Origin of the sequence: Streptomyces sp. NPDC053367, from assembly GCF_044545925.1 — a bacterium.
Taxonomy (GTDB): Bacteria; Actinomycetota; Actinomycetes; order Streptomycetales; family Streptomycetaceae; genus Streptomyces.
In genome coordinates this window covers 112,369-167,661 of record NZ_JBITYN010000005.1, presented here as the reverse complement: position 1 = coordinate 167,661, position 55,293 = coordinate 112,369, and the positions used below count along the sequence as shown (strand labels likewise).

Below are 55,293 nucleotides of genomic sequence, written 5' to 3'. Positions count from 1 at the left end.
GTCGACGGCGAAGTCCGGATGAGCGCCGCCCGGGCCGTCGGCGACGCCCTGCACCTTCACACACGGGTCGGCGCCCTCCGGCAGCAGCGTGGTGAACTCCCCGCTCCCGCCCCGCAGTCCGGACAGCCGGGTGCCCGTCACCGCGGTCCAGAACGCGCACGCCTCCTCGAAGCGCGCGGCGGGCCGGTCGGCGAAGGCGTACGTCCAGCGGATGCTCATGCCGGTGATCGTAGGCGCGAAGTCCCCCCGCACCCCGGCAATTTCAGTCCGCGGGCCGTTCCATGAAGCGCAGCATGTTGCCCGCCGGGTCACGGAACGCGCAGTCGCGCACGCCGTACGGCATGTCCATGGGCTCCTGGATCACGTCCGCGCCCGCCTCGCGCACCCGCTCGAACAGGGCGTCGCAGTCGGCGGTGGTGAAGTTGACCCCCCGCAACAGGCCCTTGGCCAGCAGGTTGGCCATCGCCTCCTTGTCGGCGGGGGAGGCGTCGGGGTCGGCGGCCGGGGGCTCCAGGACGATCTCCACGTCCGGCTGTGCCGGTGAGCTGAGCGTCAGCCAGCGCATGCCCTCGTACTCGACGTCGTTCCTGACCACGAGACCGAGGACGTCCCGGTAGAAGATCAGTGCCTTGTCGTGGTCGTCGACGGAGATGAAACACTGCCTGAGTCTGAGGTCCATGCCCCTCACGCTAGGGCGGCCCGCCCTGTGACGCACGGCGTGGGCGGGTGTACTTGCGGGCGAAGCACGGCGGGATCACCGCGCTGTCCTCGTGCGAGCGCGCCCGGTACGCGCTCGGGGTCTCGCCGACCAGCTGTGTGAAGCGGGCGCTGAAGGAGCCCAGCGAGGTGCAGCCCACCGCCATGCACACCTCGGTCACGCTCAGGTCGCCCCGCCGCAGCAGCACCTTGGCCCGCTCGACCCGGCGCGTCATCAGGTACCCGTACGGTGTCTCGCCGTACGCCTCGCGGAAGCTGCGCTGGAAGTGGCCGGGCGACATCAGCGCGGTCGCCGCGAGCGCCCCGACGTCCAGCGGCTCGGCGTACTCGCGGTCCATGCGGTCCCGCGCCTTCCGCAGCCGGACCAGGTCGTCCCTGTTCACGCCCTCAGCATGGCACGCTCGGGCGGCTCCCCGGCGTGCTCGGCGTCCCAGCGGGTGCGGGCCTCCGCGATGGGCCGGGGTGTGCGCGCGAAACGACGCAGGGGCCCGACCGATGCCTCGGCCGGGCCCCTGCGCCCGTGCGATCGACCCGCGGTGGTGCACCGACCGCCGGTCGGGAGGGGGTCGCCCTCGTCAGGCCTTCTTGGTCTCCCAGAAGATCTTGTCGATCTGGGCGATGTAGTCCAGGGCCTTCTGGCCGGTCGCCGGGTCGGTGGACGCCTTGGCGGCCGACAGGGCCTTCAGGGTGTCGTTGACCAGCTGGTGCAGCTCCGGGTACTTCTCGAAGTGCGGGGGCTTGAAGTAGTCGCTCCAGAGCACCGAGACGTGGTGCTTGGCGAGCTCGGCACGCTGCTCCTTGATGACCGTGGCACGCGCCTGGAAGTGCGGGTCGTCGTTGCCGGCCATCTTCTCCTGGACGGCCTTCACCGACTCCGCCTCGATGCGGGCCTGGGCCGGGTCGTACACACCGCAGGGCAGGTCGCAGTGCGCGCTGACCTTGACCGTGGGGGCAAACAGGCGGGAAAGCATGGAGCGTTCCTTCCTCGTGATCGTCTTCTCAGGTGGGACATTACTCCCTGCGGGTCGGGTTTTCGCGAGTGCCCCCATGGGCTTAGGACAAAAGTCCAGGGTCAGACTGGGACTGGTGGAGGAAGAACCGGGGAGGTGCCGGGTGATGCCGGAGCTGTCGCAGGACACCGAGCGCGGGGGCGCGCTGCTGCCGTTCGGGCTGGCCGAGGTGACCGGGCCGTCGATGGTGCCCACGCTGTACCACGGCGACCGGCTCGTCGTGCACTACGGCGCCCGGATCAGGCCCGGTGACGTGGTCGTCCTGCGCCACCCCTTCCAGCAGGACCTGCTGGTCGTCAAGCGGGCCGCCGAGCGCCGCGACGGGGGCTGGTGGGTGCTCGGCGACAACGCCCGGGCGGGCGGGGACAGCACCGACTACGGCGTCGTACCCGAGGAGCTCGTGCTGGCGCGGGCGCGGCTGCGCTTCCGGCCGCGTCCGCCCGGTCAGCGCGGGCCGCTCGCGGTGCTGGGCTGGGCGCTGTCGGCGGTGCGTCCCGTGCTCGCGGTGCGGTCGGCCTCCTGGCGCTTGCGGGCCCGGTAGGCGGCGACGTTCGCGCGGGTGGCGCAGCGGTCGGAGCAGTAGCGCCGGGAGCGGTTGGTGGAGGTGTCGAGGAAGGCGTTGCGGCACGGCGCGGCCTCGCACAGCCCGAGGCGGTCGACGCCGTACTCGGTGAGGTGGAAGGCCAGGCCCATCGCGGCGATGGCGGCGTAACCCGCGGTCGCGTTGGAGGGGTGGTCGGCCAGGTGCATGTGCCACAGGGGGCGGCCGTCGTCGTCGCGGTGGTCGTGGCCGGAGATCTGCGGGCTGACCGGGAACTCCAGCAGCAGTGAGTTCAGCAGGTCCACGGCGAGCGTCTCGTCGCCCTGGTCGGCGGCCTCGAAGACGGACCGCAGCCGGGAGCGGACCGAGCGGAAGCGTGTCACGTCGGCCTCCGTGGCGCGCCGGGCCGCCGACTGGTTGCCGCCGAACAGCTCGCGGACGGCCTCGACGGAGGTCAGGGTGTCCGTGCCCCGGGCCGGCTCCTCGCTGTTGACGAGACGTACGGCGTAGTCGGAGTAATAGGCCAGTTCCACTTGTAGTCCTTACGGAGGCGATCTATCGTCGTGGCGTGCGGTCGGTAACAGCTGATCGTGCATCCAGGGTATTACGGGACAAGCGTGGACGGAGGGCGTCGATGACGGACACCACCACCGGCTTCACCGCGGCCGGGGCCGACTGGCAGGCCTGGCAGCGCAGCTGGGACCGGCAGCAGGAGTGGTACATGCCCGACCGCGAGGAGCGCTTCCGCATCATGCTCGACATGGTGGAGGCCCTCGTCGGTTCCACCCCGCGCGTCCTCGACCTCGCCTGCGGCACCGGCACCATCACCGCGCGACTCCTCGCCCGCCTCCCCGGCGCCACCAGCACCGGCGTCGATCTCGACCCCGCCCTCCTCACCATCGCCGAGGGCACCTTCGCCGGCGACGACCGGGTCACCCTCGTCACCGCCGACCTCAAGGACCCCGACTGGACGGCGAAACTCCCCCACGACTCCTACGACGCCGTCCTGACCGCCACCGCCCTGCACTGGCTCCACCGCGAGCCGCTCGCGGCCCTGTACGGCCAGGTCGCTGGGCTCGTCCGGGACGGCGGTGTCTTCATGAACGCCGACCACATGATCGACGACACCACCCCGCGGATCAACGCCGCCGAGCGCGCCCTGCGCCACGCCCGCATGGACCGGGCCAAGGCCGGCGGCGCCCTCGACTGGACCGACTGGTGGCAGCTCGCCGCCCAGGACCCCGTCCTCGCCGGGCCCACCGCCCGCCGCTTCGAGATCTACGGCGAGCATGCCGACGGCGACACGCCCTCCGCCGCCTGGCACACCCGCGTCCTGCGCGAGCGGGGCTTCGGCGAGGTGCGGCCCGTGTGGTGCTCGCCTTCGGACACGCTGCTGCTCGCGCTGAAGTAGACCCGCCGTACGACGGGACGGAGGCGGTACGACGAACTCGTACCGCCTCTTCCGCGTCCTGGCGCGCCCCCCACCGCACTGAAGGAGTGGGACGGCCCGTATCCGGTGGGCCGGGAGAGGGGAAGCGATGACGCGGGGCGCGGACGCGGCGCTGCACGCCTTCGTCGACGGCAGACGCACGGCACTGTTCCGCAGCGCCTACCTGCTGTGCGGCAACCGCGACGAGGCCGAGGACCTCGTGCAGACCACGCTGGTCAAGGTTGTCCTCGGCGCGCGCAGGCACGGGCGGCTGGACCATCTGGAGGCCTATGCGCGCAGGACGCTCGTCAACACCTTCATCTCGGCGCGCCGCCGCTTCTGGCGGCGCGAGCAGGCGTACGGCGAACTGCCCGACATCCCCGGGCACAGCGCCGACCGCGACACCGGGCTGATGGTGCGGGCCGCTCTCGCGGGACTCGCGCCCAAGCAGCGGGCGGTGCTGGTGCTGCGCTACTGGGAGGACCTCAGTGTCGCCGCCACCGCCGAGCTGCTGGGGATGCGGGAGAGCACGGTCAAGAGCCACACGGCGAGGGGACTGGCGGCCCTCAGGGCCGCGGTGCGGGAGGAACACGTATGAACGAGACAGAGACAGAGGAAGTGCGCTCCCTGCTCGGACGGGCCGTCGACGGCGTGCCCGCACCGGCCGGGCGCGGCGCCGAGGCCGTCTTCACCCGCGCCGCGCGCTTGCGACGGCGTCGGCGGGCCGCGGTGACCGGAGCGGTCGCGGCCGTGCTGGCCGGGGGAGTCCTGCTCGGGTCGGGCGCGTTGGCCGGGGGCGGGCAGGGGGCGCCGGTCGCCGCCTCGCCCACCGGCGGCGGCCTCGGCACGGGCGCCGACGGTTTCGCGAAGCTGCTGCCCGAGGACGTGGGCGACCTCCACGAGGTGTCGCTGATGCGCCTGATCAAGCAGGCCCCGGACGCGCAGCTGCCCGAGGACGTGGGGCCGTACGACGGTGACTACGCGGTCGAGCGCGACGGCGGGGTCGGCTACCTCACCGTACGGGCGTACGGGCCGAAGGAGGCCGAGCTCAAAGGGACGCTCCAGGACCCCTGCGCGCTCGCCGACGAGGACACCGGGATGACGGACTGCACGACCGAGAAGCTGCCCGACGGGGCCCGGCTCTCGCTGTGGGAATGGACGTACGCCGACGACGGAGGGCAGCCGCGGTGGGGGCCCGAGCTCGCGGCCAGCCTGCGGCTGGCGGACGGCACCGTGCTGCGCCTGCGGGACAGCACCGGTTTCCTCGGCCAGGGCTCCGAGGGGCCGCTGCTGAAGGACGTGCCCCTGGACCGGGAGCAGCTGCGCGCACTCGCGCTGAAGCCGGAGCTGCTGCCGTAGGGGACATGCCGGAGGGGCGGTACGGGGGTGCCGTACCGCCCCTCCGGCGGGTGGGTCGCGGACTCAGAGGACCTTGGACAGGAACGCCTGGGTCCGCTCGTGCTGCGGGTTCGTCAGGACGTCGCGCGGGTCGCCGGCCTCGACGACCACGCCGCCGTCCATGAAGACCAGGCTGTCGCCGACCTCGCGGGCGAAGCCCATCTCGTGGGTGACGACGACCATCGTCATGCCCGACTCGGCCAGGTCGCGCATGACGTCGAGGACGTCACCGACCAGCTCCGGGTCCAGCGCCGAGGTCGGCTCGTCGAACAGCATCAGCTTCGGGTCCATGGCGAGGGCCCGGGCGATGGCGACACGCTGCTGCTGGCCGCCGGAGAGCATCGAGGGGTAGTTCCCGGCCTTGTCGGCCAGGCCCACGCGCTCCAGGAGCTGCGCGGCGCGCTCCCTGGCCTCGGCCTTGCTCTTCCCCTTGACCTGGATCGGCGCCTCCATGACGTTCTCCAGGGCCGTCATGTGCGGGAAGAGGTTGAACCGCTGGAACACCATGCCGATGTCCCGGCGCTTCAGCGCGACCTCGTTGTCCTTGAGCTCGTAGAGCTTGTCGCCCTTCTGCCGGTAGCCGACGAGCTCGCCGTCGACGTACAGGCGGCCGGCGTTGACCTTCTCGAGGTGGTTGATGCACCGCAGGAAGGTCGACTTGCCGGAACCGGAGGGGCCGATGAGGCAGAAGACCTCACCCTGCTTGACCTCCAGGTCGATGCCCTTGAGGACCTCGATGGGGCCGTAGTTCTTGTGGACGCCCTCGGCCTTGACCATGGGGACGGTGGAGTTCTTCACGGGCTCGTCCGTCTTGCTGAGCTTGTCGGTCATCGGGTCGCCCCCTGCCGGTGCGAGAACGCGGCCAGGTTCGCCTTGACCTTCTGCCACGGTGTGGGCGGCAGCTGGCGGCTGGATCCGCGGGCGTAGTAGCGCTCGACGTAGAACTGGCCGACGCTCAGCACGGACGTGAGGATCAGGTACCAGGCCGCCGCGAGGAACAGCGCCTCGACCGTGGCACCCGAGCTCGTGCCGATGTCCTGGGCGTAGCGCAGAAGCTCGTAGTACTGGACCGCCGCGACGAGCGAGGTGGTCTTCAGCATGTTGATGACTTCGTTGCCCGTCGGCGGCACGATCACACGCATGGCCTGCGGGATGACGATCCGGCGCAGGGTCTTGCCGTGGCTCATGCCCAGCGCGTGCGCCGCCTCGCTCTGCCCCTCGTCGACGGCGAGCAGACCGGCACGGCAGATCTCCGCCATGTACGCGGCCTCGTTGAGGCCGAGGCCCAGCAGCGCCGTCAGGAACGGGGTCATGAAGTCCGACCACTCGTCCTTGTAGAACGGCCCGAGGTTGACGTACTCGAACACGAAGCCCAGGTTGAACCAGACGAACAGCTGGACCAGGACCGGGGTGCCCCGGAAGAACCAGATGTAGAACCACGCGATGGACGAGGTCACCGGGTTCGTCGACAGCCGCATCACGGCCAGCATGAGGCCGCCGGCGATGCCGATGACCATCGAGAGGAACGTCAGCCAGAGCGTCTCGCGGACACCCTTGAGGATGCGTTCGTTGAAGAAGTAGTCGGGGATCGCGCCCCAGTTGATGTCGCCGTTCGCGAAGGCCCAGATGATCGAGCCGAAGATCGCGAGCGCGATCACCGCGGAGACGTAACGGCCGTAGTGCCGGACCGGGACGGCCTTGATGGCCTCCGGGCCGGCGGACGGGGTGTCCGCCGGGCCGTCCGTCTTGTCGATGTCAGTCACGGGTGTTGCCTTTCAGTGGCCGCGAGCCGAGCGGTCACTTGCCGCCGTTGACGGCGGCTTCCTTGACGGCGCCCTCGGCGGCGCCCCACTTCTCCAGGATCTTCTGGTACTCGCCGTTCTCGATGATCGCGTTCAGCGCGGCCACCAGGGCGTCCCGCAGCTCGGTGTCGTTCTTGGCGACGGCGATGCCGTACGGGGCGGCCTCGACCTGCTCGCCGACCAGCTGGAAGTCCTTGCCGCCGCCGGAGGTCTTGACCGCGTACGCGGCGACCGGGAAGTCGGAGGACCCGGCGTCCGCGCCGCCCGAGCGCAGGCGGGTCTGGGCCTGCTGGTCGTTGTCGAAGGCCTCGATCGAGAGCTTCTTGCCCGCCGGGCACTTCTGGGCCTCGGCCTTGGCCAGGTCCTCGGAGACCGTGCCCCGCTGGACGACCAGCTTCTTGCCGCACAGGTCGGACCAGGTCTTGATGCCCTGGTCGTCGCCCTTCTTGGTGTAGATCGACACACCGGCCGTGAAGTAGTCGACGAAGTCGACGCCCTCACCGACCTTCTTGCCGGTGTCGGCGTCGATGCCCTCCTGACGGTCCTTGGTGTCCGTCATGGCCGACATGGCGATGTCGTAGCGGTTGGAGCGCAGACCGCCCAGGAGGGTGTCGAACGTGCCGTTCTCGAACTCGAACTTCACGCCGAGCTGCTTGCCCATGGCGTCGGCGATGTCCGGGTCGATACCGACCGTCTTGCCGGAGCTGTCCTTGAACTCGACCGGGGCGTACGCGATGTCCGAACCGACCTTCACGACGCCCTTGTCGCGGATCTCCTTGGGAAGCTTGTCGGCGAGCGGGGCCGCCGAGGTGGCGGTGTCCGCGGTGTCGGAGCCGCCGTCCTTGGTCTGGTCACCGCAGCCGGTGAGAAGCAGAGCGCCTGCGACCGCGATCGAGCCGACCGCTGCCAGCCGGGAGTGCGCGGCGGTCGTACGACGGGTGGTGCTTGCGGTCATGGTGGGTTCCTCCGGCGGATGGGTGGAGTTGCCGATGGGTCGACGAGAACACACACCTTCGGGTGTCGCGACCTCGTGTGATTACGGCATCTTGCCATTCGGACTGAGCCATTCAGGGGGGCCGCAATGTCAAAATCGGATAACGGGATGACGGTGAACCCCCTCCGTCCCGTCCTTCCGGGCCGAATCATCTGTCGACAGTCCGCTTTTCGGCCGGAAGATCTTCGGTTTGTCTCGCGATGCGGATGGTCGCTTCTCGGCCGTCCCGGCCGCTTGGGTGATTGGCGCTGATTTGTACGCGCCTTGTCCCGAAATCGAGGCATGAGTCATGGCGTCGGCATGTGACCTTCGCGTTATCGACTCGTCCTGGACACGTTCCGTCCGGTAAGAAGGTTCTTTACACCCCTCATCCGGGGCCCAGGGCGCGTGTGCGGCGCGCCCGTCGCGTACGCGCCCGTATGCATCACTCAGCAAGGGGCGTACGCGGTGCCCGCCCACCCCTCACCGGGAGTGGACCAAACCCTCAACCTTGAATACTTAAGGGGTAAAGAGAAGTGGCAGCGGAGATCGTCAATCCTCGCAGCGACAGCGGCACCGGTACGGTCGAGGAGGCCGGGGGCGAGTCCCTGGATTCCTTCGACCTGGACCCGGCGTTCGCGCTGCACCGCGGCGGCAAGATGGCAGTGCAGGCCACCGTGCCGGTCCGCGACAAGGACGACCTGTCCCTGGCATACACGCCCGGCGTCGCGAAGGTGTGCACCGCGATCGCCGAGCAGCCGGAACTCGTCCACGACTACACGTGGAAGTCGTCCGTCGTCGCCGTCGTGACCGACGGCACGGCCGTGCTCGGCCTCGGTGACATCGGGCCCGAGGCCTCCCTCCCGGTGATGGAGGGCAAGGCCATCCTCTTCAAGCAGTTCGGCGGTGTGGACGCGGTTCCCATCGCTCTGGCCTGCACCGACGTCGACGAGATCGTCGAGACCGTGGTGCGCATGGCCCCGTCCTTCGGTGGCGTGAACCTGGAGGACATCTCGGCGCCGCGGTGCTTCGAGATCGAGCGCCGGCTCCAGGAGGAGCTGGACATCCCGATCTTCCACGACGACCAGCACGGCACGGCCGTCGTCACCCTGGCCGCCCTGCGCAACGCCGCCCGGCTGAGCCGGCGCGAGATCGGGCAGCTGCGGGCCGTCATCTCCGGCGCCGGCGCGGCCGGTGTCGCCATCGCGAAGATGCTGGTCGAGGCCGGGATCGGGGACGTGGCGGTGGCCGACCGCAAGGGTGTCGTCTCGGCGGACCGGGACGACCTGACGCCGGTCAAGCGTGAGCTCGCCTCCTTCACCAACAAGGCCGGGCTGAGCGGCGCCCTGGAGGAGGCCCTCGTCGGCGCGGACGTGTTCATCGGCGTCTCCGGCGGCACGGTGCCGGAGGAGGCCGTCGCCTCCATGGCCGAGGGCGCGTTCGTGTTCGCCATGGCGAACCCCAACCCCGAGGTTCACCCGGAGATCGCCCACAAGTACGCGGCCGTCGTCGCGACCGGGCGCTCGGACTTCCCGAACCAGATCAACAACGTGCTGGCCTTCCCCGGCATCTTCGCGGGTGCGCTGCAGGTGCGTGCCTCCCGCATCACCGAGGGCATGAAGATCGCGGCGGCCGAGGCGCTGGCCTCCGTCGTCGGGGACGACCTCGCGCCGGACTACGTCATCCCCTCGCCGTTCGACGAGCGGGTGGCCCCCGCCGTCACCGCGGCCGTCGCCGCGGCGGCCCGCGCGGAGGGTGTGGCCCGCCGCTGACGCGCCGGGTTCAGCCGAATGGCCCCGTCCTCCCGGACGGGGCCGTTTTTTTACCTTCCGAGGGGGCCGTTCGGGTGGGCTTCGCCCCGGACTCTTCCGCAAGAGGGTGTGTGTCACATCGGCTCGGCGTTCCCCCTGAAGCCTCGGGAACCTAGGGTCGGCTGCATGTTCGCTGTCTACGCCGCCCGAATCGATCGTGAGCAGCCGCTTCGCGGCCTGGAGTTGGGGGAGCGACCGGCTCCCGAGGCCCGGGCCGGGTGGGCGACCGTCGATGTGAGGGCCGCTTCTCTCAATCACCACGACCTCTGGTCCCTGCGCGGGGTGGGCCTCGCCGAGGACAAGCTGCCGATGATCCTCGGCTGTGACGCCGCCGGGATCGATGAGGACGGCAACGAGGTCGTCCTGCACTCCGTCATCGGGCAGACCGGCCACGGGGTCGGGCCCGACGAGCCCCGGTCCATCCTCACCGAGCGCTATCAGGGCACGTTCGCCGAGCGGGTGGCCGTGCCGGTCTGGAACATCCTGCCCAAGCCGAAGGAACTGTCCTTCGAGGAGGCCGCCTGTCTGCCGACGGCCTGGCTGACGGCCTACCGGATGCTGTTCACCAACGCCGGGGTGCGGCCCGGGGACTCCGTGCTCGTGCAGGGCGCGGGCGGTGGTGTCGCCACGGCCGCCATCGTGCTGGGCAAGGCCGCCGGGCTGCGGGTGTTCGCGACCAGCCGGGACGAGGCCAAGCGGAAGCGGGCGCTGGAGCTGGGCGCCGTGGAGGCGGTGGAGCCGGGGGCGCGGCTGCCGCAGCGGGTCGACGCCGTGATCGAGACGGTGGGTGCGGCGACCTGGTCGCACTCGGTGAAGTCGCTGCGGCCGGGCGGCACGATCGTCATCTCCGGCGCCACGAGCGGGGACCGGCCCTCGCACGCCGAGCTGACCCGGATCTTCTTCCTGGAGCTGAAGGTCGTCGGCTCGACGATGGGCACCAAGGACGAGCTGGAGGACCTGCTGGCCTTCTGCGCGGCCACCGGGGTGCGGCCCGTGATCGACGAGGTGCTTCCGCTGGACCGGGCCCGGGAGGGCTTCGAGAAGATGGAGTCCGGCGAGCTGTTCGGGAAGGTGGTGCTGACCAGCTCCTGACGGTGCCGGAGTGGAGTGAGTGGGCGGGCCCCGGATGGGGCCCGCCCCCCTTTTTTTGTTCGGCTGCTTGCAGCTTCGTTCGGCTTTTTCGGCCACTGCTGTCAACGGTGGTTGACGCGCCCCGTGCTGTCAACCTATGTTGACACCATGACCGAAGCAACAGATCTCGCCGAGCGCGCGGGGGACCGCGACCCACGGGTCGGGCTGCGGGCCGTCGCCGCGCTGCGCCGGCTGCTGGAGCAGCTGGAGGCGGTACAGGTGCGCAGTGCGCGCAATCAGGGCTGGTCGTGGCAGGAGATCGCCGCCGAGCTGGGTGTCAGCAGGCAGGCCGTGCACAAGAAGTACGGGAGGCGTTGATGTTCGAGCGGTTCACCAAGGATGCCCGGACCGTGGTCGAAGGGGCCGCGGCGCATGCCGACAGGGTCGGCGCCGAGCAGGTCGACGAGACGCATGTGCTGCTCGCGCTGCTCGACCGGGACGGCAGCCGGGGTTCCTTCGCGCTGGCCGCGCTGGGGCTGTCCGGCGAGCGCCGCGAGCGGGTCGTGGGCGATCTCGCCGAGGCCCGGCGCAAGGGCGGGCTCTCCCGCGCGGACGAGGAGGCGCTGTCGGGGCTGGGCATCGACGTCGCGGCGATCGTGTCGCGGGTGGAGGAGACCCACGGGGAGGGCGCGCTGGCCCGCGACGGAGGCCGACGCTCCCGAGGACGGCGGCCGTTCGGGCGGGGCGCCAAGGAGCTGCTCACCCAGACCCTGCGTATCGCCCTCGCCCACAAGGACCGCGCCATCGGCGACGAGCACCTCCTCCTCGCCCTCACCGCACGGCCCGGCGTCCCCGCCGAGGTGCTCGCCGATCACGGGGTGACCTACGACGGCATCGTCCGCGTGCTGTACGGCGACGGGGGTGCGGCGAAGGCCGGCTGACGCCGGCCTGTCCCTGCTCGGCCTTCCGGGCGCGCTCCTCAGTTTCTCGGTGTGCGCAGGAGGGCGCCGATGTGGGCGGCCGCCGTGGAGAGGTGGCGGCGGGTGTCGCGGAGTTGTTCGGCGGTGACTCCGTGGTCGCGGGCGGCGTCGCGGATGTCGTCGCGGAAGCGGTCGAGCAGGCGGTCGAGGTCGCGGGCGGGGTCGCCGGTGCCGGGCTCGTGGGCCCAGGAGGGTTCGTAGTCGGCCGGGAAGTCCTCGGGGGTGTGGCTGTAGTCCGGCTCGGGGGACCGGCGGTGCGTGCCGTTGCGTCCGAAGGGGAAGTCGCGGCCGAAGTCGCCGAACTCCTTGGCCAGTTCCGTCAGGCCCTCGCGCACGCCCGTCGGCCACTCGCCGCGCGCGAAGTGGTCCTGCACCCGCTCCTGCACCCGGCGGGCGATGCGCTGCACCTCCTCCTGCGCCTGGGCACGGGCCCGGTCCTGGGCCTCCTTGGCCTGGCGGCGGGCGCGCTCGGCCTCCTCGCGGGCGCGGCGGCTCTCGTCCTTGGCACGGCGGGCCTGCTCCTTCCACTCCTGCCGGACCCGGCGCATCTCCTCCTTGGCGGCGCGCCAGGCTTCCTCGGCGGGCTGCTCCGCGGCGGGGCCCTGGCGCGCCTCGCTCGCCGCGGCCCGCATCTCGCGCCGCAGGTCCCCTGCCGCGCCGCGCACGTCGGCCCGGATCTCGGCGGCCAGTTCGGCGACCGACTCGCGGATCTCCATCTCGAGGTCGGCCAGCTCCCCGCTGCGGTCGGCCAGTTCGGCCCGGCCCGCGTCGGTGATGGCGTAGACCTTGCGGCCGCCCTCGGTGGTGTGGGTGACCAGGCCCTCGCTCTCCAGCTTGGCCAGGCGCGGGTAGACGGTGCCGGCCGAGGGGGCGTACAGGCCCTGGAAGCGCTCCTCCAGCAGGCGGATGACCTCGTAGCCGTGGCGCGGGGCCTCGTCCAGCAGCTTCAGCAGGTAGAGGCGCAGGCGTCCGTGGGCGAAGACGGGGGGCATGTCAGAGCACCTTCTTGTCGGTCGGGCCGTCGGCCTGGTCGGGGGTGGCCTTCTCGGTCTGGCCGGATACGGCATTGTCTCCCGGGGTGCCCGGTGTTCCGTCCTGCGGTTCTGGGCCTCGGGCGTCCCCGCCGTGAGGCGCGTCGCCCCTGGGTTCGCCGCCCCACGGCTCCTCGTCCGTCTGCGGGCGGCGCAGCAGGGCGATCGAGCCGGAGACGGTGGTCGCCTTCAGCCGGCCGTTGCCCGCGCCGAGGCGGCCGGTGATGCGCTTGGCGCCCCACTGGCCGCTGACCCGCAGATCCTCGAAGGCGTTGGAGACGGAGCCACTCGCGGTGTTGGCCTCGACCCGGGCGTCCGCCGGGTGGGGAAGCCGGATGGCGATCTCGCCCGAGACGCTGGTGAGGCTGATGTCGGTGGGCCGGCCCGCCGGGTCGAGGTCGACGACCATCGAGCCGCTGATCGAGTCGGCCCGCACCGAGGAGCCCGCCTCGACGACGGTCAGATCGCCGGAGACGGAGTTGAAGCGCAGGTCGCCGGTGAGGGCCTGGGCCTCCACGGCCCCGGAGACGGTGTCGGCGCGGACCGGGCCCGCGAGGCCCACCAGGGTGGTGTCGCCACAGACGCCCCTGACCTCGGTGTGGCCGTCGATGCCCGAGACCACGGCGGCGGCGCCGACCGCGCCCACCTCGACCCGGGTGGCCGACGGCACGGCCAGGGAGACCACCGCGCTGCGGCGCCGGCCCTTGCGGTCGAGCCACGTCAGGAAGCCCTTCCAGGGCAGGTCCTCGTACGCCACCGTCAGGACGCCGTCCCGGTGGGTGACCAGCAGGGGAGGGCCCTCGACGTCCGTGACCTCCAGGCGGGCGGGGCCCTCCTCCGTGCCCACCACGTTCACCGTGCCGTTGACGACGCGGACCTGAAGCTCGCGCACGGGCTCGTCGAAGGTGAGCTTCCGGGGCTCGGCGACGGACCACTCGGACATGTGCAGACCTCCGACGACTGGACGGTGGAGCGGCGGGGGCTCCCACGGCTGACGCGACACGGCATATCGCGTCTCGTTCATTCACGATATATCGCGGTTCGGCAAAGTCAAGACACTCGTTCTGGTGATCAGCCACCCGTGAGGGGCGGTGAATTGTCCTAGCGTGTGAGCATGTCGACGGATGAGTCCCGCTTCGGTGCCCGAGGTGTCCGCGCCCCCGCCCCCGGCGCGCTGCTGCTCTGCCGGGCGGACCCCGACACCGTCGCCCCCGTCGCCCAGCTGCTGCGCGAGCCGGTCCTGCTCGCCCCGGCCGGCGACGGCTGGAGCGTGCTCGTACCCGAGGGCAGGCCCTGGCAGGACGGCGGCGAACCCGTCGACCGCGTCGTCACCGGCTGGGCCACCGCCCTCGCCGTCGCCGCGCCCTGGTCCGTGCTCGCCCTGTGGTGGGACGCCGACCGCGGCGGCTACACCCTCGCCTCCGGCTTCCGCCGCGGCGTCGGCTACGTCTGGCTCGCGGACGGCACGCCCGCCGGCGAGGACGAGGCCATGCGCACCTTCGCCGCGCGGCTCGGCCTCGACCCCGTCCTGGACGTGCAGGCCCTCGACCGGCTGACCGCGCCGGACCCCGACGCCGACGCCCCCACGCGGGTGCGCGGGCTCATCGCCGTCCTCACCCGCGCGGGCGTGTCCCTCCCCGACGGACTCGCCCCGGGCGAACCCGGGGACCGCCTGCGCGAGGCGGTCCGCCGGCATCCGGCCGTACGGCAGGTCGAGTGGGCCGGCCGGCGGGAAGCCGTCCGCCCCGGACCCGCCCCGGCCGAACGCCGCCCCCTCGGCGCCTGCCTCCCCCTGCCCGGCGGCCCCGCCGCCCGCCTCCTCGCCCTCGCCCAGGTCGCCCTCGCCGTTCCCTGCCTCGTCCGCGGCGCCCGCCGCCGGCACGGTCCTGCTGACCCACGGGGCCCTCGGCCTCGCCTGCGACGCGATGCGGCCACGGGACTGAACCGTGCCCCCCGGGGCCGAGCCCCGCACCGAAGGCCCCGGCCCCGGCCCCCCGCTCCCTCCGCCTACGCTTGACGTACGGAACGTCACCCTCGTCAGCAGGAGAGAACACCCCATGTACTTCACCGACCGCGGCATCGAGGAGCTGGAGAAGCGGCGCGGCGAGGAGGAGGTCACCTTCGAGTGGCTCGCCGAGCAGCTGCGGACGTTCGTGGACCTGAACCCGGACTTCGAGGTGCCGGTCGAGCGGCTCGCCACCTGGCTGGCGCGGCTGGACGACGAGGACGACGAGTGACCGTCAACGGCCCCCGGAACCGCTGAACACCCGCCCCACTTCAGCCAGTTGATCGTTCTCCCTCGCTCCCCGGCTTCATCGGGAGTTAGCCTTTCCCTCCCATTGCGGTAGAGCCACAGCAGTACCTGCGAACGGACGGGGGCGCCATGGGTGGAGGGATCCAGCGGATACGGCTCGACGACGGGACCGTCGTCTGGGCGAGGATCGGTACGGACGACGAGGGAGCGCCGGGCGGGGGCGGCTACCGGGACACCGGCGCGGGGGACCGGGTCATGGAACTCGCGGGCGGCCTCGCCGGCACGGTCGGCGGTGTCGTGCGCTCCCTGCGCGCCGGTCTCGACACCACGGCACCCGTCGAGGTGAACGTCAGCTTCGGCATCGAACTCTCGGCGCAGGCCGGACGGATCGTGAGCGCCATCGCCACCGGCGGCGGCCAGGCCACGCTCACGGTGTCGCTGACCTGGACCGAGCCCGCGGGCGACGGCGGCGCGGCCGGACCCGGCCCGGGCGACGACGCCGCCGCGGGGGCCGTGGACCCGGCCTCCGGCGTCGTATGAGCGCCCTGGAGGAGATGGTGCGCCCCTCGCTCGCACGCATCGTCGCGCCGCGTGACGGGTATGCACCGGACCGTGACGGATATTGGGGCAGTGGATTCTTCGTCGCGCCGGGTTGGTTGCTGACCTGCGCGCATGTCGTGGCGGAGGGGGGAGCGGCTGTGTGGCGAGGGGAGAGCGCCGTGGGCGTCACCTGGCAGGGCGGCTTCACCACCGGCGAGGTGGTCCTCGCCAAGCCCCGCCCCGAGGACGCCGACGCCGGCCGGCGCCACTGGGACTTCCCGGACGTCGCCCTGGTGCGCGTGCCCGACGCCGTCGACGCGCGGTGCGTGTGGCTCAGCGACCGGGCACCCGTGCTCGGCACCCCGGTGAGCCTGCACGGCTGGTCGCGCCAGACCGGCGAGCTCGGCGTACGGGACGTCACCGGCGAGATCCAGGGCGTCGACGACAGGGCGCTGGTCCTCGGCGGCGGCCGGCTCGTCGACGGCGTCTCCGGCGGACCGGTCGTCGACCTGCGGCACGGCGCGCTGGTCGGCATGAACAAGGGGCGCAACGAACACGAGGGCGCCGCCGTCGCCGTCACCGCCCTGCGGGAGCTGTTCGACGTGCGGGGCGGAGACGTCCTGCACACCGTCGTCCGCGAGCACGACCTTCACCACCTGGAGCGGTTCCTCGACGGCTCGGCCGACCCCGACTGGACCACCGTCCAGAGCGGCCTGCCCGGCTACGCCGCCGCCGGTGTCACCCCCGAACTGCGGGTCCACCTCTACGCCCACTTCGCGCAGCTGCCGCCGCCCGGCCGCAGCGGCGAGGTCATGACCCTGGTGCACAACGTCCGCCGCCGGGTCACCGGCGAGCGCCAGCCCTCGCCGATCCTGCACGAGCCCCGCACCTGGCGCGAGGGCGCCGGCCTGCTGCTCGGCCTGCGCGACCGCCAGGCCCCGCGCAGCAGGTCCGCCGCCGAACTCGACGCCGTCCTGCTCTACGCCGCCGAGGTCGCCCGGCACACCGTCGAGACGCACCCCGCGCGCGTGGACCGGGCGCGGCTGCGCGCGTTCGCCGGCTGGATCACCGAGCACGCCCGCCGGCACGCCCACTGGGGCGCCCGCGACACCATCGACGGCCTGCTGCGCGGCCTGTTCCTCACCACCCGCCCCGCCGGGCCCCGGCTGCGCGCCGACGTCCTCGTCCGCATCGGGGACCGCGTCTACGGCGACCTGTACCCGTGGAGCGTCCAGCTCCTGTACGACGGCCAGGACGTCACCCCGGTCGCGGCCGACGACCACGGCGTACCGCTCGACGGCCTCTACGAGGCGATCCGCGAGCCGCTGCTGCGGGCCCTGCGCCAGGGCGACCAGGGCGAGCACCTGGCCGCGGTCGAGGTGTTCCTGCCGCGCCGGCTGTTCGACCTGCCCGTCGACGAGTGGCGGCTCGTCCCGGAGGAGGCCCCGGCGACGGACCAGGAGGACGCCGGCCTCGACGCCGACGCCGACGCCGACGCCGAATCCGACGACGCCGACCTCGACGGTGACTTCGAGTTCGACTTCGACGAGGACTCCATGCCGCTCGGCCTGCGCCGCTCGGTCGTCATCCGGGACCTCCGGCGCAACTCCCGCGCCCCGAGCCCCGAATGGCGCACCCGCTTCAGCGGCGTACGGCGCAGCAGGCTGGAACACGCCCCGCTGCGCGCGGAGGCGCCCCCCGAGGGGCACACCCCGGGCGTCCGCAGGGAGTCGGCCGTCGCCGCCTACGGCCGGCTGTCCACGCTGAAGGACGGCCGGGTGCCCGTCCACTGCGGTCCCGTCACCGGCCGCGAGGGCCGGGAGGCGATGGCCGCCGCGCTCACCGCGGGCCACGCGGTGCTGCTGTGGCGCCGCGACGGGCACGACCACGCCGACTGCCCGGCCTTCCACCGCCAGGCAGCGCGGGTGCTGGAGCTGGCCGGCCGCGTGGAGGCGTTGCACGAACCGCTGCGCGAGCTGCGGATCAGCCTGGCCGATCCGGACACCGCCCGCGCACAAGGTCTCAAAGGCAAGATCGCCGTGCTCTTCGATCCCCCGGACCGGCCCCCGCACGGAGAGGACACCATGCGGCCGCCGCCCCTGGTCGGCCCCGACAACTGAATGCCCGTCAACCCCCGTGCCCTGCACGGACGTTCGGCGAAGCGGAATCGGGACCCGACGCGTCCGGGAACTCGGCAGGCCCGGCCGCCTGACGGTAACGTCGTACGTCGAACGGCCGGGCCCACTGCACGATCACCACAGCCGGGAGGAGCCCAAGGTGAACGACTGGCGGATCTACCGCGGCGTGGGTCAGCCGCACGACGGCGTGCGGCAGTTACCCGAGCCGCCTCCCTGGCGCGACTTCGCGGCCGGCCGGTCCACCGCGCAGGACGGCCCGCAGGACCCGAGCAGCGCCCGCCGCCTCGGCGTACGCCGCCGCATGGTGGAGAACTACGCGCCCCGCCCCGCCGAGGTCGACGCCGTCAACGCCGCCCTCTATCTGCGCCGGCCGCTGCTCGTCACCGGCAACCCCGGCACCGGCAAGTCCACCCTCGCCTACGCCGTCGCCCATGAACTCGGCCTCGGCCGCGTGCTGCGCTGGCCCATCGTCAGCCGTACGACCCTCCAGGACGGCCTCTACCGCTACGACGCGATCGGCAGGCTTCAGGACGTCCAGCTGGAGCGCGCCCAGGGCACGCAGGCAGGGGCCGCGACCGCCTCGGGCATCGGCTCGTACATCCGGCTCGGCCCGCTCGGCACCGCGCTGCTGCCCGCCGGACTGCCGCGCGTGCTGCTCATCGACGAGCTCGACAAGAGCGACCTCGATCTGCCGAACGACCTGCTGAACACCCTGGAGGAAGGCGAGTTCGCGATCCCCGAGCTGGAGCGGATCGCCGAACGCGAGCCCGTCGTGGAGGTGCTCACCCACGACGGCCGGCGCGTCGAGGTGCACGGCGGACGCGTGGCCTGCACGGCCTTCCCGGTGATCATCCTGACCTCCAACGGCGAACGCGACTTCCCCGCCCCGCTGCTGCGGCGCTGTGTCCAGCTCGAACTGGAGCCGCCCGGCGAGGAACAGCTCACCGCCATGGTCGCCGCCCACCTCGGCGACAATAGCGTCACCACCGGCCGCGACCTGATCGACCGCTTCCTCGACCGCGAACCCGGCGAGGTCGTCGCCGCCGACCAGCTGCTGAACGCGCTCTACCTCACCCAGCACGCCCCGCACGCGGAACGCGTCACGCGCGAGCGGATCGCGGACCTGCTCATGCAGCCACTCGACCGTTCGAGGTGATGACCGGATGCCGGGGATGCATCTGGACGAGCTGATCCGCAGGCTCCGCCAGGGCGGCCTCGACCTCACCGCCGAAGAGGTCGCGGACGCGGTCTGGCTGGCCCGGCGGATGGGCCCGCGCCCGCCCCGCGACGCCCCCGCGGACCCGACACCCGCCGACGGCGCCGCCGTCGTGCCGCCGGACACCCGCCGCGACCCCCCGCCCGGGGACGGCGGCCCGGGGGAGTCGCCGCGGCCCGCGCCCGGCCGCTCCTCCGACCCCTCCGGCTCCTCCGCGGTCGTGCCCCTGTACCGGTCCGGCGGCGGCACCCCGCGCCCGCACGACAGCGAGGACGGCGCGCCTTCCTTCCCGGTCCGCGTGCCCGCCGCCGGCGCGCTGCCCGGACTGCTCGGCCTGGAGAAGGCGCTGCGCGCCCTCGGCCGCTACCGGGTCACCGCCGACACCCCGCAGGACGCCGGCATCGACGAGGAGGCCACCGCCGAACGCGCCGCCGCCGGGGGCATCCTGCTGCCGGTCCCGCGCACCGGCCGCCGCCGGCGCTGCGACATCCAGCTGCTGATGGACACCGGGCCCGCCATGGCCGTCTGGGGCCAGATGGTCGAGGAACTGCGTCAGGCCTGCCAGCAGTCCGGCGCCTTCGCCTCCGTACGCGTCCACCATCTGTACGCCGACGGCGGCGGCACCCCGCTCGTCGGGACGACCGCCGGACCGGGCCGGCACACCCGGCTGCGCTCCGCCGAGGAACTGCACGACCCCACCGGACGCCGCCTGACCGTGGTGATCAGCGACTGCGTGGGCCCGCTGTGGCAGAACGGCAGCGCCCAGCGGCTGCTGCACGGCTGGCCCCGCAGCTCCCCGGTCGCCGTCGTCCAGCCCCTGCCGCCCCGCCTGTGGGGCCGCACCGCGCTGCCCGCCGAGCCCGGCACGCTGCTGCGCCCCGGCGAACTGGGCGGCCGGATCGACTTCGAGCCCGACGAGGAGCCCTGGGACGAGCCCGCGCCCGACGCCCGGCCCGTACCGGTGCTGCAGCCCACCCCGCAGGCCTTCGAGGCGTGGGCGCGGCTGCTGTCCGGCACCGGGCCCACCCGTGAGCGCGCCTGGGCCGCCTGGACCGCCCCACGGCCCGCCGGACCGGCCGCCGTGCCCGCCGGCCGCCCCCGCAGCGACGAGGACCTGCTGCGCGCCTTCCGGGCCGGTGCCTCACCCGGCGCCGTCCGCCTGGCCGTCTACCTCGCGGCCGCACCGCTCTCCCTGCCCGTCATGCAGCTCGTGCAGCGGGCCATGCTGCCCGACACCGGCCCCATGGAACTGGCCGAGGTACTCCTCGGCGGCCTGCTGCGGCAGCTGCCCGGCACCGGCGACCAGCCCTGCTTCGCCTACCCCGGCCGCCTCCAGGACCTGCTGCTCGGCTCCCTCGACCAGGACACCGCCGCCCTCGTCCTCAAGCACTGCTCCGCCTACGTCGAACGCCACTTCGGCAAGGGCACCCGCAACTTCGCCGCCCTGGCCGCCGCCCGCCTCGCCGACCACGCGGCCCCGGCCCCGGACCGCGCCGACGGCCTCGCGGAGGCGGCCGAGCCGGACGCCCGCGGCGACGCCGAGGCCGAGCTGTTCGCCCGCATCCCCGCGCGCGTGCTGCGCCACTACCTGCCCGACCTGGTCGCCGTCGCCCCGGCCGCCGCGGCCCGCAGACTGCTCGGCCAGTACCGCGCCCTCGCCGACCCGGCGGTGCTGCACCGGGCCAGGGAGGAGGCCGAGGCGGCCGTACGGGCCGTCGGCTCCCGGCCCGGCGAGGCCGGCCAGGGTGCCGACGTCCAGGCCCGGCTGGTCCTCGGCCAGGTCCTGCGCGCCGAGGCCGGCACCGCCGCCGCCCGCACCGGTGAACGCCGTACGGAACTGCTGCGCGAGGCCGTCACGGAACTGGCCGCAGCCCACCGCGCGGCCGCCCCCGACAGCGTCGAACAGGCCGAGGCGGCCCTCGAACTGGCCGCCGCCCGGCACGAGCTGTGGCGGCTGACCGGGCAGCGGGAGCTGCTCACCGAGGCCCTCGCCGTGCTGGCCCCCGACACCGCGCCCTGGCCGGAGGCGGCCCGCCGCGCCGCCGCTCCGGAGCCGGCCGACCCCTGGCCCACCGCCCACCGCTCCCGTCTGCTGCACCGCGGCCGGCTGCTCCTCGCCCTGCGCAGGCCCGGCGCGGCCGCCCCCGAACTGCGCGCGGCCTGCGCCCTGCTGGACGCCGAGGGCGCCCCCGCGGCCGTCCGCAGCCGGGCCCTGCTCGACCTCGTCGCGGCCCTGCGCGGCGCCGGGGCCGACGACGGCGGCGTACGCGACGCCCTCGCCCGCGCCGAGGAGGCCGCGGGCGGCGACCCCGACCTGCTGCTGCCCACGCTGGCCGCCCGTGCCGCGTTCCACGACGCGGCGGGCGAGGCGCACGCGGCGGACGAGGCCTACGAGACCGCCGCCATGCTCGCCCCCGCCGACAGCGCCCACCGCTGCGAACTCCTCACCGCCTGGGGCGAGTCACTGCTGCGGCGGGCCTCCGCCGAGGACGGCGCGTCCGTCGTCGACCGCGCCGAGAACGTCCTGCGCGAGGCCCTGAAGTCGCTGCCCGCCCGCGACATGCGCCGTGGCCGCCTCCAGGGGCTCGTCGGCAGCGCCCTCGCCCAGCGCTTCCGCCATCTCGGCTTCCTGCCCGACCTGTTCGAGAGCCGCCACCTCCTCGGGCAGGCCGTCCGCGCCGCCGCCGACGCCGGTGTGCGCGCCGAGGCCTGGCTGCAACTGGGCCGCGTCCGACTGGAGGGCTGGTACCGGGCCGGCGCGCCCGTCCTCGTCGACGCCCTCCAGGCCTACGAGAACGCCGAGCGCGAGGCCCGCGCCGCCCACGGCGCCGACCCCGGCTCCACGACCGCCGCCCGGGCCCGGCACGCCTGCGGCGCGGTCCTGGCCCTGATGGGACGCCCCGGCGCCGCCGGAGAGGCGTACCGGGCGGCCCGGGAGCAGTGGCAGCGGCTGGTGGGGGCGCTGCGCGAGGTCGACTGGGCGGACGTGGAGCTGACCCGCCGCCTGGCGGAGGACAGCGTCGCCGGCCACACCGTCACCCCGCCCGTCCCCGACCATGACTGGCCCGCCGCGGCCCCACCCTGGTGGCCCTGGACCGAGGCGTGGAACAGGGCGGACAACCCGGCCGCGGTTGACGGGAGTTGATCGGCCACGGGTTTCTGCCGACGGCCGGTCGGGAAGAACTGGGCAGCCAATGCGGCCGTGCGGGGCGGTCGCGGGCAGGGAGGAGCCGACGGTGGCGGAGCAGCGGAGAACAGCGGCCGACTCGGGCGGTGACACCGTGCGGACCGCGCCCCTGCCCGACCTCACCGGCGTCGACCTGCGGACATTGCGCACCCTGGACGACCCGGCGCTCGCCGCCGCCGTCGCCGAGGCGCTGCGGGACGCGGCCTCGCTGCGGGACGTCTGGTACGTCGAGCAGGAGGGCGAGCTGAGCCCGGCGGAGGCGGGTGAACGAACGTTTTCGGCCTTGCTCGCCGACGCCGGCCCGGGCGAGGACAGCGGGGGATGACCGGGACACCGGTTCCCCCCGAGGTCTTGACGGCACTCGCCGCCACCCGGCCCGCGGCGGCGTGCACCACGGCCCTGCGCTCCGCCGTCCACGCCCGCCGCATGCTGCTGCTCAAAGCCCTGCTCGTGCGCGTCGAGCGGCATCCGCTGCCGTCCGCCGTGCGCCGCCGCTTCGACCGGGACTGGGCCCTGCTGGTGGGCGCCGAGCACATCGACGGACCGGCTGTACGAGCCGTCCTGGACTACCCGATGACCGGCGCCTGGCTCGCGGAGGCGCTCGCCGCCCCCGACTCCGCCCTCGCCGCGCACCTGTCGCACTTCAGCGGGGTGGCGCTCGCCGCCGCCGTACGGGCGGGCTGTCCGGCCGAGGGCACGCTGACGGTCGAGCCTGGCGCCCTGACGCTGCCCGGCCTCGGAGTGCTGCGCTGTCCGTCGGGCCGGGTCCGGGTCGGCGGCACGCCGGGACGCCTCCGTGTCGACGGCGACGCCGGCGGGGTGGTGCTGACCCCCTGCGCCGGGCCGGCCGCCGCACCCGGCTGGTCCCCGTTGGAGACACTGCCCGGCAGCACCGCCGTCCTCGACGACCTCGACCCCTACGGCGTCCCCGCGCGCGGCATCGGGCCGCGCGCTCTGCGCGCCGCCGAGCGCTCCACGGCCGCCCGCCGCACCTGGCGGCGGCGCTGGCGCGAGGCCCTGGCCCTGCTGAGCGTCACCGACCGGCCGCGGGCCGCGGAGATCACGGCACTGCTGCGGGCCCTGGTCCCGCTCGCGCCCTCCGCCCCCGGCACGGGCGCCCTCATCGGCGCCACACTCCGGGCGGCGCCCGGCGCCGTCCTCGTGCAACTGCCCGACGATCCCGCGGAACTCGCCGAGTCGCTGGTGCACGAGACCCACCACAGCAAACTCGCCGCCCTCGACGAGGTCGTGCCGCTGACCCGGCCCGACGGGACCGCGGTGCACCACGTCGGCTGGCGCACCGACCCGCGCCCCCTGCCGGCCGTCCTCCAGGGCGCCTACGCCCATCTCGCGCTGACCGACCTGTGGTGGCGGGTGCGCCGCGACCCGGCCGCCGACCCGCGCTGGCGCGACCGGGCGGAAGAACAGTTCGAGGCACATCGCAAAGACGTCGAAGAGGCCTTGAACGCGCTCCGTGAATCCGGTGAACTGACCTTTGCCGGAAGGGAGTTCGTCCAGAACATGAGCAGGCACCACGTGCGCCTCGGCACACCGGCCCGACATGTTCCGTGACACTCCGCTTGCAGGGGATTGCCGTGCGTTACCGTGTGCCGCGACAGTGCGGTCCACGTGGGAACAGGGGAGCATGCGATGACGGAACAGCGGCGGTCGGGCGGGGACGGCGGCTCGGCATCCGAACGCGTCCTGGTGGTCTTCCCCGGCTATCACCGCTCCTGGGCCGCATGGATCGCCCAGTGCCTGGAACGCCACGGCCACCAGCCCGCCCTCCAGCGCTGGGACCCGCCGCGCGAGACCCCCCTGGAGGACTCGCTCGGCGACCTGCTGCTGTCCTCCGGACCCGTCCTCCTCGTCCTCGACGACTGGTTCTTCGAACTGGGCCCGCGCCCGGCCGGCGAGTGGAACGACGTCCTGCGCGGCTTCGTCGCCGCCCACGCCGACCGCTTCGCCGCCGTCAACCTCACCAACCGGCCCCTGCTGCCCGCCACCGCGGTCCTGGAACCGGCCAGCCTGTGGGGCCTGAACGCCGACGCCGCCGAGGAACGGCTGCTCAGACGCCTCGGCCTGGAACGCCGCCGCACCCCGCGGCCCGTCGCCCACCCGCTGCGCTACCCCGAGGACCGCTGCGAGATCTGGGGCGAGATCCCGCGCCGCAACCCCCGCTTCACCGGCCGCGACGAACTCCTCACCGACCTCCACCAGCGCCTCGCCGACGCCGAGCGCGGCGCCGCCGTCTGCACCCTGCTCGGCATGTCCGGCATCGGCAAGACCCAGCTCGCCGCCGAGTACGCCCACCGCTTCAGCACCGACTACGACGTGGTGTGGTGGGTCAACTCCGACGACCGCAACATCCAGCGCGACCGCCTCGGCGAACTCGCCGTCGAACTCGGCCTGCGCATCGGCAGCGAGCCCGGCGAACGCATCCGCGCCGCCCGGGAGGCCCTGCGGCGCGGCGAGCCGTACGGGCGCTGGCTGGTCATCTTCGACGGCTGGGACGACACCGAGGGCATCAACGCCCTTCTCCCGCAGGGCCCCGGCCATGTGATCGTCACCTCCCGCAACCGCGGCTGGAGCGAGCACACCGACGTCCTGGAGATCCCCGCCTTCCTGCGGCCGGAGTCCACCGGCTACCTGATGCGCCGCGCCCCGCACATCACCGCCGACGAGGCCGACGAGGTCGCCGCCGAGTTCGGCGACGTGCCGCTGCCCCTCGTGCAGGCCGCCTCCTGGCTCGGCGAGTCCCGGATGGAGGTGGCGGAGTACCTCCGCATGGTGCGCGAGCGCAGGCTCTCCACCGTCGACGAGCCCGCCACCGGCGAGGGCTTCCCGCAGTCCTCCATGACCTCCTGGTCGATACTGCTCAACAAGCTCCGCAACACCCAGCCCCAGGCCATCGACGTCCTCGGCCTGTGCACGTCCTTCGCGCCCGGGCGCATCCCGATCGGCCTCATCCGCGCCTACCCGCAGACCGATCTGCCCGAGGAACTGCGCTGGATGGCGACGGACCTGCCGGCCTGGACCCGCGCCCTGGACACCCTCGTCAACTACTCCGTCCTCACCCGCGAGACCCGTGGCCCGGTCGGCGCCGAGATGGGCCCGCACCAGGAGTCCGTGCACATGCACCGGCTCGTCCACGACATCGTCTCCAAGCTGACCAGCGAGGACAGCCGCGCCCTGCACCGCAGGGCCGTGCGCATCCTGCTCGCCCAGGCCGACCCCGGCAACCCGCTGGACAGCCGCAACTGGCCCCGCTACGCGGAACTGCTGCCCCACCTGGAGCCCTCCGGCGCGCTGGAGAGCACCCAGCCGCGCGTCCAGGAGACCGTGCTCAACTGCCTGCGCTACTGCTACCGCAGCGGCGAGTACAGCAACGGCCTCGACCTGGCCCAGCGGATCCGGGAGCACTGGTCGCGGTTCATGGAGCCGCTGGCCCAGCCGATGCTCGACCTGACCACCCAGGAGAGCAACCTCCTGCGCTCCAGCGGCCGCTTCCGCGACGCCTACGAACTGGACCGCGGCCTGCACACCCGGCTGCGCGCCGCCGAACCGGCCAACGAGCTCGCGGAATTCTCCGCCCAGGGCGCCATGGCCAGCAGCCTGCGCAACCTGGGCCGCTACGACGAGGCCCACGAACTCCAGCAGCACGTCCTGGAGGGCTACACCAGACTCCTCGGACCCGACGAGGTCGTCACCCTGATCGCCCGCCAGAACCTCGGCGTCGGCCTGCGCATGCTGGGCCGCTACCAGGACGCCTACGACAACGACGTCGAGACCCTCGTACGCCGGGAGAACGTGCTGCGCGCCCGGCACATCAGCACCCTGAACTCCGCGAGCACCGTCGCCCACGACCTGCGCCTGCTCGGCCGCTACCGCGAGGCACTGGCCCGCCAGGAGCCGGTCGTCCGCCTCCATGTGCAGGTGCTCGGACCCCAGCACCCGCAGACCCTGTCGGCGCGCGGCCAGCTCGTGCTGTGCCGGCGCCGGGAGGGCAGCCCCACCCAGGACGTGGGCGCGGAGATCGCCAGCCTCGTCGACCAGCTCGCCCAGGTCCACGGCCGCGAGCACTACCGCACGCTGGCCTACCTCACCCACTACGGCAACTACCTGCGCGAGCACGGCGACCTCAGCCACGCCCGCGACCTCATCGACGAGGCCGAGGCCGGCTACCGTGCCCTGCTCGGCCCGGCCCACCCCGTCGCCACCGGCATGCTCAGCAACACCGGCCTGGTCATGCAGGCCGCCGGTGAACGCGCCGAGGCCCTGTCCATGTTCGAGTCAGCCCTGGCCGGCCTCACCGCCACCCTCGGCCCCGACCACCCCTGGGTCCTGGGCTGCGCCCTCAACGCGGCCAGCGGGCGCAACTTCATGGGCCGTATCACCGACGCGGCCGAGCTTAGCCGCGACACCCTGCGCCGCTCCCGCCACACCCTCGGCGAGGACCACCCGCTCAGCCTGTCCTGCACGGTCGCCCTGGCCGCCGACCTGCGCGCCGCCCGCGAGCACGAGGAAGCCGGCAAGCTGGAGGAGGCCGGCCTCCTCTCCCTCACCCGCACCCTGGGCGCCCAGCACCCCCACACCATCTCGGCCCGCCAACGAACCCGCCCGTACTGGGACTTCGAACCCTACCTGGGGTGAGCGCCGGAAAGGGGCGCGGGGAACGGCGCGACGAGCCACGGACGACCCGCGGCCGCGAACGATCCCGGCAACCGTCATGGACAGGCGAAGGGCCCGGCACCGAGGACGAGATCCTCGCTGCCGGGCCCTGCCACGTCACGGCGGCCGAACCGCCGGAGGCCTACGCCTCGAACACCTCGCGGACGAGCTGCTCCTGCTCCGCCTGGTGCCGCTTGGCGGAACCCACCGCCGGAGAAGAGCCGTGCGGACGCGAGATCCGCCGCAGCCGCTCACCGTGCGGGACGTCCGCGCCGACCGCCAGGTCCAGGTGGTCGATCAGGTTGAGCGCGATGAACGGCCAGGCACCCTGGTTCGCCGGCTCCTCCTGCGCCCACAGGTACTTCTCGGCGTTCGGGTACTTGGCGATCTCCGCCTGGAGCTCGGCGCCCGGCAGCGGGTACAGCCGCTCGATGCGGATGATCGCCGTGTCCGTGATACCGCGCTTGACCCGCTCGGCCTCCAGGTCGTAGTAGACCTTGCCCGCGCAGAAGACGACCTTGCGGACGGCCGCCGGGTCGACGGACGCGTCGCCGATGACCGGGCGGAACTGGCCCGTGGTGAACTCCTCCGCCTTCGACGCGGCGGCCTTCAGACGCAGCATCGACTTCGGGGTGAAGACGACCAGCGGCTTGTGGTGCGGGTTGTGCACCTGCCACCGCAGGAGGTGGAAGTAGTTCGCCGGCGACGTCGGCATGGCGACCGTCATGTTGTTCTGCGCGCACAGCTGGAGGAAGCGCTCCGGGCGGGCGGACGAGTGGTCCGGGCCCTGGCCCTCGTAGCCGTGCGGGAGGAGCAGGACCACACCGGAGGTCTGGTTCCACTTCTGCTCCGCCGAGGAGATGAACTCGTCCACGACCGTCTGCGCGCCGTTGACGAAGTCACCGAACTGCGCCTCCCACAGCACGAGCGCGTCCGGGCGGGCCAGCGAGTAGCCGTACTCGAAGCCCATGGCCGCGTACTCGGACAGCAGGGAGTTGTAGACGTTCAGCCGCGCCTGGTCCTCGGACAGGTACTGCAGCGGCGTGTACTCCTCGCCGGTGCTGCGGTCGATGATGACCGCGTGGCGCTGGCCGAAGGTGCCGCGCTGCGAGTCCTGGCCCGCCAGGCGGACCGGCACGCCCTCCAGCAGCAGCGAGCCGAAGGCGAGGGTCTCGCCCATGCCCCAGTCGATGGTGCCGTCCTCGACCATCGCCGCACGGCGCTGCAGCTGCGGCAGCAGACGCGGGTGGACGGTGATGTGGTCCGGGACGTTGACCTGGGACTCGGCGATCCGCTTGACGACCTCCGCGGTCACCGCGGTGTTCACGGCGACGGGGAACTCGGGCTGCGCGTCGGGGACCTCCACCGCGGACGGCTGCGAGGTGGCCTCGCGGACCTCGGTGAAGACCTTCTCCAGCTGGCCCTGGTAGTCCTGCAGCGCCTGCTCGGCCTCTTCCAGGGTGATGTCGCCGCGACCGATGAGGGACTCGGTGTACAGCTTGCGCACCGAGCGCTTCTTGTCGATCAGGTCGTACATCAGCGGCTGGGTGAAGGCCGGGTTGTCCGACTCGTTGTGACCGCGGCGGCGGTAGCAGATGAGGTCGATCACCACGTCCTTGTTGAACGCCTGGCGGAACTCGAAGGCGAGTCGCGCCACGCGCACGACGGCCTCGGGGTCGTCGCCGTTCACGTGGAAGATCGGGGCCTCGATCATGCGGGCCACGTCCGTCGCGTACATCGACGAGCGCGAGGACTCCGGGGCCGCGGTGAAGCCGACCTGGTTGTTGATGACGATGTGGACCGTGCCGCCGGTGCGGTAGCCGCGCAGCTGCGACATGTTCAGGGTCTCGGCCACCACGCCCTGGCCCGCGAAGGCCGCGTCGCCGTGCAGGGCCACCGGCAGGACGGTGAAGTCCGTGCCGCCCTTGTTGATGATGTCCTGCTTGGCGCGCGCGACGCCCTCCAGGACCGGGTCCACCGCCTCCAGGTGCGAGGGGTTCGCGACCAGGGAGACCTTGATCTGCTCGCCGTCCAGGCCCGTGAAGGTGCCTTCGGCGCCCAGGTGGTACTTCACGTCGCCGGAGCCGTGCATCGACTTCGGGTCGAGGTTGCCCTCGAACTCGCGGAAGATCTGGGCGTACGACTTGCCGACGATGTTCGCGAGCACGTTCAGGCGGCCGCGGTGGGCCATGCCGATGACGACCTCGTCCAGGCGCGACTCGGCGGCCGAGTCCAGCACCGCGTCGAGCAGCGGGATGACGGACTCGCCGCCCTCCAGGGAGAAGCGCTTCTGGCCGACGTACTTCGTCTGCAGGAAGGTCTCGAACGCCTCGGCGGCGTTCAGGCGGCGCAGGATGCGCAGCTGCTCCTCGCGCTCCGGCTTGGCGTGCGGGCGCTCGACACGGTCCTGGATCCACTTGCGCTGCTTGGGGTCCTGGATGTGCATGAACTCGATGCCGGTGGTGCGGCAGTACGAGTCGCGCAGCACGCCGAGGATGTCGCGCAGCTTCATCATCGACTTGCCGGAGAAGCCGCCGACCGCGAACTCGCGCTCCAGGTCCCACAGGGTGAGGCCGTGCTCGGTGATGTCCAGGTCGGGGTGCTTGCGCTGGCGGTACTCCAGCGGGTCGGTGTCGGCCATGACGTGGCCGCGGACCCGGTAGGAGTGGATCAGCTCGAAGACGCGGGCGGCCTTGGTGACGTCGTCGTCGTGCGACGCGTCGATGTCCTTCAGCCAGCGGACCGGCTCGTAGGGGATCCGCAGCGCCTCGAAGATGTCGTCGTAGAAGCTGTTCTCGCCGAGCAGCAGGTTGGCGACGACGCGCAGGAACTCGCCGGACGCGGCGCCCTGGATGACCCGGTGGTCGTAGGTCGACGTGAGCGTCATGACCTTCGAGATGCCGAGCTTGTTCAGGGTGTCCTGGGAGGTGCCCTGGAACTCCGCCGGGTAGTCCATGGAGCCCACGCCCATGATCACCGACTGGCCGGGCATCAGACGCGGCACGGAGTGGACCGTGCCGAGGCCGCCGGGGTTGGTCAGGGAGACCGTGACACCGGTGAAGTCGTCCATCGTCAGCTTGTTGTCGCGGGCGCGACGGACGATGTCCTCGTAGGCCTGCCAGAACTCGAAGAAGTTCAGCGTCTCGGCCTTCTTGATGGCGGCCACGACGAGCTGGCGGTCGCCGTTGGGCTTCACCAGGTCGATGGCCAGGCCGAGGTTGACGTGCTCCGGCTTGACCAGCGTCGGCTTGCCGTCCTTGACCTGGTACGACCAGTTCATCGACGGCATCGCCTTGATCGCCTGCACCATCGCGTAGCCGATGATGTGCGTGAAGGAGATCTTCCCGCCGCGGGCCCGCTTGAGGTGGTTGTTGATGACGATGCGGTTGTCGAACAGCAGCTTCACCGGGACGGCGCGCACCGAGGTGGCGGTCGGCATCTCCAGCGAGGCGTCCATGTTCTTCGCCACGGCGCCGGCGGGGCCGCGCAGCGTCACGAACTCCGGACCGGCCGGGGCCTCGGTCGCCGGGGCGGCCTTGGCGGCGGCGGCCGGCTTCGGGGCCGGTGCGGCGGCGGGCTTCGCCGGGGCCGCGGCGGCCGGGGCCTGCGCGGCGGGGGCCGGAGCCGGGGCCGGAGCCGCGGGCGCCGGGGCGGCGGGCGCGGGCGCGGCGGCCTGTGCGGGAGCCGCCGCGGGCGCGGCCGGGGCCGGGGCCTGAGCCGTGGTGGTGGTACCCGACGCGGCCTGGGACGCGGCGGCCCCCGGCTTGTAGTCGGCGAAGAAGTCCCACCAGGCACGGTCTACCGAATTCGGGTCCTGGAGGTACTGCTGATAGATCTCGTCGACGAGCCACTCATTGGCGCCGAACGCGGCAGCGGGGTTCTTTCCCGCTTGGTCGGCGTCGGTGGAGATGCTCGATGAGTTACTGGGGGACTGTGGCGACACGGCGGCAACCGCCCTCTTCCGCTTCACAAGGTGATGGACAGCGGAAATAAAGGCTACGCCTCCAAGACCGCGAAGGTCAGGTCGGGCCCGTTCATCGTCGCGTAAGTCACATTGCAAGCGGTGTTTCGGGCCCGTAAATGGCGGGAAACAAGCGGGGTTCCGCTTCTGTGAGGCTGCGAAAAGGGTGCGTCGATGCAGGTCCGGCGCCTGATCGGCGGGGACCTGTGCCTGATCACACGTGTCCGCCCGCGCGGACGCCCGTGGATCTTGGGACTCCGGTTCGAACCCTACGTCAACTTGCCGGCCGAGGGGTCCCCGGCAGGGTGACAAGAATCCTGCAGCCCCGCTCGGATTCGGCCACTCCTATCCGGCCGCCGTGCAGATCCACCGCCCAGCGGGCGATCGCCAGACCCAGTCCGGTGCCGCCGTCGCTGCCCGGACCGTGCGGCCGGGTCACCGCGCCACGGTTGAACCGCTCGAAGACCTTGTGCCACTCCGAGCGCGGGATACCGGGCCCCTCGTCCAGGACCTCCAGCACCAGCGACTCCGGAAGCGGCCCGCGCCGCGCCTTGACCGTGACCCGGCCGTGCGGCGGGCTGTGCTTGACCGCGTTGTCGATGAGATTCGCCACGACCTGGTGGATGCGCTCGGGATCCGCGTGCGCGGTCAGCTCCGGCGGCGACACGTCCAGCGCCAGATGCACGTCCGCGCGCGTGTGGCTGCCCGAGCCGGAGGCGATCCCCGCGCGCGCCGAGGCGACCATGTTGGCCTCCTTCAGCACGCCGGACAGATACGGCCACACCTCGAAGCGGCGGGTCCTGAGCGGTACGACGCCGTTGTCGAGGCGGGAGAGGTCCAGCAGGGTCTCCACCAGCCGGCCGAGGCGCTCGGTCTGCTTCAGGGCCGTCCGCATCGTCTCGGGGTCGGCCTCGGTGACCCCGTCCACGATGTTCTCCAGCACCGCCCTGAGGCCCGCGATGGGCGTCCGCAGCTCGTGCGAGACGTTCGCCACCAGCTCCTTGCGCTGCCGGTCCTGGGCCTCCAGCTCGTCGGCCATGACGTTGATCGTCTGGGCCAGGTCGCCCAGCTCGTCCCGGCGGTTCTCCCGCACCCGGCGGGTGTAGTCGCCGTACGAGATCGAGCGCGCCACCAGGTTCATCTCGTCCAGCGGCGAGGTCAGCGAGTGCGCCACGAACTGGGTGATCAGCAGCGTGGCGATCATCGAGAAGACGGTGATGAACCGCAGCTCCGTCTTCGTGTGCACCGCGATCACCGACAGGCCGGTGGTGATCAGCACGGAGATGACGACCAGCGCGCCCAGCTTGGTCTTGATCGAGAACGGGCGTACGCCGCCCCAGGGCTCCCCGGGGCTCCTCCGTGCGGCTCTCCGCCCGTCGCTCATGGCGTCGGCGTCTCCAGCGCGTAGCCCACGCCGTGCACCGTACGGATCCGCTCCGCGCCGATCTTCCGGCGCAGCGCCTTGATGTGGCTGTCGACCGTCCGGGTGCCCGAGGCGTCCGCCCAGTCCCACACCTCCGCGAGGAGCTGCTCGCGCGAGAGCACCGCGCGCGGCGTGTTCGCCAGGCAGACCAGCAGGTCGAACTCGGTGGGGGTGAGGTGGACGTCCTCGCTGCGCACGCGGACCCTGCGCTGCGCGTGGTCGATCTCCAGCTCGCCGAGGCGGAGGATGCCGCTGCGTGGCGTCGCCGCCGCCAGCGCCGCGCGCTCCACCCTGCGCAGCAGGACGTGCACGCGCGCCGCCAGCTCGCGCATCGAGAACGGCTTGGTCATGTAGTCGTCCGCGCCGACGCCGAGCCCGACCAGCATGTCCGTCTCGTCGTCACGCGCGGTGAGCATCAGGACCGGTACCGGGCGCTGGGCCTGCACACGGCGGCAGACCTCCAGGCCGTCGAAGCCGGGCAGCATGATGTCGAGGATCAGCAGGTCCGGCTGCCAGGCCTCGGCCGTGTCGACCGCGGAGGGTCCGTCGCCCGCGGTTTGCACCAGAAATCCCTCGGCGCGCAGGCGGGCCGCGATGGCGTCGACGATCGTGGCGTCGTCCTCCACCACCAGCACCCGTCGCTGCGAGCCCGGTGCGGTCGTCGCCGTGCCGTTGTTGTGGGAGGTGTGTGTCTGCTCCATCGCCCGCCCCTGAAGTGTGCTTACCGGAATCCGTGGGGTGATCCCATGTCTGCGATTGACGCTTGAATGATCGGCGTCAGGGCAGCAGCGTACGGGGAGTCACCACGGCTTTGCTATTCAGGTCGGACGCCGAGGTGCACGACGTCCGGAACGCCCCGGGCAACGGGGATCTCTTCGGTACGCACACGTTGGAATCCGGCATTCCACAAGGTTTCTTCGAAGGTGGGGGAGGGTTGCGCGGACCACACCGCGAGCACTCCTCCGGGCTTCAACGCCCTTGCGCAGCCTGCCAGTCCGGCGGGGGAGTAGAGGCCGTCGTTGTCCTCCGAGACGGTCCAGTCGGGGCCGTTGTCGATGTCGAGGCACAGGGCGTCGTAAGTGGCGTATGTCTCATTGACGTGTGAGACGAGATCAGCTTCGAGAATCTGGGTACGCGCATCTCGCAGTGCCTCTCGGGACAGTTCCGCGAGGGGGCCGTCGCGATGCCAGTCGATGACGGCGTGTTCCCGCTCGACGACGGTGATCCGTCCCCAGCGGGGGTTCGCTGCGGCGTGTGCGAGCGAGAAGCCGACGCCCAGGCCGCCGATCAGCAGGTGAGGCCGGGGTCTGCCGTCGAGGGCTTCCAGCGCGGCGTCGACGAGCAGCCGCTCCGAGCGGCCGTCGGAGGTGTCCATCAGGAAGCAGCCGTTGGCGATGATCTGCAGCAAATTCCCGTGCCGGCGCAGGACCACCTCGCCGTACGGGCCCTCGCGACGGTCCAGGACTTCGGGGATGTCGTAGGAGGTGGGCATCAGGCCATCCTGGCACCTTTCTGACAGGGCGTCGGGGCTTTTCGACCGCGGGACGCCTGCGGCGGCCTGCGCGGGCCGGGTGGTCGGTTGCCGGTAGCGCACCGGCTCCGGCGGGTGGGCCGGGGCCGGGCCCGGGGGGCGCTTCCCCTTGTACGCACCTGACGGCAGCCCCCCAGGGGCGCGGGGAACTGCGCGACCAACCACGCACGGCCCGCACCCGCGCATGGGGCTACGAACCCGGCCGGGTGGGCGGCCTTTGAGGGGCGCGGGGAACTGCGCGACCAACCACGCACGGCCCGCACCCGCGTACGGCGGGAGGCACCCCTCCGGGACGGCGGTCTTTCAGGGGCGCGGGGAACCGCGCGACAGGCCATGAGGGGGTGGCGGCTCAGGTCGGCGACCCCGGCTCTCGGCCCAGATACCTCGCACTGGTCAGAGGCGCCTCCACGCGCCAGCCGAGGGACTCGTACAGGGCCCGCCCCGCGGGCGTACCGGCCAGGACGGCCGTGTGGGCGCCCTGCCGCGCGGCCGCGTGGTGGAGGGTTCGCATCACCACGGAACCCAGCCCCCTGCGCCGATGGTGCGGGGCCGTTTCGATCTGGTCGGCCACGGCCGTGGGGCCGGTCACCGCGATCTGGCCCCGCGCCGCCAGGGAGCCGTCCCACGCCGTGAGCATCACCCGTGTCACCCCGGCCCTCGTCCAGGAGGTGAGCCGGTGGCCCGAGGGCGCGTCGGGGGCGGGCGTGGAGGTGAGGGGGAGCGACATCAGGTAGCCGGTCTCGGGGTCGGTCCACCAGCTGCCCCGCAGCCACCCCGTGACCTCGGCCGGGTCGCGGAAGACCTTCAGCCAGACGCCCTCGCCGGTCACCGAGTCGGCCACCTCGCGCACGACCGTCTCCTCGACGTCGTCGCCGAGGGTGCCGAGGACATGCCGGGTGACCTCTTTCATCTGGCCCGAGTCGATCGTCCAGCCCCACGGCTCCTCGTGCGGCGCCGCCGCCCCGCGCGAGATGACCCAGCCGTCGATCCAGGCCCGTACGAGCTCGTTCATGTCCGCCCCTGCTGTAATAGGTCACTGGTGCGTGTGGGTATTACTCCGCGTACGGTATGGGGTGGCTTGCCCGCTGTGACAGGTGTGATCGCTCAGAGCGAACAACGGGCCGGGAACATCCGGGGGCTCACATGCATTGAGTCGGCATAGCTCAACTTGACTGCCGAAGGGGAGATCATGGCTGCTGAGTCCACGGCGTTCACACCGCTGGCCCTGCCTGTGCTGCCGCTCGACGACGAGGTCGTGCTGCCCGGGATGGTGGTTCCGCTGGACCTCAACGACACGGACGTACGGGCCGCGGTGGAGGCCGCCCAGGCCGCCGCCCGCACGGAGCCCGGCAAGCCCAGGGTGCTCCTGGTGCCGCGCATCGACGGGACGTACGCCGGCACGGGTGTGCTGGGCACCGTGGAACAGGTCGGCCGGCTGGCCGACGGCGACCCCGGCGCCCTGATCCGCGGGCGTGGTCGCGTGAAGATCGGCGCGGGGACCACCGGTCCTGGACGTGCGTTGTGGGTCGAGGGCACCCGGATCGACGAGAAGGTGCCCGAGCCGCTGCCCGGCGCTGTCGCCGAGCTGGTGAAGGAGTACAAGGCCCTCGCCACGACCTGGCTGAAGAAGCGCGGCGCCTGGCAGGTGGTGGACCGGGTGCAGGCGATCGACGACGTGTCCGCGCTCGCCGACAACTCCGGTTACTCACCGTTCCTGACGACCGAGCAGAAGGTCGAGCTGCTGGAGACCACCGACCCGGTCGCCCGTCTGAAGCTCGCCACCCAGCAGCTGCGCGACCACCTCGCCGAGCAGGACGTCGCCGAGACCATCGCCAAGGACGTCCAGGAGGGCGTCGACAAGCAGCAGCGCGAGTTCCTGCTGCGGCGGCAGCTGGAGGCCGTGCGCAAGGAGCTGCGCGAGCTCAACGGCGAGAAGGAGGGCGAGGAGTCCGACGACTACCGCGCCCGTGTCGAGGCCGCCGACCTGCCCGAGAAGGTCCGCGAGGCCGCTCTCAAGGAGGTCGACAAGCTGGAGCGGGCGTCCGACCAGTCGCCCGAGGGCTCGTGGATCCGGACCTGGCTGGACACGGTGCTGGAGCTGCCGTGGAACGAGCGCACCGAGGACGCCTACGACATCCAGGGCGCCAAGGCCCTGCTCGACGCCGAGCACGCCGGCCTGGAGGACGTCAAGGAGCGCATCACCGAGTACCTGGCCGTGCGCAAGCGGCGCACCGACCGCGGGCTGGGTGTCGTCGGCGGGCGCCGGGGCGGCGCCGTGCTGGCTCTGGTGGGTCCGCCCGGCGTCGGCAAGACCTCGCTCGGTGAGTCCGTCGCGCACGCGATGGGGCGGAAGTTCGTGCGGGTCGCGCTGGGCGGTGTACGGGACGAGGCCGAGATCCGTGGGCACCGGCGGACGTACGTGGGCGCCCTGCCCGGACGGATCGTGCGGGCCATCAAGGAGGCCGGGTCCATGAACCCGGTCGTGCTGCTCGACGAGATCGACAAGGTGGGCTCCGACTTCCGGGGCGACCCGGCGGCGGCCCTGCTGGAGGTGCTGGACCCGGCGCAGAACCACACCTTCCGGGACCACTACCTGGAGGTCGAGCTCGACCTGTCGGACGTCGTCTTCCTGGCCACCGCCAACGTCCTGGAGGCCATCCCCGAGGCGCTGCTGGACCGTATGGAGCTGGTCCGCCTCGACGGCTACACCGAGGACGAGAAGGTCGTCATCGCCCGGGACCACCTGCTGCCGCGCCAGCTGGAGCGGGCCGGCCTGGACAAGGACGAGGTGATCCTGGAGGAGAGCGCGCTGCGCAAGCTGGCCGGGGAGTACACCCGTGAGGCTGGCGTGCGGACGCTGGAGCGGTCCATCGCGCGGCTGCTGCGCAAGGTCGCGGCCCAGCACGAACTGGGTGAGCGGGAGCTGCCCTTCTCCGTCGGTGCCGACGACCTGCGCTCGCTGATCGGGCGGCCGCACCACGTGCCCGAGTCGGCGCAGGACCCGGCCGAGCGGCGTACGGCCGTCCCGGGTGTGGCGACGGGCCTGGCGGTGACGGGAGCCGGCGGTGACGTCCTGTACGTCGAGGCGTCGCTGGCCGACCCGGAGACGGGCGCGGCGGGTCTCACCCTGACGGGTCAGCTGGGTGACGTCATGAAGGAGAGCGCGCAGATCGCGCTGAGCTTCCTGCGCAGCCACGGCGCCGAGCTGGAACTGCCCGTGGGCGACCTGAAGGACCGGGGCGTGCACATCCACTTCCCGGCGGGCGCGGTCCCGAAGGACGGCCCGAGCGCGGGCATCACGATGACGACGGCCCTGGCCTCGCTGCTGAGCGGCCGCCTGGTCCGCACGGACGTCGCGATGACCGGTGAGGTCTCCCTGACCGGCCGGGTGCTGCCCATCGGCGGTGTGAAGCAGAAGCTGCTCGCCGCCCACCGCGCAGGTGTCACCACGGTGATCATCCCCAAGCGCAACGAGCCCGACCTGGACGACGTCCCGGCCGAGGTCCTGGACAAGCTCGACGTCCACGCCGTCACCGACGTCCGCCAGGTCCTGGAGCTGGCCCTCACCCCCGCCACCAGCACCGCGGCCCCCGAGGTTCCCGTGGCGGCGTGACGGACGCCATGGGGAGCAGAGCGAAGGCCCGGGTCCCGTGAGGGAGGCCCGGGCCTTCGCCCTGTCCGCGGGAGAGCTCAGCCGAGCGCCAGCGCCTGGACGCGGTCCAGGGCTCCGTTGAACTTGTCGTGGTCGCCGACCGTCGGGCCCGAGGAGGTGTACTGCCACATCGTGTAGTAGGCCCAGCCCGCCGGCAGTTCGCCCACGTCCGTGGCGTAGCGCGCGATCCACAGCGGGGTGGAGGAGGCGAAGCCGCCGTAGTTGCCCGTGCACTGCTTCCACCAGCTGGTGGCGGTGTAGATGACGGCGTCGCGGCCGGTGCGGGCCTTGTACTGGTTCAGGAAGTCGCGGATCCAGGTGACCATGCCGGACTGGGTCTTGCCGTAGCAGGCCGCGCCGTAGGGGTTCCACTCGATGTCGAGGGCGCCCGGAAGGGTCCTGCCGTCGCGGGACCAGCCGCCGCCGTGGTCGACGAAGTAGTTGGCCTGGGTGGCGCCGCCGGTGGTGTCCGGGGTGGCGAAGTGGTAGGCGCCGCGGATCATGCCGACGTTGTAGGAGCCGGTGTACTGCTGGCCGAAGTAGGGGTTGGTGTAGTACGTGCCCTCGCTGGCCTTGACGTAGGCCCACTTGACCCCGCTGTTCCACAGCGTCGTCCAGGCGACGTTGCCCTGGTGGCTGCTGACGTCCACGCCCTCGGTCTGGGTGGCGTCACCGGGGACGGGTGTGCCGTTCTGGCCGTCGTGCGCGAGGACGCCCATGCCCATGTGGGCGGAGCCGCGCGGCGGGACGTCGGCCGCCGAGGAGGGTGGGGTGCACAGGAGGGAGAAGGCGGCGAGCAGGGTGCCGGCGAGCGTGAGGCGCCGGCGTCGAGTGGTTCCGGGTCTGTGCACGGGCATATGACGTGCCTTTCGAGACTCGGTGGTGCTCGGTGGGGGGAAACGCGTGGCATGGCGTGGGCATGCCAGTATGTGCAGGGTTATGAAGCTACGCACGTAGACCTCCGGGAGGGAAGAGGGTCCGGATACCGCCGTTGGTCTACGCCTGCGAAATACTGACCGAGCTGCGGCGATGGTCGCCTTTGGCGGAAACTTTCAGGAACGGGAAACCGGAGCAGGGGTGCTGACGTGCACGAGCGCGGTAACGGTGGCGGGCGGCCGGGCGGATCCGACGCCGCGCCGAGTGGTGTGGACCAGGAGTTCCTGGCCCTCGAACGCGAGCTGACCGTCTTTCTGCGGCGGGCCCGCGCCAACCAGGGCGAGATGGCCCGCGAGGTCCATCCCGACCTGGAGTCCTCGGCGTACGGCCTGCTCGTCCGGCTCGACGAGAGCGGCGGGCAGCGCGCCACCGACCTGGCCGCCTACATCGGCGTCGGCAAGGCCACCATGTCCCGCCAGCTGCGCGCCCTGGAGGACCTGGGCCTGATCGCCCGCGAGCCCGACCCGGCCGACGGCCGCGCCTGGCTGGTCCACCTCACCGAGGAGGGCCGCACCCGCGTCGGCCGCGTGCGCGAGGCCCGCCGCGCCCGCTACGTCAGCAAGCTCGCCCACTGGGACCGCCACGAGGTCGCCGAACTCGCGCGGCTGCTGCACCAGCTCAACCGCGGCTTCGAGAAGTAGGCCGCGGGGCCTGCGGGCTCACAGCTCCACGTAGACCACGGTCGCGTCGTCGTGCGTCTTGCCGCGGCCCAGGAACACCCGCTCCCGCGCGTCCGCCCGCTCCAGCTCCCGTACGCGCTCGACCAGCGCCCGTGGTCCCTCCTTCCGTACGTACGTGAACAGGTCCGTCCAGTCGCCCTCGCGGAACTTCTCCGTCCAGCGGGCAGCCCCGTCGGTGAGGGCCGCCAGGGCGCGGACGCGGGAGCGGGCCACGGTGCCGGTGACCGCGCGGCCGGCGACGGCGGGGTCCGCGGCGGCCGTGAAGAACCCGCCCTCCTTGTTGCGGGCGGCGGCGTCCAGCACCGCGTCGGAGACCCGCAGCTCCCGCGGGATCCGGCCCAGACGGTCGTCCAGTACGGCGGTGACGGTGCCGTCGGGCGACTCCAGCAGCAGCGCCGAGTCCGAGAGGACCAGATACTCCACCGCCCGCTCGTCCCAGCGCGCGAGGACCACTGTGGCCTGAGGGGTGCGCGGGTGAGAAAGGTCACATGTGTCCGCGTGGGCCTCGGCGGTATGCGCGAGGGCACGGGAGAGGCATTCGGCGAGGGAGACATCCAGGAGTGAAACGGTCAGTTCGGCCAGGGCTCCGCCCAGCCGTTCCGTGTACCAGGGGACGGAATGCAGACACCCCGTCCCGCTCCGCGGAGGTGTCACGCCGTCCAGCACGACAAGGGAACCGCCCTGTCCGCAGGCGGGTGCGGCGACACTCGCGAAGTCCTCGTTGGGGCGCGTGCGGGTGCCGGGCTCGCAGACGACTTCGGTTCGCATCCGGCCAGTCTGCACGACCCCTTCACGTCCTTCGCCAAAGGCTGGCAACCGCCCCGGAATCGGCGTACCGGCGCAGGTCACGCGCCGGGTTTGGGATGGAATACCGCACTCCGGCAAGGCGTGGTGGCGAATCCTGTCAAAGCCCGTCGCCCACGTCCAACCGGCCCGCCCCACAAGGCCGTCGCACAGGCCACGGGAACTTGCCCGCCAACTCCCCTCCGATGTTCACTCCTTCGGGTGGCGGGTCTGGTGATGCACGCCCCCTGCCCACCGGCACTGGGAGGGTCGGGAGCCGTAACCCGGTGTGCGCGCACCAGTTGCAGTGATTGACGGAGCGTCACCCGGGCCCATGGGTACACGAGTACAGGAATGCGAGCACCGGTGCAGAAGATGCGGCCTCGGCGCACAGGCAGGCAGACGGCTCCCGAGGGGAGCCCGGAGCAGCAGCCCGGCACCCCGGTCGGCAAGGGGCGGCCCACCCATGTGCGCAACCGGCTGATCGTCGCGTGTGCCGTCGTGGCGGCCGCCATCGCCGGTGCGGGCGCGCCCTCGGTGCTCGCCGCCTCCGGGCAGTTGAAGGACACCCAGGATCTGGTGACCCTCGCCGAGCAGACCCGGGACGCCCTCACCCTGGCGCACTCGCTCGCCGACGAGCGTGACGAGGTCACCTCCTTCGTCGCGGCCGGCCGCCCCGAGGACAAGGCGCCCTCGGAGCAGCGCAGCGCCCGCGTCGACCGGCAGGTGGACGAGCTGCGTGCGGACACCGACACGCCCGCCGCGCTGCGCGAGGACCTGGACGCCGTCGCGGCCCTGCGCAGAGCGGCGCTCACCGGCAAGAGCACCGCTCTCGAAGCGCACGAGGCGTACTCCGCGGCCATCACCGAGCTGCACCGTCTCGCCGAGGACCTCGCCGAGCAGCTGCCCCCCAGGGCCGGCTCCGGCGCCTACGCCCTCGCCGAACTGGACGCCGCCGTCCAGCAGTCCGCCGCCGCCCGCGGCCTGCTGCTGGCCGCGCTGAGCGTGCCGAGCGACACCGAGACCGTCTGGGACCCCGTCACCGGCCAGAACGTCGAGAACAGCGTCTCCTCCGACCCCAAGCAGCGCGACGCCCTCACCGCCGCCGCCCAGCAGGCCCGGCTGCGCGCGGACGCGGCCCTCACCGACTTCTCCGACACCGCGACCGCCAAGGCCCGCACCTCCTACGAGTCGACGGTCACCGGCCCCGAGGTCAACTCCGCCGAGAAGTACCTGGCCTCCCTCACCGACCAGCCCACCCTCTCCGACGACGAGCTCGGCACCAGCACCGAGAAGCTGGACGCCGCCCTCACCGCCCGCATCGAGACCATGCGCGGCGTGGAGTCGGCCCTCTACAACCAGCGCGTCAAGGACCTCGCCCAGCTGCGCGACGACGACGTCACCGCACTGGAGATCCGGATCGCCGCACTGGGCGCGCTGATGCTGCTGGCCATCGGCGTCGCCACCGGCATGGCCCGCACCCTCACCCGCCCGCTCGCGGTGCTGCGCCTCGGCTCCAAGCGGCTGGCCGAGGCGGCCGACCCGGCCGCGGAGGAACCGGTGCGGTTCACCGGCCGCAACGACGAGTTCGCGCAGGTCGTCCGCTCCGTCAACGCCCTGCACGCGCACGCCGCCGCCCTGCACGAGCGCATCGCCACGCTGGAGTCCGACCGCAAGCATCTGGTGGGCCAGCGGCAGAAGATGGCCGACGCCCGCGAGGAACTGCGCGCCGAGCTGGACGAGTCGACCGCCGCCCTGGAGCGGCTGCGCGGCAGCATCGGCTCCACCTTCGTCAACCTCGCCCTGCGCACCCTCGGCCTGGTCGAGCGGCAACTCGCCGTCATCGAGGGCCTGGAGGAGCGCGAGCAGGACCCGGACCGGCTCGCCACGCTCTTCAAGCTCGACCACTTCGCCACCGTCATGCGCCGGCACAGCGAGAACCTCCTCGTCCTCGCCGGCACCGAGCACGTCCAGCAGACCGCGCATCCCGTGCCCCTGGTCGACGTCGTACGCGCCGCGGTCAGCGAGATCGAGCGCTACGAGCGGGTCCGGATCGCCGCCCTGCCGCCGCACGGGCACATCGCCGGGTTCGCGGCCGACGACCTCTCGCACCTGCTGGCCGAACTCATGGAGAACGCCACCTCGTTCTCCCCGCCCGACCTGCCCGTCGAGGTCTCCGGCTGGCTCCTGGAGAACGGCGAGGTCATGCTCTCCGTCCAGGACGAGGGCATCGGCATGGCCGCCGAACGGCTGGAGCGCCTCAACTCCCGCCTCACCGACTTCGACCCCGAGACGCCGTACGACCAGGAGGGCGAGGACGGTCTCGGCCTCGGCCTCTACGTCGTCGCCCGCCTCGCCCACCGGCACGGTGTGCGGGTGCAGCTGCGCGAGCAGAAGCAGGGCGGTGTCGCGGCGGTCGTCGTGCTGCCGACCTCGCTGCTCGCGGCGGCCCCGCAGAACCCGGCCCCGCCCGCGGCCGCCCCGGCCTCCGGCGGCACCCTCTCCTTCTCCCTCCCCGGCGCCGACGCCGAGGCCAACTCCAACGTCCTGCCCGGCCGCACGGCGAGCGGCGACCCGCTGGTGGACCTGGCGGAGAAGGCCGTACGGGAGGCGGAGGCGGACGGCCGGCCGGAGCCGCAGCCGGCACCCGAGCCGCAGCCCGCGGGCGCCCGGCAGGAGCCGCAGCCGGCCCCCGAGCCGCAGCCCGCACCGGAGCCGGAGGCGCCCGCCGAGACCCTCTCCGAGACGACGATGGAGCTGCTTGCCCCGGTCCCGGCCGCGGAGGACACAGCCGAGCCGGCCGTGGAGGTCCGCGCCGAGCCGGCCGTGGCGGACCCCGCCGAGCCGGCCGTGGCGGACACCGCCGCGCCGGTCGCGGAGGAGCCGCCCACGCACGACCGGGTCCCCGACGACCAGGACGACCAGGACGACCAGGACGACCAGGACGACGAGGACGAGCCGCTCACCGCCAAGGGCCTCCCCAAGCGCACCCCGAAGATCACCGCTCCCGCCCAGGCGCCCCGCCGGCGCAGCACCTCCGTCGACGCCGAGGCCCTGAAGCGCCGGCTGGGCGGCTTCCGCCGGGGGGCGGAGGCCGGTTACCGGGACGTGGAGGCGGAGATCGCCGAGCACACCGCACAGACCAAGGCACCGACCGCAGGATCCGCACGAGAAGCACACGCACACGCACACGCCGATGAAGCCACGGGGGGCACAGTCGAGGAGGCAAGCAGTTGACCGCGCCCAGTACCTTCGGACTGAGCAGTGAGGCCCGCAATCTGCACTGGCTGCTGACCAATCTGGTCGAGGAGGTGCCCGGCATCCTCTCGGTCGCCGTGGTCTCCTCGGACGGCCTGCTGCTCCTGTCCTCCGACCCGGGGCGGAACGAGGCGGCCCGGCAGGCGTCCGAGGGCCGGCCCACCGGACCCCGCGGGTCCGCCGCCGACCTGGCCACCGTCGTCTCCGGCATCGGCAGCCTCACCGTCGGCGCCGCCCGGCTGCTGGAGTTCGGCGGCGTCAAGCACACCATGGTCGCCATGGACGAGGGCAGCCTGTTCGTGATGTCCATCAGCGACGGCTCGCTGCTCGGTGTGCACGGCTCCGCGGACTGCGACATGAGCGTGGTGGCGTACCACATGGCGCTCTTCGTCGGCCGGGCCGGCCATGTCCTGACCCCGGAACTCCGCAGCGAGCTGCGTAAATCCCTGGAGACCGAGACCACCGGGAGCGCCCGATGACCGGGGGCGCACCGAAGAACCGGCTCCCGGTCCGCGGCGGCGGCGACCGCAAGCCCGCCCGCGTACGCCCCTACTCGCTCACCGGCGGCCGCACCCGCTTCGGCCACGTCCTGCTGGTGGAGACCTTCGTCGCCACCACGGCCGAGCTGGAGGCGCCCGAGGAGCGCAAGGAGCTGGGGAAAGGTTCCCTCAGCACCCGGGTGATGCCGGAGATGCGGGCCATCGTCGAACTGTGCCGCCGTATGCGCACGGTGGCCGAGATCGCCGCGCTGCTGAAGATGCCGCTCGGTGTGGTCCGGGTGCTGCTCAGCGACCTCGCGGACCAGGGAAAGATCAGGGTGTACGGCACGGGCACCGGCCACGGCACTGGCCGGCCGGACCGCGCACTGCTCGAAAGGGTGATGAGTGGACTCCGTCGTCTCTGACGTCGCCTCCTCCTTGGGCGCCGCCCCTCTCGTCGACGAGGACGAGAACCTGAAAGCCTGGCAGACGGACCGCACCCGCGCCCCCATCGCCACGAAGATAGTCGTGGCCGGCGGCTTCGGTGTCGGCAAGACCACCCTGGTCGGCGCCGTCTCGGAGATCACGCCCCTCCAGACGGAGGCGCTGATGACCGAGGCGAGCGAGGACACCGACGACCTGTCGGCCACGCCGGGCAAGCTCACCACGACCGTGGCGATGGACTTCGGCCGCATCACGCTCGACGACGACCTGGTGCTCTACCTGTTCGGCACGCCGGGACAGCAGCGGTTCTGGTTCATGTGGGACGACCTGGTGCGCGGCGCGATCGGCGCCGTCGTGCTGGCCGACACCCGCCGGCTGAAGGACTGCTTCCCCGCGCTCGACTACTTCGAGAGCTGCGGCATCCCGTACGTCGTCGCGGTCAACCACTTCGACGGCACCGAGCTGTTCGAGCCGGAGGACGTGCGCGAGGCCCTCACCGTCCCCGCGCACGTACCTGTCATGATCATGGACGCGCGTCGTCGGATCTCCGTGATCGAGACCCTCCTGGCCCTGGTGGGCCACGCGCTCGACGAAACCCCCGAGTAGGAGACACCCCGCATGCGGAAGATACTCGTCGTCGGAGCCGGCCAGTCCGGCCTCCAGCTCGCCCTCGGGCTCCAGTCGCACGGCTACGAGGTCACCCTGATGTCCAACCGGACCGCGGACGAGATCCGCTCCGGCAGGGTCATGTCGACGCAGTGCATGTTCCACACCGCCCTCCAGCACGAGCGCGACCTCCAGCTGAACTTCTGGGAGTCCCGGGCCCCGAAGATCGAGGGCCTCGGTGTCTCGGTCGCCGGCCCCGAGTCGCAGCGCCTGATCGACTGGGTGGGCAAGCTCGACGGCTACGCCCAGTCCGTCGACCAGCGCGTGAAGATGGCCGGCTGGATGGAGACCTTCGCCCAGCGCGGCGGCCAGCTCGTCATCCACGGCGCCGCCGTCTCCGACCTCGACTACTTCTCCCGCGCCTACGACCTCGTCCTGGTCTCCGCCGGCAAGGGTGAGCTCGTCCAGATGTTCGGCCGCGACGCCTCCCGCTCCCCGTACAGCGAGCCCCAGCGCGCCCTCGCCGTCGCCTACGTCCACGGGCTGGGCCCCCGCCCGGAGCACCCCGAGTTCGACGCGGTCCGCTGCAACCTGGTGCCCGGCGTGGGCGAGCTGTTCGTCATGCCGACGCTCACCACGTCCGGCCGGGCCGACATCCTCTTCTGGGAGGGCGTCCCGGGCGGGCCGCTGGACGTCTTCCAGGGGGTCAAGGACCCCGCCGAGCACCTCTCCCTGACGCTGGAGCTCATGGAGAAGTTCCTGCCGTGGGAGTACGCCCGCGCGACCAAGGTCGAACTGACGGACGCCGGGGGCACGCTGGCCGGGCGCTACGCACCCACCGTGCGCAATCCCGTCGGGCGGCTGCCGGGCGGCGGGCTGGTGCTCGGCGTGGCCGACGTGGTCGTCGCCAACGACCCGATCACCGGGCAGGGCTCCAACTCCGCGTCCAAGTGCGCCGCCGCGTACCTGGCGTCGATCCTGGAGCACGGGGACAAGGAGTTCGACGAGGCCTGGATGCAGGCGACGTTCGACCGCTACTGGGCCACGGCCCAGCATGTCGTGAAGTGGACCAACGCGATGCTGGCGCCGCCGCCCGAGCATGTGCTGAACCTCATCGGGGCGGCCGGGCAGATCCAGCCGGTCGCCGACCGGTTCGCCAACGGGTTCAACGATCCGGCCGACTTCGAGGAGTTCTTCTACGACCCGGAGAAGACCGCCGCCTACCTGGGGTCGTTCGCCTGACCCTCGTCGGGGTCACCGCTCGCGGGCGCTTCGTGGCCGCTCGCGCCCCGCGGCGGAGCCGCACATCAGGCAGGGCCCCCCGCCCCTTGCGGACTCACCGCACCGAGGACCGGCAGAGAAGCCAGGGGCGCCACCTTGACCCTTTCCCCGGTCCTCGGCGCGTGGACGATCATCCCCTCGCCCAGGTAGAGCGCCACATGGGTGGCCTCCGGGTGGTAGATCACCAGGTCGCCCGGGCGCAGGTCGCTCAGGGGGATGTGCGGCAGCTCGGCCCACTGCTCCTGGCTGGTGCGGGGGATGGGGACGCCCGCCTTCGCCCAGGCCTGTGAGGTCAGGCCCGAGCAGTCGTACGTCATCGGGCCCTCGGCGCCCCATTCGTAGGGCTTGCCGATCTGCTGGACGGCGAAGCGCAGGGCCGTGTCACCGGCGCGGGAGGGCTCGAGCGAGGTGGCGGGGGCCCCCGGGGCGGACATGATCTCGCGCTGGGCCTCGTCGATGCCCTTCTTCTCGAACTCGGCCAGGGCGGTGAGCTGTTCGGGGGTCAGGCCCGCGAGCAGGCCCTCGATGTCGGCGAGCCGGTTCCGTACGTCGTTGCGCTGCTTCTGCTGCTTCCGGGCGAGGGTGAGCTGCCGGTCCAGGGCCCCGCGGGCCTTGCGGGCCAGCTCGTGGGCCTTGCGTTCGGTGCCGGTGAGCCGGCCGACCGTCTCGGCGCGGTCGCGGGCGAGCCGGCCGATCACATGGCCCTGGTCGAGCGCCTGCTGCGGGTCGCGGGCCAGCAGCAGCCGCACGTAGGGGGAGATGTCGGTGCTGCTCTGGTACTGCTGGCGGGCCAGCCGCCCGGCCGCGCCCCTGCTGTCGTGCAGGGACAGCCGGACCCGCGCCAGCTCGCCGTCCAGCCGGGCGACCCGGGCCCGCTGCTCCCGGAGCCTCTCCTCGGTCGCGTTGTAGGCCTCGGTGGCCTGTTCGGCCTGCCGGTACAGCCGCTGAAGGTCCGTCAGAAGCTCGGCCACGGGCCGCCGGCCGGCCGGGTCCGGTTCCGGTGCGGCCGTCGCCGGGGCGGCCACGAGAACGGCCTGGGCGGCCACCGCCGCCGTGCAGACCAGGCGCAGAAGCCTTCCTGACACGTCATCACCTCCGGTGCGTGAGGAGCGGTCGCTCCGCACCGCGAGCATGGGACGGGTCCCCGCGGGTCCGCGCGCCGAGTGTGGGCGAGGCGGCGCAACACCGTCACCCCTGGGTGTCCTCCGGTTTGCCGCCCGGCGTGGCGTGTGGCCTCGACCAGGGCCACTTCAGTCGGCCGCCGCCCTGGTCGCCGTGGGGGTCGTAGGCGTACTTCCAGCGGTTGCGCAGTCCGACGGGCCTGCCCTCGTGGCGCGGCACGCGCCGGTACACCAGCACGGCCGGCTCGCCGCCCGCCGGGTCGGGCACGGGGATGCGGTACGTCTTGGGCGGGTGCCCGGTCATGCCGAGCAGCACCGGCAGCACCCGGCCGTCCATCGGCCCGCCCTCGAACGGGGTGTCTTCGCTCTTCACCGCACCAGTGTGCGCCTCACGGCACGCGGCTCAGCCGTCCGCCCCGGCGAGCCCGGCCACGAGGGCCTCCGTCTGGGGGTCGCGCCGGGCGGTCACCGTGAGCATGGCGAGGAACTGCTCGACCAGCCAGTCCCGCAGCTCCTCCACGGGCGGCTGCTTGTCCTCGTCCAGCCAGATCAGGGAGGCCGCCTCCACGGCCGTGATCCAGGTCCGCACCGTCATCCGCAGCCGCGGCCCCGGCTCGGCGACCTGGAGATGGCTGAGGATGTGCTCCGCCGCGGAGCGCCGTACGCCGTCCACGATGGCCGTCGTACGGGAGGTCTCCACCACGCTGCCGCCTTGGAGCAGTGCGCTGAACCCGGCGTCGTGCTCGACCACGAAGGCCAGGTAGCGGTCCAGCGCCCGCGCCAGCCTCGGCAGCGGCGGCCCCTCGCGCGGCTCGTCGAAGCAGTGCCGCAGCTCCTCGGCGGCCGACCGCAGGGCGGCCTCGTACAGCTGCTGCTTGCCGCCCGGGAAGTACCGGTACACCAGGGGCCGGGACACCCCGGCCGCCTCCGCCACGTCGTCCAGCGACACGTCCTCGGGCGCGCGGTGCGCGAAGAGGGAGAGCGCGGCGTCGAGGAGCTGGGTCCGTCGCTCCTCGACGCTCAGTCGACGGTAGGCGGGGGCGGAGGGGGCCATGCATGCAGGGTAGTCGGCCGTGGGTGACCCGGCAGGCGCGGGACTGTGCCGATGTGCGGCACCGCCACGGGGGCGCGACCGGCCGCGGGCCACCCGCCGGCGCGGCTCAGGCCAGCAGCCCCGACGACCTCCACAGACGACGGCCGACACCCCGCAGCACCCCGATGTCGTCCAGGAAGTCGGTGAGCCGCTTGGCTCCCGTCTGCATGACCTCCTTGCGGTGCCCGCTCGCCTTCACCTGGGCCATGGCCTCCCGCTTGTCCAGCCCCACGTTCGTGTACACCTCGGGATTCACGAACGCGACCGAGAACACCCGGGCGAACTCCCCGGAGGTGACCCGCGTGAACTCCTGCGACCAGCGCGGAGCGGTCAGCATCTGACGGCGCAGCTCCTCACGCGCGTACCGCACGTGCCGGGCCTCCTCCACCACATGGATCCGCGTGACGCCCCGGACGAGGGTCTGCACCCGCTCGTCCGGGAAGGTCAGCCGCTGCATCCAGTCGAGGACCTCCTCGCCCAGCAGGGTCGCGGTGAAGGAGCCCGGCGTGGTGGAGATGGTCTTGAAGAGCCGGCCGAGGTTCTGGTGGACGCGGCTGACCGGGTACCAGGGCGTATCCCCGCGCGCGATGAGCCGGGCGAACATCTTCGAGTGCCGGCACTCGTCCTCGATCTCGGTGAGGGCGTAGCGCACGTGCGCGCTCGTGGCGGCCTTGTCGTAGATGTGCCGGCACAGCAGCTGCATCAGGATGATCTCGAACCAGATGCCCAGCGAGGCCAGTGCGGCGGCCTCGTGCTGGGAGAGCAGGATGCGCTGTTCCTCGCTCATCCGCTTCCACATCGGGGTGTCGTAGAGCGACACCAGCTCGGGCGGCCAGAACCACTTGCCCGGCTCGAAGGGCGCGTCCCAGTCGAGTTCCTTGTCCGGGTCGAAGGAGTGCTTGGCGGAGGAGGCGAGCAGCCGCTCGGCCACCTGCTCCCGGTCCTTCAGCAGACCGAGCGCGTCGCGCAGCCCGTCCAGCGCGTCGGCTTCCGTCAGGGTCGTCATGGCTGATCCACCTCGTCGTACGGGGGCGTGGCGGGTTACCCGCCGGTCACTCCCCTTATGAGACTGCCTGTCAGCAAGGTCGTCAATCCCTCGCGCAAGAACTTGTCGGGCCGATCCGGGCGACTGTGAGCGAGACCCTGTTGCCTCGCGGTCCCCGCGCATGTGAGCCTGCGGGACATGCCGACGTTCGATCTTTACGCCCGTGACCCCGGAGATCCGCACTGGGAGGTGCCCGCCACCGGCGCCGCCCGCTTCGGGTGGGAGTACGACGACGGCCGCGACCGGCTGCTGGCCCTGTACCAGAAGGGCAAGGACAAGCAGTGGGACGGGCAGCGGCGGATCGACTGGGACCTGGAGGTCGACCCGCACGACCCGCTCGGCACCCCGGACCAGGCGATGAGCCTGTACGGCACCAAGCACTGGGCCAAGCTCAGCGACAAGGACCGGGGCGAGCTGCGCCGGCACTACGCCTCCTGGCAGTTCAGCCAGTTCCTGCACGGCGAGCAGGGCGCGATGATCTGCGCCGCGCGGATCGTGGAGTCCGTGCCGGACATGGACGCCAAGTTCTACTCCGCGACCCAGACCATGGACGAGGCCCGGCACGCCGAGATATACGGCCGCTTCCTGCACGAGAAGATCGGGATGCTCTACCCGATCAACGACAACCTCCAGGCACTGCTCGGCGACACCCTGCGCGACAGCCGCTGGGACATGCCCTACCTGGGCATGCAGGTCCTCATCGAGGGCCTGGCCCTCGCCGCGTTCGGCATGATCCGCGACACCACCGACAAGCCCCTGCCCAAGCAGATCCTCGCCTACGTCATGCAGGACGAGGCCCGGCACGTGGCCTTCGGCCGCATGGCCCTGCGCGACTACTACAAGCAGCTCACCGACGCCGAACTGCGCGAGCGCGAGGAGTTCGTCATCGAGGGCTGCCACCTCATGCGCGACCGGCTGCGCGGCACGGAGGTACTGGAGAACTTCGGCATCCCCAAGGCCGAGGCCGAGGCCCTCAGCGAGCAGTCCGAGTTCCTCGCCCTCTTCCGCAAGCTCCTGTTCTCCCGCATCGTGCCCTGCGTCAAGGACATCGGCCTGTGGGGCGAGCGCCTGCAGCAGGCATACGTCGACATGGGCGTCCTGGAGCTGGGCGACTCGAACCTGGACCTGCTGATGGCCCAGGACGAGGAGATCGCCGACAGGCTCGACGCGGAGCGGTTCGCGGTGGAGGAGCGGGAGCGGGTGGCGGAGGTGGAACAGGCGATCGCGGAGGGCGGGCCGGTCTGACGCGCGACCCCTCCGGGGGCGGGCGGCCGAGGTGCCTTCGTGCGAGAGGTGTTGCCGGGGCACGTGCCTTCCCGCCGTGGCTCCTCCCGTCGTGTGTGCCTGCGGGGCCGTCGTGGCTGGGCACGCAGTTCCCCGCGCCCCTTTGGGGCGTGGCCCGGGGGCCCGTTCCCCGATGGAGCCCGGGCCCCCGGGGTGTGCTCGTCAGCCCCGGCCCTCCGGCGTGTGGAGCACCGCCTTCATCACCGCCCGTGCGATCGGTGCCGCCATGCCGCCGCCGGTGATGTGGTCGCGGTCGGTCGAGCCGTCCTCGACCACCACCGCGACCGCGACCCTCGCGTCCATGTCGTGCTCGCCCTGCGCCCAGGAGACGAACCAGGCGTACGGGGTGCCCGCGTTGCCGACGCCGTGCTGGGCGGTGCCGGTCTTGCCGCCGACCACCGCGCCGGGGATGGCCGCGTTGGTGCCGGTGCCCTCCTCCACGACGTCCCGCATCAGCTCCCGCAGCCGCGTGGCGGTCGACGGGCGCATGACCTGGCGGACCGGGCGCGGTCCCGGTGTCGTCAGCACGGTGCCCGCGGCCGTGGTGGTGCGGTCCACCAGGTAGGGCGCCCGCAGCTGCCCGCCGTTCGCGACGGCCGCCGCCACCATCGCCATCTGCAGCGGCGTGGCCCGGGTGTTGTACTGCCCGATCGACGACAGCGCGAGCTGCGCCCGGTCCACGCTCGTGTCGAAGGTGCTCGGCGCCACCGAGAACGGGATCCGCAGCTCGGCGTCGTTGAACCCGAACGCCTGCGCCGTCGCCGCCATGTCGGCCACCCCGACCTGCACCCCGAGCCGCGCGAACACCGTGTTGCAGGACCACTCGAACGCCACCCGCAGCGGGGCGTCCTCGCAGCCGTCGAACTCGTTCGTCAGCGAGGTGGTGGTGCCCGGCAGGGTGTAGGGGGCGGGGGAGTCGGTCGGCTCGTCCACGTCCCGGACCACGCCCGCGTCCAGCGCCGCCGCCGCGGTGACCACCTTGAAGGTCGAGCCCGGCGGATACGTCTGCCGCACCGCCCGGTTCAGCATCGGCTTCTCCCGGTCGCCGTTCAGTCGCTCCCAGGCGTCCGTCACGTCCGGCCCGTTGCCCGACAGCACCGCCGGGTCGTACGACGGTGTCGACACCAGCGCCAGGACCCGACCGGTCGTCGGCTCGATCGCCGCCACCGCCCCCTTGCGCGCCCCGAGCCCCGCGTACGCCGCCTGCTGCGCGGCCTCGTTCAGGGTCGTCACCACGTCGCCGCCCGGATTGCCCGCCCGCGTGAAGTCGTTCCACAGCGGGAACGGCGTCAGCATCGGGTCCGTGCCGGACAGCACCGGGTCCTCGGCCCGCTCCAGCAGACTCGTGCCGTACTTCTGCGAGGCGAACCCGGTCACCGGGGCGTACAACGGCCCGTTGTCGTACGTGCGTTCATGGCGCAGTTGCTCGCGCGTGTCCAGGGAGCCGGTGACCGGCCGGCCGCCGACCAGGATGTCACCCCGCGGCTGGGCGTAACGGGCGATGACGGCCCGCCGGTTGGCCGGGTTGTCGTCGTAGCGCTGGGCCTGGACGACCTGGATGCGGGCCGCGTTGACCAGCAGCGCCGTCAGCAGCAGCGCGCAGAAGACGGCCGCGTGCCGGATGTAGCGGGTCATACGGCGGCCCGCCCGTCGTACTGGCGGCGCGCCGAGTGGCTGACCCGGATCAGCAGCGCCGTGATCGCCCAGTTGGTGACCACCGAGGAGCCGCCCTGCGCCAGGAACGGCATCGCCATGCCGGTCAGCGGGATCAGCCCCGTCACCCCGCCCGCGATCACGAACACCTGCAGCGCCACGATCGAGGCCAGCCCGACCGCCAGCAGCCGCCCGAACGGGTCGCGCAGCGCCAGCCCCGCACGGTAGCCGCGCTCCACCATCAGGCCGTACAGCAGGAAGATCGCCGACAGCCCCGCCAGGCCCAGCTCCTCCCCGGCCGTCGCCAGGATGAAGTCCGACTTGGCGGCGAAGCCGATCAGGATCGAGTGCCCGAGTCCCAGGCCCGTGCCCAGGACGCCGCCGGCCGCGAAGGCGAACAGCGACTGGGAGAGCTGGTTGGGGCCGTCGCCGGCCTCGATCGACGCGAACGGGTGCAGCCAGTCCTCGACCCTGCTGTGCACATGCGGCTCCAGCCAGCCCACGGCCACCGCCCCGACACCCGCGAGCACCAGGCCGACCGCGATCCAGCCGGTGCGCCCGGTGGCGACGTACAGCATGACGACGAACAGGCCGAAGAACAGCAGCGAGGTGCCGAGGTCGCGCTCCAGGACGAGCACGCCGACACTCAGCAGCCAGATGGTGACGATCGGGCCGAGCACCCGGCCGGTCGGCAGCTGCATGAACCACACCCGGCGGCCCGCGTACGCCAGCGCGCCCTGGTTCGCGGCCAGATACGCGGCGAAGAACACCGCAAGCAGCACCTTTGCGAACTCGCCCGGCTGGATGGAGAACCCGGCGACCCGGATCCAGATGCGGGCGCCGTTCACCGCGGGGAACAGGATCGGCAGCACCAGCAGGGCGAGGGCCGCGGCCACGCAGACGTACGCGTACCGCTGGAGCACCCGGTGGTCGCGCAGCGCGGCCACGACCACGGTGAACAGCCCCACCCCCAGCGTGGACCACACCAGCTGGGTGAGGGCCGCCCGGTCGCCCGGTGTCTGCAGGTCGAGCCGGTAGATCAGCACCAGACCCAGCCCGTTGAGCAGCACCGCGATCGGCAGCAGCAGGGGATCGGCGTACGGGGCGCGCAGCCGCACCGCCAGATGCGCCAGCAGCGCCAGCACGCCCAGCCCGGCGCCGTAACCTGCGGCGCCGGGCGGGACGGTGCCGTTCCGGGCGAGGCCCACCGCGCAGTAGCCGTAGACCGACAACAGGACGGCGAGGACGATGAGGGCGAGTTCGACGCCCCGGCGCCGGGGGAGGCGCACCACCGGAGCGGGCGCTTCCGTCACCGTTGTGGTGATTCCGGTTCCGGCGTTCGTCATGTCCGGAACTTACCCAAAGGGGACTCCTTGGCTCAGCACCAGCGGGGTGCGGCCCCGATGTTCTTGATGTAGTACGCCGACGCCCAGGCCCAGCTGCCGTCCGTGAGGAGGTACCAGCGGTTGTTGCCGTTGATGTTCTCGCCGACCGTCTTGCAGAAGATCTTGACGATGGCGCCCCGGCGGAGGGACCCGATGATCTGGCCGCCCCGGTTCGGCGCACTGCGCAGCAGCAGCGTGCTCGCGGTGACCTGGCCCTTGTACAGGCGGGGGGCGCTGGTGGTCTGGCCGCCCCGGTCGTCGTTCGCGACGGCGGGTGTCGCCAGGGCCCCGGCGGCGAGGGCGGCGACGGTCAGGGATATGCCGAGTCGGGAGCGCAGGGACATGCGGACCTCCGTGAAAGGGGGCGGAACTGACTAACCGCCACGCTAGGAGCAGCGGGGAGCGCTCGCCTTCTCGACTAGGCCAGATGGAAGTCCCCGGCCCTCAGCCGCCCTTCGGCAAGGTAAGCGTCGCGACGGCCCCGCCGTCCACGGCGTTGGAGAACTCCAGCCGCGCCCCGAGGACCTCGGCCTGCCCCCGCGCGATGGTCAGCCCCAGCCCGTGCCCCTTGGACCCCCCTTCCGTGCGGAACCGCTGCGGCCCGTGCCGCAGGAGGTAGTCCGGATACCCCTCCCCGCGGTCCCGCACGGTCACCACCGGCCCCTCCACGCTCAGCACCACCGGCCCGCGCCCGTGCCGGTGCGCGTTGGCGACGAGATTGCCCAGCACCCGCTCCAGCCGCCGCCGGTCCGTCTCGACGGTGGCATCCCGTACGACCCGTACCTCGGTCTCGCCCCCCGCCCCCCGCACGACCCGCCGGGCCAGCGCGCCCAGCTCCACCGTCGTCAGGTCCAGCCGCTCGCGGCCGGTGTCCAGCCGGGAGATCTCCAGCAGGTCCTCCGTCAGCGTCCGCAGCGCCGCCACCCGGTCGCGCACCAGCTCCGTCGGCCGCCCCGGCGGCAGCAGCTCGGCCGCCGCGTGCAACCCGGTCAGCGGGGTCCGCAGCTCGTGCGCCACGTCCGCCGTGAACCGCTGCTCGGCCAGCAGCTTGCCCTGCAGCGACGCCGCCATCGAGTCCAGCGCGGCGGCCACCGCGGCCACCTCGTCCTGCGGGCGCCGCGGGTCCCTGGAGCGGCGGTCGTTCACGCGCGCGTCCAGGTCACCGGCGCTGATCCGCCGGGCCACCCGCGCGGTGGCGTGCAGCCGCCGGGTCACCCGCTGCACCGCGAACGCGCCGACCAGCAGCGTCGCCCCGATCGCCAGCGCCGAGGAGCCGAGGATCGCCCGGTCGAGGCCGTCGATGGTGCGGGCCTCCTGCGAGTAGTCGACCTGCACCGCGAGGACCCGGCCGCCGTCGGCCGGGCCCGCCGCCCACATCGTCGGCCGGCCTCGGTACCGGGCGACCATCGTGCCGCGCTCCCCGCCCGCCGCCAGCTCCCGCAGCCGCGTGGGCAGCCCCTCCGGGTCCACGCCCGAGCCCGGCGCCGGGGTGTCCCCCGCCTCGAACGCGTCCGTCGCCTGCGCGAGCCGGTCCAGGGCGACGTCGCGGGCCTGGCCGACCGTCTGGTTCGTCACCGACACATGCACCAGCACGCCGAGCAGCGCGGCCAGCGCGCAGCACATCACCGCGATGAACACGGCCGTCTTCACGGCGAGCGTGCCGGGCGGGGGGAACCTCATCGGGGAACCGCCGTGAGGGAGGGGGCGGAGGACGGCGAGGGGGAGAGGGCGTGGGAGGGGGACGGCGAGGGGGAGAGGGCGTGGGAGGGGGACTGCGAGGGGGAGGGGGACTGCGAGGGGGCGGTCGTACGTCCCGCGGTGCGCAGCATCTCGTCCTGGGTCAGCAGCATGGCCTTCTGGTCCGGGTCCCAGGTCCACTGCAGCCGGTACTCGTACCCGGCGACCTCCG

Annotated in this window: 50 protein-coding genes and 1 pseudogene (2 of these 51 cut by a window edge); 25 read left to right on the top strand and 26 right to left on the bottom strand. The window is 72.5% G+C overall.

Features of this window, described 5'->3' with window-relative positions; all coding sequences use genetic code 11:
* The 4 genes from ACIGXJ_RS16155 to sodN form a co-directional block, all read right to left on the bottom strand.
* On the bottom strand, positions 1–219 hold the beginning of the coding sequence (locus ACIGXJ_RS16155; RefSeq protein WP_399645168.1) for a VOC family protein. The gene continues 519 nt to the left of window position 1, outside the view; only the first 219 of its 738 coding nucleotides appear in the window; it begins with the start codon at positions 217–219; the stop codon falls past the left edge of the window.
* Between the two features lie 43 nt (positions 220–262).
* Positions 263–679, bottom strand: coding sequence for a VOC family protein (locus tag ACIGXJ_RS16150; protein WP_399645166.1), 417 nt, complete (start codon positions 677–679; stop codon positions 263–265).
* 10 nt (positions 680–689) lie between these two features.
* The gene (locus ACIGXJ_RS16145; protein ID WP_399645164.1) at positions 690–1,100 is read right to left on the bottom strand and encodes a helix-turn-helix transcriptional regulator; all 411 of its coding nucleotides are present in this window, start codon (positions 1,098–1,100) and stop codon (positions 690–692) included.
* A 192-nt stretch (positions 1,101–1,292) separates the two neighbouring features.
* Entirely contained in the window at positions 1,293–1,688 is a 396-nt protein-coding gene (gene sodN, locus ACIGXJ_RS16140; RefSeq protein ID WP_020942188.1) for a superoxide dismutase, Ni, read from the bottom strand.
* 145 nt (positions 1,689–1,833) lie between these two features.
* On the opposite strand from sodN, the gene sodX reads away from it, so the two are divergent.
* The gene (sodX, locus tag ACIGXJ_RS16135; RefSeq protein WP_399645162.1) at positions 1,834–2,268 is read left to right on the top strand and encodes a nickel-type superoxide dismutase maturation protease; all 435 of its coding nucleotides are present in this window, start codon (positions 1,834–1,836) and stop codon (positions 2,266–2,268) included.
* On the opposite strand, the gene ACIGXJ_RS16130 is transcribed toward sodX, so the two are convergent.
* Entirely contained in the window at positions 2,172–2,801 is a 630-nt protein-coding gene (locus ACIGXJ_RS16130) for a CGNR zinc finger domain-containing protein (RefSeq protein ID WP_399645160.1), read from the bottom strand. The two genes, sodX and ACIGXJ_RS16130, sit on opposite strands and share 97 nt — an antisense overlap.
* 101 nt (positions 2,802–2,902) lie before the next feature.
* Here ACIGXJ_RS16130 and ACIGXJ_RS16125 point away from each other — a divergent pair, with 101 nt between their 5' ends.
* The 3 genes from ACIGXJ_RS16125 to ACIGXJ_RS16115 all read left to right on the top strand — a co-directional run bounded on the left by ACIGXJ_RS16125 (position 2,903) and on the right by ACIGXJ_RS16115 (position 5,056).
* Positions 2,903–3,679 carry a class I SAM-dependent methyltransferase gene (locus ACIGXJ_RS16125; RefSeq protein WP_399645158.1) on the top strand — a complete coding sequence of 259 codons (777 nt, stop codon included), beginning with the start codon at positions 2,903–2,905 and terminating at the stop codon, positions 3,677–3,679.
* Between the two features lie 127 nt (positions 3,680–3,806).
* On the top strand, positions 3,807–4,295 hold the full coding sequence (locus ACIGXJ_RS16120) for a SigE family RNA polymerase sigma factor (protein ID WP_399645156.1): 489 nt from the start codon (positions 3,807–3,809) through the stop codon (positions 4,293–4,295).
* On the top strand, positions 4,292–5,056 hold the full coding sequence (locus ACIGXJ_RS16115) for a hypothetical protein (RefSeq protein ID WP_399645154.1): 765 nt from the start codon (positions 4,292–4,294) through the stop codon (positions 5,054–5,056). Before ACIGXJ_RS16120 ends, ACIGXJ_RS16115 begins: the two co-directional genes overlap by 4 nt.
* Before the next feature lie 63 nt (positions 5,057–5,119).
* On the opposite strand, the gene ACIGXJ_RS16110 is transcribed toward ACIGXJ_RS16115, so the two are convergent.
* From ACIGXJ_RS16110 to ACIGXJ_RS16100, 3 genes are read right to left on the bottom strand one after another with little or no spacing between them, the layout of a single operon-like run.
* Positions 5,120–5,926 (bottom strand): amino acid ABC transporter ATP-binding protein, encoded by an 807-nt coding sequence (locus ACIGXJ_RS16110; protein WP_399645152.1) that lies wholly within the window; start codon positions 5,924–5,926, stop codon positions 5,120–5,122.
* Positions 5,923–6,858 (bottom strand): amino acid ABC transporter permease, encoded by a 936-nt coding sequence (locus ACIGXJ_RS16105; RefSeq protein ID WP_399645150.1) that lies wholly within the window; start codon positions 6,856–6,858, stop codon positions 5,923–5,925. The genes ACIGXJ_RS16110 and ACIGXJ_RS16105 overlap by 4 nt, the downstream gene beginning before the upstream one ends.
* Before the next feature lie 34 nt (positions 6,859–6,892).
* The gene (locus ACIGXJ_RS16100) at positions 6,893–7,852 is read right to left on the bottom strand and encodes an ABC transporter substrate-binding protein (protein WP_399645148.1); all 960 of its coding nucleotides are present in this window, start codon (positions 7,850–7,852) and stop codon (positions 6,893–6,895) included.
* A gap of 554 nt (positions 7,853–8,406) precedes the next feature.
* On the opposite strand from ACIGXJ_RS16100, the gene ACIGXJ_RS16095 reads away from it, so the two are divergent.
* From ACIGXJ_RS16095 to ACIGXJ_RS16080, 4 genes are all read left to right on the top strand, one after another.
* On the top strand, positions 8,407–9,642 hold the full coding sequence (locus tag ACIGXJ_RS16095; protein ID WP_399645146.1) for an NADP-dependent malic enzyme: 1,236 nt from the start codon (positions 8,407–8,409) through the stop codon (positions 9,640–9,642).
* Between the two features lie 165 nt (positions 9,643–9,807).
* A complete protein-coding gene (locus tag ACIGXJ_RS16090; protein ID WP_399645144.1) occupies positions 9,808–10,773 on the top strand; it encodes a zinc-binding dehydrogenase in 966 nt (321 codons plus the stop codon).
* Positions 10,774–10,920: 147 nt separating this feature from the next.
* Positions 10,921–11,130 (top strand): helix-turn-helix domain-containing protein, encoded by a 210-nt coding sequence (locus tag ACIGXJ_RS16085; RefSeq protein ID WP_003997975.1) that lies wholly within the window; start codon positions 10,921–10,923, stop codon positions 11,128–11,130.
* A complete protein-coding gene (locus tag ACIGXJ_RS16080) occupies positions 11,130–11,693 on the top strand; it encodes a Clp protease N-terminal domain-containing protein (protein WP_399645141.1) in 564 nt (187 codons plus the stop codon). Before ACIGXJ_RS16085 ends, ACIGXJ_RS16080 begins: the two co-directional genes overlap by 1 nt.
* A 38-nt stretch (positions 11,694–11,731) precedes the next feature.
* Here the strand turns inward: ACIGXJ_RS16080 and ACIGXJ_RS16075 are convergent, their stop codons facing one another.
* Positions 11,732–12,724 (bottom strand): helix-turn-helix transcriptional regulator, encoded by a 993-nt coding sequence (locus tag ACIGXJ_RS16075; protein WP_399645139.1) that lies wholly within the window; start codon positions 12,722–12,724, stop codon positions 11,732–11,734.
* A gap of 1 nt (position 12,725) precedes the next feature.
* The gene (locus tag ACIGXJ_RS16070; RefSeq protein ID WP_399645137.1) at positions 12,726–13,706 is read right to left on the bottom strand and encodes a DUF4097 family beta strand repeat-containing protein; all 981 of its coding nucleotides are present in this window, start codon (positions 13,704–13,706) and stop codon (positions 12,726–12,728) included.
* 171 nt (positions 13,707–13,877) lie between these two features.
* Between ACIGXJ_RS16070 and ACIGXJ_RS16065 the strand changes: the two are divergent.
* The 9 genes and pseudogenes from ACIGXJ_RS16065 (at position 13,878) to fxsT (ending at position 26,751) form a co-directional block, all read left to right on the top strand.
* Positions 13,878–14,706 (top strand): annotated as a pseudogene (locus ACIGXJ_RS16065) (hypothetical protein).
* Between the two features lie 114 nt (positions 14,707–14,820).
* On the top strand, positions 14,821–15,000 hold the full coding sequence (locus ACIGXJ_RS16060; RefSeq protein WP_003992906.1) for a DUF6104 family protein: 180 nt from the start codon (positions 14,821–14,823) through the stop codon (positions 14,998–15,000).
* 146 nt (positions 15,001–15,146) lie between these two features.
* A complete protein-coding gene (locus tag ACIGXJ_RS16055; RefSeq protein WP_399645135.1) occupies positions 15,147–15,557 on the top strand; it encodes a CU044_2847 family protein in 411 nt (136 codons plus the stop codon).
* Positions 15,554–17,677, top strand: coding sequence for a trypsin-like peptidase domain-containing protein (locus tag ACIGXJ_RS16050; RefSeq protein WP_399645133.1), 2,124 nt, complete (start codon positions 15,554–15,556; stop codon positions 17,675–17,677). The genes ACIGXJ_RS16055 and ACIGXJ_RS16050 overlap by 4 nt, the downstream gene beginning before the upstream one ends.
* Before the next feature lie 157 nt (positions 17,678–17,834).
* A complete protein-coding gene (locus ACIGXJ_RS16045) occupies positions 17,835–18,851 on the top strand; it encodes an AAA family ATPase (RefSeq protein WP_399645131.1) in 1,017 nt (338 codons plus the stop codon).
* Between the two features lie 7 nt (positions 18,852–18,858).
* Positions 18,859–22,056: an SAV_2336 N-terminal domain-related protein gene (locus tag ACIGXJ_RS16040; protein ID WP_399645129.1), complete on the top strand. Its 3,198-nt coding sequence runs from the start codon at positions 18,859–18,861 to the stop codon at positions 22,054–22,056.
* Positions 22,057–22,147: 91 nt separating this feature from the next.
* Complete coding sequence (locus tag ACIGXJ_RS16035; RefSeq protein ID WP_399645127.1) at positions 22,148–22,423, top strand: hypothetical protein; 276 nt, start codon at positions 22,148–22,150, stop codon at positions 22,421–22,423.
* Positions 22,420–23,670, top strand: a complete 1,251-nt coding sequence (locus ACIGXJ_RS16030) for an aKG-HExxH-type peptide beta-hydroxylase (RefSeq protein ID WP_399645124.1) — start codon at positions 22,420–22,422, stop codon at positions 23,668–23,670. Before ACIGXJ_RS16035 ends, ACIGXJ_RS16030 begins: the two co-directional genes overlap by 4 nt.
* Before the next feature lie 78 nt (positions 23,671–23,748).
* Complete coding sequence (gene fxsT, locus ACIGXJ_RS16025; protein WP_399645122.1) at positions 23,749–26,751, top strand: FxSxx-COOH system tetratricopeptide repeat protein; 3,003 nt, start codon at positions 23,749–23,751, stop codon at positions 26,749–26,751.
* Positions 26,752–26,911: 160 nt separating this feature from the next.
* Here the strand turns inward: fxsT and ACIGXJ_RS16020 are convergent, their stop codons facing one another.
* The 5 genes from ACIGXJ_RS16020 to ACIGXJ_RS16000 form a co-directional block, all read right to left on the bottom strand.
* A complete protein-coding gene (locus ACIGXJ_RS16020; protein ID WP_399645120.1) occupies positions 26,912–30,712 on the bottom strand; it encodes a multifunctional oxoglutarate decarboxylase/oxoglutarate dehydrogenase thiamine pyrophosphate-binding subunit/dihydrolipoyllysine-residue succinyltransferase subunit in 3,801 nt (1,266 codons plus the stop codon).
* Positions 30,713–31,004: 292 nt separating this feature from the next.
* Positions 31,005–32,114 carry an ATP-binding protein gene (locus tag ACIGXJ_RS16015; protein ID WP_399645118.1) on the bottom strand — a complete coding sequence of 370 codons (1,110 nt, stop codon included), beginning with the start codon at positions 32,112–32,114 and terminating at the stop codon, positions 31,005–31,007.
* The gene (locus ACIGXJ_RS16010) at positions 32,111–32,854 is read right to left on the bottom strand and encodes a response regulator transcription factor (RefSeq protein ID WP_399645116.1); all 744 of its coding nucleotides are present in this window, start codon (positions 32,852–32,854) and stop codon (positions 32,111–32,113) included. Before ACIGXJ_RS16010 ends, ACIGXJ_RS16015 begins: the two co-directional genes overlap by 4 nt.
* 113 nt (positions 32,855–32,967) lie before the next feature.
* Positions 32,968–33,645, bottom strand: coding sequence for a spermidine synthase (locus ACIGXJ_RS16005; RefSeq protein WP_399645114.1), 678 nt, complete (start codon positions 33,643–33,645; stop codon positions 32,968–32,970).
* Between the two features lie 388 nt (positions 33,646–34,033).
* Complete coding sequence (locus tag ACIGXJ_RS16000) at positions 34,034–34,696, bottom strand: GNAT family N-acetyltransferase (RefSeq protein WP_399645112.1); 663 nt, start codon at positions 34,694–34,696, stop codon at positions 34,034–34,036.
* 177 nt (positions 34,697–34,873) lie between these two features.
* Between ACIGXJ_RS16000 and lon the strand changes: the two genes are divergently transcribed.
* Positions 34,874–37,297: an endopeptidase La gene (lon, locus tag ACIGXJ_RS15995; protein WP_399645110.1), complete on the top strand. Its 2,424-nt coding sequence runs from the start codon at positions 34,874–34,876 to the stop codon at positions 37,295–37,297.
* 77 nt (positions 37,298–37,374) lie between these two features.
* Here lon and ACIGXJ_RS15990 read toward each other — a convergent pair whose 3' ends face one another.
* Positions 37,375–38,193, bottom strand: a complete 819-nt coding sequence (locus tag ACIGXJ_RS15990) for a lysozyme (RefSeq protein ID WP_399645108.1) — start codon at positions 38,191–38,193, stop codon at positions 37,375–37,377.
* Between the two features lie 228 nt (positions 38,194–38,421).
* Between ACIGXJ_RS15990 and ACIGXJ_RS15985 the strand changes: the two genes are divergently transcribed.
* On the top strand, positions 38,422–38,913 hold the full coding sequence (locus tag ACIGXJ_RS15985; RefSeq protein ID WP_399645106.1) for a MarR family winged helix-turn-helix transcriptional regulator: 492 nt from the start codon (positions 38,422–38,424) through the stop codon (positions 38,911–38,913).
* An 18-nt stretch (positions 38,914–38,931) separates the two neighbouring features.
* Here ACIGXJ_RS15985 and ACIGXJ_RS15980 read toward each other — a convergent pair whose 3' ends face one another.
* Positions 38,932–39,720: a protein phosphatase 2C domain-containing protein gene (locus ACIGXJ_RS15980; RefSeq protein WP_399645104.1), complete on the bottom strand. Its 789-nt coding sequence runs from the start codon at positions 39,718–39,720 to the stop codon at positions 38,932–38,934.
* Between the two features lie 369 nt (positions 39,721–40,089).
* Between ACIGXJ_RS15980 and ACIGXJ_RS15975 the strand changes: the two genes are divergently transcribed.
* The 5 genes from ACIGXJ_RS15975 to ACIGXJ_RS15955 are packed head-to-tail and all read left to right on the top strand — an operon-like array spanning position 40,090 to position 45,764.
* Positions 40,090–42,972 carry a nitrate- and nitrite sensing domain-containing protein gene (locus ACIGXJ_RS15975; RefSeq protein ID WP_399645102.1) on the top strand — a complete coding sequence of 961 codons (2,883 nt, stop codon included), beginning with the start codon at positions 40,090–40,092 and terminating at the stop codon, positions 42,970–42,972.
* Positions 42,969–43,472 (top strand): roadblock/LC7 domain-containing protein, encoded by a 504-nt coding sequence (locus ACIGXJ_RS15970; protein WP_399645100.1) that lies wholly within the window; start codon positions 42,969–42,971, stop codon positions 43,470–43,472. The genes ACIGXJ_RS15975 and ACIGXJ_RS15970 overlap by 4 nt, the downstream gene beginning before the upstream one ends.
* Positions 43,469–43,897 (top strand): DUF742 domain-containing protein, encoded by a 429-nt coding sequence (locus tag ACIGXJ_RS15965; RefSeq protein ID WP_399645098.1) that lies wholly within the window; start codon positions 43,469–43,471, stop codon positions 43,895–43,897. The genes ACIGXJ_RS15970 and ACIGXJ_RS15965 overlap by 4 nt, the downstream gene beginning before the upstream one ends.
* Positions 43,878–44,522 (top strand): GTP-binding protein, encoded by a 645-nt coding sequence (locus ACIGXJ_RS15960; protein WP_399645096.1) that lies wholly within the window; start codon positions 43,878–43,880, stop codon positions 44,520–44,522. The genes ACIGXJ_RS15965 and ACIGXJ_RS15960 overlap by 20 nt, the downstream gene beginning before the upstream one ends.
* Positions 44,523–44,534: 12 nt before the next feature.
* Positions 44,535–45,764 carry a styrene monooxygenase/indole monooxygenase family protein gene (locus ACIGXJ_RS15955; protein ID WP_399645094.1) on the top strand — a complete coding sequence of 410 codons (1,230 nt, stop codon included), beginning with the start codon at positions 44,535–44,537 and terminating at the stop codon, positions 45,762–45,764.
* Positions 45,765–45,829: 65 nt separating this feature from the next.
* Here ACIGXJ_RS15955 and ACIGXJ_RS15950 read toward each other — a convergent pair whose 3' ends face one another.
* From ACIGXJ_RS15950 to ACIGXJ_RS15935, 4 genes are all read right to left on the bottom strand, one after another.
* A complete protein-coding gene (locus ACIGXJ_RS15950; protein WP_399645092.1) occupies positions 45,830–46,888 on the bottom strand; it encodes an NlpC/P60 family protein in 1,059 nt (352 codons plus the stop codon).
* 103 nt (positions 46,889–46,991) lie between these two features.
* Positions 46,992–47,297, bottom strand: coding sequence for a hypothetical protein (locus ACIGXJ_RS15945; protein WP_399645090.1), 306 nt, complete (start codon positions 47,295–47,297; stop codon positions 46,992–46,994).
* Between the two features lie 30 nt (positions 47,298–47,327).
* Positions 47,328–47,978: a TetR/AcrR family transcriptional regulator gene (locus ACIGXJ_RS15940; protein WP_399645088.1), complete on the bottom strand. Its 651-nt coding sequence runs from the start codon at positions 47,976–47,978 to the stop codon at positions 47,328–47,330.
* A 106-nt stretch (positions 47,979–48,084) separates the two neighbouring features.
* The gene (locus ACIGXJ_RS15935; protein ID WP_399645086.1) at positions 48,085–49,023 is read right to left on the bottom strand and encodes a diiron oxygenase; all 939 of its coding nucleotides are present in this window, start codon (positions 49,021–49,023) and stop codon (positions 48,085–48,087) included.
* A 177-nt stretch (positions 49,024–49,200) separates the two neighbouring features.
* Here ACIGXJ_RS15935 and ACIGXJ_RS15930 point away from each other — a divergent pair, with 177 nt between their 5' ends.
* Positions 49,201–50,307, top strand: coding sequence for a ferritin-like domain-containing protein (locus tag ACIGXJ_RS15930; RefSeq protein WP_399645084.1), 1,107 nt, complete (start codon positions 49,201–49,203; stop codon positions 50,305–50,307).
* 201 nt (positions 50,308–50,508) lie between these two features.
* On the opposite strand, the gene ACIGXJ_RS15925 is transcribed toward ACIGXJ_RS15930, so the two are convergent.
* The 5 genes from ACIGXJ_RS15925 to ACIGXJ_RS15905 form a co-directional block, all read right to left on the bottom strand.
* A complete protein-coding gene (locus ACIGXJ_RS15925; RefSeq protein WP_399645082.1) occupies positions 50,509–51,981 on the bottom strand; it encodes a penicillin-binding transpeptidase domain-containing protein in 1,473 nt (490 codons plus the stop codon).
* Entirely contained in the window at positions 51,978–53,345 is a 1,368-nt protein-coding gene (locus tag ACIGXJ_RS15920) for an FtsW/RodA/SpoVE family cell cycle protein (protein WP_399645080.1), read from the bottom strand. The genes ACIGXJ_RS15925 and ACIGXJ_RS15920 overlap by 4 nt, the downstream gene beginning before the upstream one ends.
* A 32-nt stretch (positions 53,346–53,377) precedes the next feature.
* Entirely contained in the window at positions 53,378–53,728 is a 351-nt protein-coding gene (locus ACIGXJ_RS15915; protein WP_399645078.1) for an SH3 domain-containing protein, read from the bottom strand.
* 100 nt (positions 53,729–53,828) lie between these two features.
* Positions 53,829–55,064 (bottom strand): ATP-binding protein, encoded by a 1,236-nt coding sequence (locus ACIGXJ_RS15910; protein WP_399645076.1) that lies wholly within the window; start codon positions 55,062–55,064, stop codon positions 53,829–53,831.
* Positions 55,061–55,293, bottom strand: partial view of a hypothetical protein gene (locus ACIGXJ_RS15905; protein WP_399645074.1) — the end only. Its footprint extends 577 nt past the window's final position; 233 of the gene's 810 nt are visible here — the last part of the coding sequence; its start codon lies off the right edge, out of view; the stop codon is at positions 55,061–55,063. The genes ACIGXJ_RS15910 and ACIGXJ_RS15905 overlap by 4 nt, the downstream gene beginning before the upstream one ends.

Excerpts from the sequence above, each read along its gene's own strand:
- ACIGXJ_RS16010 (WP_399645116.1), bottom strand. The coding sequence starts at position 32,854 with ATGGAGCAGACACACACCTCCCACAACAACGGCACGGCGACGACCGCA.
- ACIGXJ_RS16100 (WP_399645148.1), bottom strand. The coding sequence starts at position 7,852 with ATGACCGCAAGCACCACCCGTCGTACGACCGCCGCGCACTCCCGGCTG.
- sodN (WP_020942188.1), bottom strand. The coding sequence starts at position 1,688 with ATGCTTTCCCGCCTGTTTGCCCCCACGGTCAAGGTCAGCGCGCACTGC.
- ACIGXJ_RS16000 (WP_399645112.1), bottom strand. The coding sequence starts at position 34,696 with ATGAACGAGCTCGTACGGGCCTGGATCGACGGCTGGGTCATCTCGCGC.
- ACIGXJ_RS15955 (WP_399645094.1), top strand. The coding sequence starts at position 44,535 with ATGCGGAAGATACTCGTCGTCGGAGCCGGCCAGTCCGGCCTCCAGCTC.
- ACIGXJ_RS15920 (WP_399645080.1), bottom strand. The coding sequence starts at position 53,345 with ATGACGAACGCCGGAACCGGAATCACCACAACGGTGACGGAAGCGCCC.
- ACIGXJ_RS16085 (WP_003997975.1), top strand. The coding sequence starts at position 10,921 with ATGACCGAAGCAACAGATCTCGCCGAGCGCGCGGGGGACCGCGACCCA.
- ACIGXJ_RS15925 (WP_399645082.1), bottom strand. The coding sequence starts at position 51,981 with ATGACCCGCTACATCCGGCACGCGGCCGTCTTCTGCGCGCTGCTGCTG.
- ACIGXJ_RS15990 (WP_399645108.1), bottom strand. The coding sequence starts at position 38,193 with ATGCCCGTGCACAGACCCGGAACCACTCGACGCCGGCGCCTCACGCTC.
- ACIGXJ_RS16080 (WP_399645141.1), top strand. The coding sequence starts at position 11,130 with ATGTTCGAGCGGTTCACCAAGGATGCCCGGACCGTGGTCGAAGGGGCC.
- ACIGXJ_RS16040 (WP_399645129.1), top strand. The coding sequence starts at position 18,859 with ATGCCGGGGATGCATCTGGACGAGCTGATCCGCAGGCTCCGCCAGGGC.
- ACIGXJ_RS15915 (WP_399645078.1), bottom strand. The coding sequence starts at position 53,728 with ATGTCCCTGCGCTCCCGACTCGGCATATCCCTGACCGTCGCCGCCCTC.
- ACIGXJ_RS16110 (WP_399645152.1), bottom strand. The coding sequence starts at position 5,926 with ATGACCGACAAGCTCAGCAAGACGGACGAGCCCGTGAAGAACTCCACC.
- ACIGXJ_RS16005 (WP_399645114.1), bottom strand. The coding sequence starts at position 33,645 with ATGCCCACCTCCTACGACATCCCCGAAGTCCTGGACCGTCGCGAGGGC.
- ACIGXJ_RS15935 (WP_399645086.1), bottom strand. The coding sequence starts at position 49,023 with ATGACGACCCTGACGGAAGCCGACGCGCTGGACGGGCTGCGCGACGCG.
- ACIGXJ_RS15940 (WP_399645088.1), bottom strand. The coding sequence starts at position 47,978 with ATGGCCCCCTCCGCCCCCGCCTACCGTCGACTGAGCGTCGAGGAGCGA.
- ACIGXJ_RS16015 (WP_399645118.1), bottom strand. The coding sequence starts at position 32,114 with ATGAGCGACGGGCGGAGAGCCGCACGGAGGAGCCCCGGGGAGCCCTGG.
- ACIGXJ_RS15930 (WP_399645084.1), top strand. The coding sequence starts at position 49,201 with ATGCCGACGTTCGATCTTTACGCCCGTGACCCCGGAGATCCGCACTGG.
- ACIGXJ_RS16060 (WP_003992906.1), top strand. The coding sequence starts at position 14,821 with ATGTACTTCACCGACCGCGGCATCGAGGAGCTGGAGAAGCGGCGCGGC.
- ACIGXJ_RS15975 (WP_399645102.1), top strand. The coding sequence starts at position 40,090 with ATGCGAGCACCGGTGCAGAAGATGCGGCCTCGGCGCACAGGCAGGCAG.
- ACIGXJ_RS15980 (WP_399645104.1), bottom strand. The coding sequence starts at position 39,720 with ATGCGAACCGAAGTCGTCTGCGAGCCCGGCACCCGCACGCGCCCCAAC.
- lon (WP_399645110.1), top strand. The coding sequence starts at position 34,874 with ATGGCTGCTGAGTCCACGGCGTTCACACCGCTGGCCCTGCCTGTGCTG.
- ACIGXJ_RS16120 (WP_399645156.1), top strand. The coding sequence starts at position 3,807 with ATGACGCGGGGCGCGGACGCGGCGCTGCACGCCTTCGTCGACGGCAGA.
- ACIGXJ_RS16055 (WP_399645135.1), top strand. The coding sequence starts at position 15,147 with ATGGGTGGAGGGATCCAGCGGATACGGCTCGACGACGGGACCGTCGTC.
- sodX (WP_399645162.1), top strand. The coding sequence starts at position 1,834 with ATGCCGGAGCTGTCGCAGGACACCGAGCGCGGGGGCGCGCTGCTGCCG.
- ACIGXJ_RS16115 (WP_399645154.1), top strand. The coding sequence starts at position 4,292 with ATGAACGAGACAGAGACAGAGGAAGTGCGCTCCCTGCTCGGACGGGCC.
- ACIGXJ_RS16125 (WP_399645158.1), top strand. The coding sequence starts at position 2,903 with ATGACGGACACCACCACCGGCTTCACCGCGGCCGGGGCCGACTGGCAG.
- fxsT (WP_399645122.1), top strand. The coding sequence starts at position 23,749 with ATGACGGAACAGCGGCGGTCGGGCGGGGACGGCGGCTCGGCATCCGAA.
- ACIGXJ_RS16090 (WP_399645144.1), top strand. The coding sequence starts at position 9,808 with ATGTTCGCTGTCTACGCCGCCCGAATCGATCGTGAGCAGCCGCTTCGC.
- ACIGXJ_RS16150 (WP_399645166.1), bottom strand. The coding sequence starts at position 679 with ATGGACCTCAGACTCAGGCAGTGTTTCATCTCCGTCGACGACCACGAC.
- ACIGXJ_RS16050 (WP_399645133.1), top strand. The coding sequence starts at position 15,554 with ATGAGCGCCCTGGAGGAGATGGTGCGCCCCTCGCTCGCACGCATCGTC.
- ACIGXJ_RS16030 (WP_399645124.1), top strand. The coding sequence starts at position 22,420 with ATGACCGGGACACCGGTTCCCCCCGAGGTCTTGACGGCACTCGCCGCC.
- ACIGXJ_RS15910 (WP_399645076.1), bottom strand. The coding sequence starts at position 55,064 with ATGAGGTTCCCCCCGCCCGGCACGCTCGCCGTGAAGACGGCCGTGTTC.
- ACIGXJ_RS16070 (WP_399645137.1), bottom strand. The coding sequence starts at position 13,706 with ATGTCCGAGTGGTCCGTCGCCGAGCCCCGGAAGCTCACCTTCGACGAG.
- ACIGXJ_RS16075 (WP_399645139.1), bottom strand. The coding sequence starts at position 12,724 with ATGCCCCCCGTCTTCGCCCACGGACGCCTGCGCCTCTACCTGCTGAAG.
- ACIGXJ_RS15965 (WP_399645098.1), top strand. The coding sequence starts at position 43,469 with ATGACCGGGGGCGCACCGAAGAACCGGCTCCCGGTCCGCGGCGGCGGC.